Source organism: Thalassoglobus sp. JC818 (assembly GCF_040717535.1).
Classification (GTDB): domain Bacteria; phylum Planctomycetota; class Planctomycetia; order Planctomycetales; family Planctomycetaceae; genus Thalassoglobus.
The window spans coordinates 288,356-346,026 of record NZ_JBFEFI010000005.1 but is presented as its reverse complement, the minus strand read 5'-3'; the positions used below and the strand labels follow the sequence as shown (position 1 = coordinate 346,026).

Below are 57,671 nucleotides of genomic sequence, written 5' to 3'. Positions count from 1 at the left end.
ACTCCGAAAGTCGATCCTTGAAAGACTCTCAGCCGGGGCAGCAATCGAGGCTGGACATCTGACAGCACGTATTCGCCAAAGCAGTTGTCGTAGGATCACACGCTCTGCGTTAGAGCAGTTCTGGGGCACGGAATATGTTGAGAACCTTCGGCAGCAGATCCCCGAGTCCTCGCAGGTTCATCTGGAAATCGAGAATCAGTCCTGTATAGCCGATTTGTAATGGTGGGCTCGTTGGCCGCTGAACTGCCAGGGTCAACGGAAGGGATGCGTTTGAGTCTGAGAGGTGAAACTCTGGTGGGGAATACTTGTTGGTAAGAAACGTGCTGGAAGAAACGCCTCATACTAACACGGCCCCTGTCGTAGTCGGGACAGGCCCCCTATTGCGATAAACGGCGTCCTGAACCACCAGGGAGCGGCGGTTTTGAGCGATTCGAGGCATTTGAGCTGGTGGTTTGAATGGCTATTCGCTCTGTCCGTCTCGCGACGGCCAGCTCCCACCATTGGTCATAAGTGACGACACGTGAACGGCTTTCGGCGCGGAGACTGCATCGAACGGCGCGCCCAGCATCAGGTCGCCTACCCCCAAAATCGGCTTCCAATGGGCGCCGCGACTTCGTAACTCGCTGGTAAACATCACTGCGTTCCTCGCGAGCCATTACTCACCCTGCATCAACTCAGACCCCTTGTGCCTTGTTTGCGGAAGCCAAATCGGCCTGATGACTCCCGAGCCGTGCGAGCACGATTCATGCGAAATGACTTCCGGGGCTTGTTCCGTGCTGATGCGAGCCGCCTACCCAACCGAAGGGTCTGAAACAGTCGAAAGCGTGTCGCGAACATGCAGGGTTATCGGCAGGTTCAGTTCGGTTGAAAACGCAACCGGCAGGGGAGAGGCATGGCATCTTTCGTATGTCGGAAGCTGCCATAAGCGACAACCACAGATTGAGAAATTCCGCCTTCGGAGGTATGATCGGGGATTGGGACGAGTAGGTCCCTGCTGCCGCGAGGTGGCAATCAAAAGACATTTTCCGGAGATGAAAACGATGTGTCGGGAGCGATACGGCTCCCGAATGACAATTTGATACGACGCGTGTGCGTCGGTCTGCTTCCTCTCAAATACCGCCAACGAGCCGCAAGGCTCACCAGTCAGAGGCAGAACCCGAAGCCACGCCCCCGTCCGGGGGCGTCGGCCGGTGTTCTGTTCTGGCTTGGCCCTTGGCGGGGCTGGAGAGGAGCGGGCTCGGTTCGGCGCTCCTTTTTTGCGCTGCCGATCCCGCCGTTTGCCCGAGCACTCGCATGACACATTTGCGAGGTGCTCAACCATGCCTGGATTTCAAGAACTCATCATCAAGCTATCGCCAATAATCATTGGTGTTGGCATCGTGCTCGCCGGAGTCACCCGGTTGAGAAAGAAACTGTCCACCGAGGCACAGTCGACGCTTGGAACATATATCAATGAGCTCGGCGGCTACGTGATTGCCGCAATCATCGCGCTGATCCTCGGCATCTACTTGCTGTTCTTTGATCAAGGCTCAACTCCGGACAGCACAGGTTCATCTCCGGGCGATTCATACGGTCAGCAACCGGTCGTGCAGGTGCAAGAAGAAGTCCCAGGGGCGTTCAAGTTGTCGCTTATTCAATCCCGATTTGCGACTCGCACGATGGATGTCGCAAGACTGAAAGGAGTCACGGCAGATGCAAAATGACCAGCCACAGCACACCGTCCGATTTGCCATCCTAGGGATTATCGTTCTTCTTTCCGCGCTGACAGCCGTGTATCTCCACTTGGCCAACAATCCCTACGTTGGATACCCGATCGCCGTTGCCCTGGTTGTGATTGTGGTAGTTGCAGTAATGGCAGCTAAGGACAGCAACATTTCGTTCGTTGACAGCTCGGGTAATCTCAACACCGAGAAAATCAAACAGTTTGCCCGCACTGGCAAAGCAGCCTTCGTTGCGTGGCTGGATCGCCACGAAGCATCAGCGCCAAACAATTTCACACAGCGACTCAAAGCGTTAGGAGGAATCTATCTGGGAGCCTTGATGCTGACGTCGCCGTTTATCTTGGGCTTTTTCAAAGTTGGATTGTGGGTGCGGATTGCTGCAAGTTTGGCAACGCCGATTGTTGTGTTGCTCCTCGACTTGATACTGGGTGTCGTAGGATTCTGGTCGTCAACAAGCGGCAAAACACGGACCTTTCTCAAAGGCGTTATAGGCGGTTTCAGAATAGCTGGTATTTGCTTACTGGCGATTCTTGTCATCGCTGGTGTCGCAATGAGGAAGCCAGACCCGCCTGGAGTTGGACCACGAGGCGGGGGGCGTGGACTTCTTGGTCACACACAGAACCAAGTTCCACCATTGCCTCAAGTCACACCTCGTGATGAGCCAGCGACCGCTACGGCTGACCTTTGGCGTGATGTGGTACTTCCGATTGAAGGATTGATCCAGTCACGTTCAGTCGACACTGGCTTGGTGAGTCAATCAACCGGAGAGATTTCTGACGAGCCTTCGACACACGCTGTCGAATCCGAAGATACGCCGACGATACCGATACTTCCAACGGAGCGAGTGTTTCAGACACTGAAAAAGAGCCCAGATGGTGCCAGCGATTCACATCTGAATGCCCAACCAAACGATGAACAATCGCTTTTGGAACTTGTGAAACGCCATGCTGCCTCTGAGAATGCAATCGCTGTTGCGGTCCTCCGACAAAGAATTGAACGCACGCGCGACGCTGATCCCGAGTTAGTCAGTTTGGCACGCCGCTCACTGACTCGCATTGAATCCGAGACGTTCACCGAAGCTGAATGTACGCAGCTCAAAAATGAGTGGCTAGAACTCAGGCAAAGACTGTCCCAAAGGTACGTGGGGCGGAACTTTCCATTGAAACAATCACAACTCGTTGGTGGCCAATAGATAAAAAGAAAGCCAAAGCCGCCGCCCGAGTTTCCCCGGACGGCGGCGGTGAGCTTCGGGGGCAGCAGATGTGAGGTCAGGCTCGACGGTTTCGGTAAGCTCGACCACGTCGCCAGCCGACTTTGAAAGCTGCCTTTGAACCGTTGCGTTTTCCGGCCGTATAGGCCCAGTAGATACCCACAGCAGCGGCGAGAGTTACGACGGTTTCCATATTAGGTAGTTCCTTTCTTTAGTGTGGTGTCTTTGTATCAGCTGAAACTGTTGGCTACCCCGACCACGCATCGCAGGGGCTGCGAAATGGACAGCTGGGACAGGACATTGGTGATGGAGATGGATAGAAATGTCCTTCGTGGATGGACTGCCAGACTCGCTGCATCACCGACATCGTGCGGTCAACTCGTTTCTGATTGAAAGTAACTGGCAACGTGTCGACGTTTGGTTTGGCTGCTTTGGTCACGACGGCAAACTCCAGCCTGATCGGTTTGCCCGGCACGAGGTCTTTCGCGAGTGCGGCGTAGAGCATCAGCTGCTCTCCCGATCTCTCTGCTTGCTCAGCCGACCAGCGTGTCCGCGCCGTTTTCAGGTCAGTGATTGTGAGGGCCTGGTCGCTTTCGGCGATCAAATCGACGCGTCCCAGGATGTCGGGCATACCAGGGATGAGTTGGCTACGGAGTTCTTCCTCGACGCCGATGATGTTTCCTGTCGGCCTAGCGATGTCACTATCCCGGAATGCGGCGATGATACGGTCAGCAGTCTTTGCGATTGAATCGAGATCATCCTTCTTGCCGAATCGGATCTCCGCAGTCTCGGCACGCGACTTCCACTCATCCCAGAAAACATCCAGCAAAGTGTCATGATCCGGCGGTGATTTGCCGGCCATGAGTTCGTTGAGATGAAACTCTACTGCACTGTGTACCGCACCACCGAGTGCAAGGCTGGCCGAGACGAACGGTTCCTCAAGACCTTCGATATAGCGGAAGTAATACCTAAGTGGGCATTGCTGGTAGGTACTGATCGCCGAGAAGCTGACATAGTCCCGCTGGACAACTGGCGCGGCACGTGGTTGTTGAGAAACTGCGATCATCCACGACCTCCGTTCCCTGCTGGCTGGCCTTTCAATTCGTCAATCAGGCTGCTTGCGTCGCCGATACTCAGATCAGCAACAGCCTGAACTCCATGCTGCTGAAGGAATGGCGTGAGGTCGATGCGATTGCGGTTGGCAATCGCGGTGATGGCCCGGACCTGACTTTGCGTCGCACTTCGACCATTCGACTGGCGTCGACCATTTGCATATCCGTTGCCGTTCGAGCCATGATGTCCATTTCCGTTGGCGTTTCCATTGTGCCTCGAATGTTGTGGAGGAGAATCGGCGGCTCCTTCGCGGGCGAGTTCATCTTCCACCGCTTCGCGGCATGCTGCATACGCGCGCTGAACTTGTTGACGGAATCGAGTGAGGTCACCGTCGAGAATTTGACCGTCGAGTTCCAACTCGACATGACAGGTCGCCCCGACCGAGCCGTAATCTGGCAGGCCCGCTTTGCGTGACCACGAAACGCTAACAGTGGTTGGCATGTGATTGCCTCCTTTGTAGTTCTGGAGTGTGCCACTCAATCACGGCACCTCCTCTTTTGTTGGGTTGGTGGTGGACGTGACACCGGCGAATCTGTCATCACGTCGAGAAAGAGCCGCATCCCAGAACGGAAGAAAATCCAGGTGAGGATGATCTCCCAGCCAAACAGAAAGAGTGCGGCAAAACAAAGCACGCCGACGAACACGGTGTAGCTCGCGTAGAACTCATCGAGTTGTCGGCGTTTGGGATCGTTGTCTGCTGCCATCAGGCAGCCCAACGTCGGCGATTGCGACGCATGGGATACATGGCGTAATTGCGTTCCAGTTCATGCTGATCCCAATCAATAATGTTGGGAGGTAGGTCATCGGGTTCAGGATCGAAGTTCACTTCGAGTGGGTCTGCAATGCTGAATCCGATGCGGCGAATGTCGCACAGTGTGTCACCAGTCGCCACGCAGACGGCGTCATCAATTTCTTGTTGGGTCATTCGTTCAATCCTGGAAAAAAGGTAGAACGACCGCCCAATGCAGGGCGGCCGTGAGATACAGCCGCCCCGCACGCTGCGAGGCTGAGATCAGGTTGTTGTTACTCGTCTGGCATCAGCCAGTTTTCGAGCAACCATTCCACTTCGGCATCGAGTGCCTCCGAGCGTGTGGAAAACGGCCCCAGCACGGGACCATTTACGGGAGACAGGTCGGCAGTCCAGCTTCCGCCAGCTGTGGGATCAACGTGGGAGCCTCGCTGAATGACTGCCGAGCCGAGTTGCCGGACATCAATCGCTTCCGAATAAACGCAGCGACAGTAGCCGGAAGGTTCTATGATCAGTTGCACGTCGACCTCCTTCAACGCGGCCGCCGCTGAATGTTCCGGCGAGGGCGATCAATGAGGAGACCATCGAGATTGGCCTGCACCGTCGACATCTGCGTGGCGATATGCTGTCGCAGAAACGCGTTGTCCCGCAGTTGCTGAGGTTCCACGCCGCTGACGATCGACTCGGCGCGTTCCACGAGTTCTTCGAGTTCCGCATTGCCTCCGATATTCAACTGACGGAACCGAGCAAAGAACTCGTTCAGATTATCCACCGTGGTGTCGCGGAACGTCTTCGGCTTGCCGTCTTCCGTGCCGGACATGCGTTCGACCAGGTGATCCACCAAACCGGCAAGCTGTTCATAGAACATCTGCTCGGCCTGCTCGACGGCTTCGGTGAATCGAGTCTGAACACGGTCACATTCCTGACGGTACACCTCTGGGTTCAGCTCTCGCAGATACTCGGGGGCTTCAACTGCCGGAAACGAATGTTCGATGCCAAACGCACCGATCAGCGTCGTCGGATAATCGCTGGCGTTGAACAACGAGCCCAGCCGTTCACGAGCCGCCGACCGCATGTCGTCGTAATGCCGTTCAAGTTCCACAACGGCGTCGTCGAGTTCTGCACGGAAGATGTTGAGAGTCTCGTCAAACTCAGCAATCTGATCGTGACGGATCAGACGAATGCCTCCTTCGGGAAATGGCAGACTATTATCCTTCCAGAACTTGGTCACCCGTCCTTTGATCTTCGTGACGGCCGCCAGCGCAGGATGTTTCGGGTCCAGCAAACGCTTGGATGCACTGATCGAAGCGCCGTCCGCGCCGAAGACATCTGCCGCGACGATCTTCTGATCCGTGGACAGCGTTTTTGTCGTGCCCAGCCAGGTGAAGACCACTTTGATCGCCGCCATGGTGGCCCGCATCCGTCGAGCCGCAAGTTGTGTTTGAATGTGTTGTGTGTCGTTATTGTTCTCAAGCACGGTGCTCACTGACTTCTCCTTTGGTTGTTGAAATGAAAACGCCACTCAGCCTGCGAATACTGAGCGGCGTCGGATGCCAAATTGGGATGTGATTGAAATCACTCGGAAATGCTCACCTCGTTCTCGACCCACCCAGTTCCGAGCCATACCTGGGTGTAGGCAAACGTGCGGGCATTCTCGGCTTCCAGCCGGACACGAACTGGAACACGTTGATCGAGTTCGTATCCGGGTAGCGGTACGTCCCAGGAGACGGTGTGGTCCTCATTCGGTTCCCAGGTGTCGAAAGCGTGAATGCACAAACCTTCGCCGGTTTTGGTTCCGGGGTAGTCGACAATGACTGTCAGTCGTCCATTCGTGAGGACGCCGGGATGGACATGCCAGAACCTCAGATGCAAAACGGGCTCGCCATCAGGTGAAACATCCAGGCGACCTGCATTCAGGACGATCGCGTGAGTTTTCTGCTGTTCTTTCTCGTGTTGCCAGAACCGACTCCCCCAGATCGTGAGGAGAGTCAGCACGACAATAATCGTGAGGACGGTTCCTCCGTCCTGGTACCAATGCTTTTCCTTGTTGGACATAGAACCTCTTTCAGTGAATGGAGACTGACCCAGCGAGCCAAGTCAGTTGTTGGATGGATCGCGGCTCACGCGACGGCGTTGCTTCGTTGTTCCGCCGGACTGGTAGATGCCGGGCTGATTCGCCGACAGGCAGCGACCACTGGCCCATGTCCTCAGCCGGTCCACGCTTTCGTTGGCCGTCATCGCGACGGGCACCACGTTCTGGGCGGCTTGAACGAGTGGAACATCAAGCAGTGCCGACAGGCGGCAACAGGCTTTGATTTCCGCCCCGGTCCAGTCGTTGTCATTGGGCATCCGCTGATCGCGGTCGATCTCGAACAACGTCAGATAGATGTTCCAGATGGCGTCCTTCTCCTCGCGACCGGGAAGGTCGAGGAAGAAGATGCCATCGAACCGTTCGCTACGTCCGAACTCGGGTGGGAGCCGAGAAACATCGTTGGCAGTGGAGACGACAAAGACATCTGACGAATGATCATTGAGCCAGCCCAGGAACGTCCCGAACATGCGTGACGACACGCCCGAGTCACCGTTACCGTTTACACCGGCGAACGCTTTCTCAACTTCGTCGATCATCAGCACGCAAGGAGCCATCGCATCGACAATGTGCAGCGCCTGCCGCGTTCGTTCCTCCGACTGCCCAACGAGCGATCCCATCAGACTGCCGACATCCAGAATCAGCACGGGCCTGCCAACTTCCTTCCCGAGGGCTTTGCAGAACTGCGATTTGCCGCAACCAGGTGGTGACAGCAGCAGCACACCTCGCGGTCGGCGTCGTTCATCGCCCCGACTCGGTTGCAGCAGTGCCCGCTTGCAGAACGACTTCAATGCCGATAATCCACCGAGGCTGCTGAAGTCTTCCTGGCCGCGATGCAGTTCGAGTGAACCCGATTTCTTCAGCGTCTGAGTTTTCAGTTCCCAGATTGCGTCGGGCGTTACGCGAGCGTGCCGAACCAGTGACAGGCTGAAAGCGTTTTCAGCTTCCATCCGAGTCAAACCGGCAGCGGCATCCAGAACCGTTTCCAGCTCTGGGCCGTCTGGCAGTTCGGAGTCTTCGGTCGCGATCCCACGAGCGATCTCGCCAAGTTGTTCACGGTCGGGCAACTCATGCTCGATGACGACAAACAGCTTTTCGAGTTCGATCGGCAACTGCACGACGGGCGCGAGCACCACGAGAATCGTCCGGTTCTGCTTACCAGCGATAATCTGCTGAGCGATCGCCTGAACGATCTCCGCCGATTGCAAGAAGCGGTGGAAGTTCTGAAGCACGAGGATCGCCGTTCCGTCCGGCGTGACCAGCGAGTTGACGGCGCGAATGGCTGCCAACGGGTCGTTCCCGGTGGCTTCGATCTCCGCGCCGGGGACTTTCAATCCTTGTTCAATGTCCCAGGTGGCGAGCCGCCAGTCTTCCTGACGACACAACTGCGCGATTGCCACGAGAGCATCCTGATGCTCGTGGGTTTCAATCCAGATGCCCGAGAAGCACGCGCGCACGTACTCTCCGAGCCGTTCAGTCAACGACATACAGGGACTCCTGTTGAGTTGTGAATAAAATGAATGGGGACCGCTATTCGGGAACGGTCACGGATTGCTCGGCTTCAAGTTGCTCAACCTGTCGTTCGAGTCGAGCGATCTTGGTTTGCAGCTTCTCCATCGCGTGGAAGGCTCGCTTGAGACGCGACAGCCAGCGTTTGAGGGATTCACGCTCTTTGGTGAGTTGATCCTGTTTCTTCTGAAGCCTTCGTTGGCGACGACGGGATTCCGCATCCGAACTTTGAGGACGCAGGACACGGCGGCGGACGTTGGTCACGGTCAGCCTCCTTCCTGCACCGATTGCTGACGCGAAGCCGATTGATGAAACTCGGCCCTGAGGACTTCGTCCGTTTGCTGCCCGAGTGCCTTCTCGATGAACTGGCTGGCCTGTCGGCATTCAGAGCCAACGAAGCCCTTGGTCTCCACTTTGGTTTGACCGTCGGGCAGGACGGTGATTTCGATGGTTTTTCCGAAACTGCTCATGCAACACCTCCAACGCTGACGGTCAACTTGATCGAGCCGTCTTCCAGTGGCTGCTCGATGACCGAGTGTCCCTTCTTGCGGGCTTCGATCTTGGCCTTCTCGACCGCGTATCCCTGAAGGAACCGATCGAGCTGCTTTTGCTCACCCCAGCGACCGTTGTAATTGTCGTAGGCGAGCTTGCCGGTGTTGACGTCGGCCACAACCGGATACCGCCACTCCGGCAACTGCACAGCCCAGCCCGTTTCCGAACTGCTGAACAGCTTCACTTTGCCGAAGACTGGCTCCGGCAGCTTGAGTCGATCACACGCCGACCGAATGGCGACGGGATCACGAACTTCCGTTTGAATCGAAACAATGTGCGACAAGGCTTGTTCCTCCGAGTTACAGAAAACGGACACAGGACCGACCACCGACCCCGAAACGAGAAAAGCCCCGCACGAACCGGTCAAAGTCGGTTCACACGGGGCTGTGAGTGCCTGAGAAGCGAGTTCCCAGAGCTATGCCAGAGGCATCAAGGTACTTGCCGCGTTTTTGGCCCCAATTCAGCAATCAGCCGGTTCAGGTTGGACAGATCGTGTCCAACGTGGCTCATAGACTAATGCTCTGTCCGCTACCGATGGGGTGTAGACTTTGATAGACTGTGTCCTGACCGAACGGGGCCGTTTCTGCAACGCATCGAAGGTACAGCCCGATGGAAAAACTGAGTGATTACGTGAAGACCGCCGAGGCTGCGGAGATCCTCGGTGTGTCGCAAACGACTCTGAGAAAATACGCCGCGACTGGAAAGATCCCTGTGCGGGTCAACCCGGCCAACGGCTATCGGTTGTTCAAGCGTTCGGACCTGGACGATTTCCTCCGGCGGGCAGCAGCGCCGGTGAAACCTTCCAAGGCCAGAAAGAACGTGAAGTCGAAGTAGGACGAGAGAAAAGCCAAAACATGGATTCATCCCAACTCAACTGGATCACCGGGTACATCTGGGGCATTGCCGACGATGTTCTGCGGGACCTTTACGTCCGTGGGAAATACCGCGACGTCATTCTCCCGATGACGGTCCTGCGTCGACTCGATGCCGTTCTGGAGCCGACCAAGCAGGCCGTGCTCGACATGAAGGCCAATCTCGACAAAGCGGGCGTCACCAATCAGGACGCCGCGTTGCGTCAGGCCAGCGGGCAGGCGTTTTACAATACCTCAAAGTTCACACTCCGCGACCTGCGGGCACGGGCCAACCAACAACAGCTCAAAGCCGACTTCGAGGATTATCTCGACGGTTTCTCATCCAACGTGCAGGACATTCTGGAGAACTTCGAGTTCCGCAATCAGATTCCCCGGCTCTCTAAGGCCGACTCTCTCGGCACACTGATTGAGAAGCTCGTTTCCCCCGAAATCAATCTTGGTCCCAACCCCATCATCAACGGCGACGGTTCGGAAAAACACCCCGGCCTTGATAACCACGCGATGGGGACGATGTTTGAAGAGCTTGTCCGCAAGTTCAACGAGGAGAACAACGAGGAAGCAGGCGAGCACTGGACGCCGCGCGATGCCGTCAAGCTGATGGCGAAACTGATCTTCCTGCCGATCGCGGACCAGATCGAATCCGGCTCGTACCTGCTCTATGACGGCGCCTGCGGAACGGGCGGCATGTTGACTGTCGCGGAAGACACGCTCACTGAACTGGCCGAATCGCACGACAAACAGGTCGCCACTCACCTCTACGGTCAGGAAATCAACGCCGAGACCTACGCCATCTGCAAGGCGGACCTGCTGCTCAAAGGGGAAGGCGAAGCCGCTGACAACATCATTGGCGGTCCCGAGCATTCCACATTGTCGAACGATGCGTTCCGTGCCCGCGAGTTCGACTTCATGCTCTCCAATCCTCCGTACGGCAAAAGCTGGAAAAGCGACCAGGAACGGATGGGCGGCAAAGCGGGGATCAAAGACCCGCGATTCGTCATCGAGCATAACGGCGACTCCGAGTTCTCACTCGTGACCCGCAGCAGCGATGGCCAGATGCTGTTTCTGGCCAACATGTGCGCGAAAATGAAGCACGACACACCGCTGGGCAGCCGAATCGCCGAGGTTCACAACGGCTCCTCACTGTTCACGGGAGACGCTGGTCAGGGCGAGAGCAATATCCGTCGCTGGATTATCGAAAACGATTGGCTGGAAGCGATTGTCGCGCTGCCGCTGAACATGTTCTACAACACCGGCATCGCCACCTACATCTGGGTCGTCACCAACCGCAAGCCCGAACATCGCAAAGGCAAGGTCCAGCTCATCGACGCGACGAAGTGGTTCAAACCCCTGCGGAAAAACATGGGGATGAAGAACTGCGAACTGTCCGAAGACGACATTCAGCGGATTTGCGACACGTTTCTATACTTCGAGGAAACCGAAGAATCCAAAGTCTTCCCGAACGAAGCGTTCGGTTATTGGAAAGTGACCGTCGAGCGACCATTACGGTTGAGCGTCGAACTCACGGCTGAAAACTGCAAACGGTTCCACGCCGCCTGCAAGGATGCGAAGGAACCCGACGTCGCCGATCTGATCGACCGCGTCGCCAAGTCGCTCGGGGCCGGTCCACACCTGAACTTCAACATCTTCATGGATGCCGTTGAGGCCGATGCCAAAGAACACAGCCTCAAGCTAACAGCCAAGCGGAAGAAGTTGATCCAGAACGAACTCGCCCGCCGGGACGAGAATGCCGAACCGGTCGTGAAGAAAGTCCACAAGAAGGGCAAGGCTGAGGCCGATTCGATTCGCGGACGATTCCCGAATCCCGTGGGCGACAAGTCGCTGGTGCTGGAATACGAACCGGACAGCGACCTCCGCGATACCGAGCAGGTGCCGCTGCTCGAAGACGGGGGCATCGAAGCCTTCATCCGTCGCGAGGTCCTGCCGCACGCCGAGGACGCCTGGTTCGACGAGACTTCCATCAAGGTCGGCTACGAAATCAGCTTCAACCGCTACTTCTACAAACCACAGCCGCTGCGGTCATTGGAGGAGATCCGCAACGACATCCTAGCCTTGGAGAAGGAGACCGAAGGGCTGCTGGTCGAAATCGTCGGGGAAGGGAAATAAACGTGAAAGACGCACAGAAACCGGATCACGTAAGTCTCAATAACGTCATTCAACGGCTCAAAGAGGGACGGTTCGTCATTCCCGACTTTCAGAGAGAGTTTGAATGGAACCCCCGCGATATTCGCGATTTGATGCGTTCCATTTTCCTCGACTACTACATCGGAAGTTTGCTGCTATGGAAAGGGAAAGCTCAGAACTTCGACGCTCTCTCATGTGAACCGGTCTATGGCTACAACGGCGGAGAGGCGGCAGAACACATCGTCCTCGATGGTCAGCAGCGACTGACGGCCATGTATTACGCCTTCGTGGCACCAGACGTGCCGTTGCCAAAACGCAGAAACCGCTACGTCTACTTCATTCGTGTCGACAAGTTTATGCAGGAGGAGTACGACCAGGCGTTCGATTCAGCCTGGGCGAAGCGCTACGTCAATAAAATCCTGACCGATAAGAAGATGCAGTATTCTCAACATATTTTCCCACTGTCCATTATTGGAGCCGGTGGCTGGGAACTCTTTAGCTGGGTTCAGGAATACGAAAAGCACTGGGACGCTGTGGCCAAGCAGGCAAAAGAAGATGGCGACGAGCAGGCCGAGCAAGAAGCAGTTCAAAGTGTGAAAGACGCGAAACAGTTTGGAGAGCATCTCAAAGGGATCACGGAGCAATATCAGGTCTCCTACATCGAACTGGATCAGGATCTTGAGATCGAAAAAGTCTGCGACATTTTCACTCAGATCAACAGTAAGGGCGTGCAACTCGACGTCTTTGATCTGATCAACGCTTTGCTGAAGCCCAAGGACCTGCAACTCAAAAAGCTCTGGCGAGAAGCCAAGCCCCGGCTGAGCTTTGTCAAATCACGCAAGATGAAAGTGTACGTGCTGCAAGTCATGTCGCTCCTGAGGCAAGCATACTGCTCACCAAAATACCTCTACTACCTGCTGCCCGGTGAAACCCGAACATTTCGCGATCCAGATGGGACGAAGCGAAAAGAGATATTGGTCAAGGATACGACTGATTTCAGGAAACGATGGAATGGTGCTGTTGCGGCGTTGGAGAACGCCATGGATCACTTGAAGCATCCACAGGAATTTGGCGCCATCTCGTCGCAATATCTTCCCTACGTGTCGATTCTGCCTGCGTTCGCTGCGATTCAAACGCATGTCAAAACTCTCCCCGCACACACTCAGTTGGTGGCTCAAAAGAAAGTACGGCATTGGTATTGGGCGTCGGTGTTTACCAACCGTTATTCCGGTTCGGTGGAATCAACCAGCGCCAGGGACTTTCTTGACATCCAGGAATGGATTGCTGACGACGTTGCGGAACCGGCGCTTATTCAGGAGTTCAAAGACCGCTTCAAGAATCTGAAACTGCGAGGAGAAACCAAGCGGGGTAGCTCCGTCTACAACGGCATCTTCAATTTGCTGGTCATTCAGGGCGCTCGGGACTGGATGACCGGCAACATTCCTCAGCATGGAAACCTGGATGATCATCACATCGTGCCTGCGTCATGGGGGAAGGCAAACTCGTTCAATTCGATTCTCAACAGAACACCATTGACCAGCGAAACCAATCGTCATGTGATCCGGGATCGGCTTCCCAACGAGTATCTCCCAGAACTCATTGAGTCGAATGGTGAATCCACCGTTCGGGCAATCCTCGAATCGCATTTCATTTCACCAGCGGCTCAGGCCATTCTGCTGCGTGATCCGTTCACGCCTGAGGACTTCGAGGAGTTCATTGCCGAACGTCAGAAGACGCTGCAAGAAGCAATCGAGAATCTTCTCATCAAAGAGCGTATCGACCTGTCGCCGCAGTTGCGGGAACTGGATGAGAAAGTCGAACAAGTCGAACTCAACCTTCGCGAGTCAATCCTGTCTGCACTCGATGGCGACGCGAGCAAGCTCCCACAGCATGTCACGCAGAAAGTGAATGAGCGGATTCAAAGAGCCAGCAAGAAAAACGCTGCGATGGACGCTGAGCAATACGACGCTCTTGCTGGCAAGCTGGAATACTTCGACCTGCGTGAGTTGCAGGACACCATCACCGGCAAGTCGACTTGGACGCTGTTTGAATCGCAGTTCAATAACAAGGACACGCTTTCCGGGAAATTCAACCAGTTGGCGGAGTTACGGAATGGCATCCGACACAGCCGCACGGTTGATGAAGTCACCCGCAAAGAAGGTGAAGCCGCAATCCTCTGGTTCGAGAAGGTGCTTGGATCATGATTGATGGCCTGACGCCATATACAGACCACAAAGACTCTGGCTTGCCCTGGCTGGGCGAGATTCCAGCGCATTGGGATGTTCGCCGGAATGGTCGGCTGTTTGTGCAACGGAATCAGACGGGGTTTCCGGACCTGCCCATTCTTGAAGTGTCGCTGAAGACCGGCGTTAGAGTCCGGGACTTTGAGAACTCGAACCGTAAGCAGGTGATGGCTGACCGCGAGAAGTATAAACGGGCGCGGCAGGGAGACATTGCTTACAACATGATGCGGATGTGGCAGGGTGCGGTGGGAACTTCGCCGGTCGATGGATTGGTCAGCCCCGCTTATGTGGTGGCGAAGCCGCTCCCGAAAACTGAATCGCGGTACTACCAGTATCTGTTCCGCACCGGCGCGTACATGGACGAGGTCAATAAGTTCTCTCGCGGAATTGTGTCAGACCGCAATCGACTTTATTGGGAAGACTTCAAGCAGATGCCCTCGCCCTATCCACCACCGGAGGAGCAGGCGGCGATTGTGCGGTTTCTGAATCATGCGGATCGGCGTATCCGGCGTTACATCCGGGCTAAGCGGCAGCTCATCGCGCTGCTGAATGAGCAGAAGCAGGCCATCATTCACTGCGCCGTCACTCGCGGCCTCGATCCCCACGTCAAACTCAAACCCTCCGGCGTCGAATGGCTCGGCGATGTACCGGAGCACTGGGCGGTGAAGAAGCTACGGTTCAACTTCCGATATGCCAAAGGTAGCAAGGCTGCTGAATTGACAAGTGAGTACGTCGGAAGAAACGAAGGACCTTATCCGGTTTACAGCGGTCAAACCGAGAACGAAGGGCTGATGGGTTCAGTCTCGTGGCACGAGTTCGACTTTGAAGAGCCCGTAATCCTTGTCACAACAGTCGGCGCTCGTGCCATGTCAACCAGGGTACTATCTGGGAAGTTCAGCCTTTCTCAGAACTGTGCGATCATTATTCCGCGTAAAAGTTCCATCAACGTGTCGTTCAACGAAATGGCTTTCCAACGGATGTTCGCATATGAAAAGGCGACAATTTCACTGATTATGCAGCCTTCACTGAGGTTCGCTGACCTCGACCGCTTCTACATTCCCGAACCGCCACCCGAGGAACAGACGCTGATTGCAAAGACAGTCGTCGCTCAAATTGCCGAGCTTCAGAATGTGTGCGACCAGGCAAATGAGCAGTTGTCGTTAGCGAGAGAGTTCCGTACTCGCCTCATTGCTGATGTCGTCACTGGCAAGCTCGATGTTCGCGAAGCGGCGGCCGCACTCCCGGACGAACTGGAAGCCGTCGAACCCGATGCCGAGGAACTGCTTGACGATGGCGACACCACGGACGAAGTCGAACTCGACACCGAACCCGAGGAGGTCGAGGCATGACGTGGTGGAAACAACTCGATAAGACGAGCGGAAGCCGTCCTCGTGCCGTCCTGATGATGGATGCCGATGACCGTCAGGTTGTGGCTGATCGCCTGACCCGGCTTGTGGGTCATCCTCAAGTTGTCGTAACAGCACAGCATCAATGGATGCCGACAGGTAAGCCATTGCCAAAAAAAGATGGGAGTTGGGACAAATCGACTGCGAACGAGGCGAAGCTCAGCAGGTCCACCAAGCTCCTTGATGATATGACGCGCCGAGAATTGCAGTCTTGGTGGTTGGAGTTTACCAGTGGTGCCAATGTCCCCAACTGGGATATTGCCAGCCAATGCCACGTCGGTGGCGTACCAGGCCTGTTGCTGGTTGAGGCAAAGGCTCATGGCGGGGAACTGGCTGAGAAGCCAACCGGCAAACGTCCTCCGACAACCCTCAATGGTTGGAAGAATCATCAGAAGATCGGTCGAGCAATCGCCGACGCGTCGGCAGAACTCCAGTTTGCGACTGGGTTGCCTTGGGCGATCTCGCGCGACAAGTGCTATCAGTTGTCGAACCGGTTTGCATGGTCGTGGAAACTGGCATCGCTTGGGATTCCCGTCGTGCTCGTCTACCTCGGCTTTCTCGACGCGACCGAAATGCCTGAGCCACGTTTTCAAAAAGCTGGCGAAGGCGAACATTGCTGGAAAACAACCGTCGTGAAGTACGGCGAAGGCGTCGTCCCTTCACAGGTTTGGGAAGACGATTACACGATCGACATTGATGGTGTGCCCCTCATTCCACTGATTCGCACATACAACCAGCGGTTTGATCCGAATGATTCAGCAGACATTGATGACATTGAATCTGAGAAGGTGAATAAATGACCGCGTTGATTCGAGGTCAAACTACATCAGCCACAAGACTGGAGTTCTGAATGCAATACTACGGTTTGAAATCAATTATCGGTTCTCAGAAGCAAGAGATCCCTCTGAGAAGTCAAACGGACTCTTTCTTCTTGAAAGAGGATGCGGTCAACCCTTATATCGAGCCCACCTTCACGAAAGAGGAGTTCCCACGTGAGAAACCGGCGATTCTGCTCGTGTCAGCAGTAGGTGCGTCTGGAAAAACGACTACGGCGCAATCCTTGTCTCACGATACCAACTTGCCAATTCTCGATTTGGCAAAGCACAAGCCCGTTGGTGATAACACGCTTACAGGGATCATCACTACTGCGTTTCCAATCGATCGAGTTGGTGCAGTGCTGGAGGGACTGAGTCAGGGTACCTACGGAATCATTATTGATGGCATTGACGAAGGCCGTTCCAAAACAACGGAACAAGCCTTTGAAGCGTTCCTTGATGACCTAGCGGTAAGATCACAAGGAGCAGAATCAACATCGATTGTTGTTTTTGGACGTAGCCAAGTACTCATCAACACGTGGCTGTACTTAGAAGAAAAGGGGGCAGATGTTGGTCTAATACAGATTGACCCATTCAATCTCGACCAAGCAAAGAACTACATTGACTCGTACGTTACGGAAAAGAATCAGGGCCAAATTGCTGCTTATCAGGCGGCACGAGACGAGGTGCTTGGACGGCTGAGTGCTGCGTTCGACCCTACCGATGGTGAGGACGGGTTCTTGTCGTTCATTGGATACCCTCCAGTTTTGGATGCGATCGCGACACTGCTTCGAGAAGAAAAAAACTATCACCGGATCAGTCAAACGCTGAATGACTCCGCAGGAAGTAATCTTGAAGTTTCGTTACTGGTTCGTATTGCTGATTTTCTGTTGAAGCGAGAACGCGATGAAAAGGCTCTCCCAAATTTCATCAACGAATTGCTGAGCAAAGCAGACACCGGTTACGGCAATGGATTGCGAGAAACTCTCTACAACAACGATGAGCAGTGTGCGAGGATCATTGCGCGCGCGCTTCAGCAAGAATTTCCTCTCCAACTCATTTCCGATTCAGCTCTGAACGAGGAATACAATAAACACCTCTCAACGTGGTGCCCAGAGCACCCTTTCTTACTGGAAAACCGGATACGCAATGCCGTTTTTGCAGCAGTGGCTGTAAGTCGTTGCGTTGTCAGCGATGTACCTGAGTACCAGCAACTTGCGAAAGAGTACACGGAGAAATATCCACCCACTTACCATTTGATTTACATCATGCAGCATTTTGCAGCGAGCAAGAAAATCGGTGTGGGCGTCTACAACATGCTGATCCAGTCCTGCTCAGACTTCGTCGGCAAAGGTCATGATATTCGAGCCGAAGTGAGTGGGATTTCTTGGGATGAGCCTGAAATCTCAGAACACTCGTCCGCACAGCTTGAAGTTACCGTAGCTATTCAAAACGGAAGCCTTGAAAAGTCTTTTGAATTTGAAGGTGTTGTCAGTGTTGATGATGTTCTGTCGATAGGACCTCATCTGGAAAATGTCGTCGTGTCACTGCCGTGCGATGTCGAACTGAAGGGGGCGCAGACGGTCGACTCAGTTGGATTCTCACAGATTGTCGCTCGGAGTGCCAAATTTGATTCGACAACGCTGATTGTGCGGGGAGCAACAACCTCTGGAGCAACGGAGCAAGGACTGTTCTTGGATGTCGAACGAGCAACAGGGCACGTTGCAGAGGTGACGCAAAAGGGAGCAATTATCGAAATAGGATGCAGTGAGCACACATTGACGTATCCGCTTGCAAAGTATGTGAAAAAGACTGAAAGGGGTACAACCGACCCGGTACTTGCAGAGAAGTTTCGCCGACTGCGAAGGATCATGCAGGAATTTGTTTCACACAGCAAAGGCGGTCTTGCAAAGTATCGAGCAAAAATAGAGCACGAGCGTGTATTGAGAGGTGAAATCGGACAGAAGGTGTTAGCCCAACTCCTCGAAGAGAAAGTTCTATCTGCCGATCCCAAGTTCTACTACGTGGATTCAGACAAGCTGGCGGATGTTTTGGGCACTACATGGCATGAATTGCGCCAGCACAAGATGTCAAAATCAGCTGAAAATTTTCTGAAGCGAATCAACTAACATGCCGTCATCCGATACCTCCGAGCACGGACTCGAATCCCTAATCGTCAAACACATGCTGGGCTCCGGCTGGTTGGCTGGTCAGCCCAGCGATTACGACCGGGCCTATGCCGTCGACCTGGTTCAGCTTTGTGCGTTCATCAAGGCGACTCAGGAAGCGCTGGTTGAGGCGTTCGCGCTCGATTCGGACAATCCCACGCGACGGAAGTTTCTGGCTAGGTTGCAGGGCGAGATCACCAAACGAGGCACAATCGACGTCCTGCGGCATGGCCTGAAGCACGGCCCCCATCACGTTGACTTGTTCTACGGCACGCCGACGCCCGGCAACACCAAAGCCGAAGAACGATTCGCCGCCAACCGTTTCAGCGTGACCCGGCAGTTGCGGTACAGCCAGGACGAAACGCAACTGGCTCTCGACTTGGGCCTGTTCATCAACGGTTTGCCGATTGCCACGTTCGAGCTGAAGAACAGCCTCACCAAACAGACGGTGGAAGATGCCGTCTGGCAATACAAGAAAGACCGCGACCCGCGCGAGCTGCTGTTCGAGTTCGGCCGCTGCGTGGCTCACTTCGCTGTCGACGATCACGAGGTCCGTTTCTGCACACACCTGAAAGGGAAAGCGTCCTGGTTCCTGCCATTCAATCGAGGCTACAACGACGGTGCAGGCAATCCGCCCAACCCGGCAGGCATCAAAACCGACTATCTGTGGAAACAGATTCTGACGCCCGCTGGTTTGACCGACATTCTGGAGAACTTCGCCCAGGTCGTGGAATCAAAGGACGAGAAGACGGGCAGGAAGAAGCGAACGCAGATTTGGCCCCGGTATCACCAGCTCGACGTCGTCCGCAAGCTGCTGGCTGACGCCGGTCAGCGCGGAGCCGGACAGCGTTACTTGATTCAGCATTCGGCAGGGAGCGGGAAGTCGAACTCGATTGCCTGGCTGTCCCATCAACTGATCGGCCTGAAGCAAGCTGATGAGGAAGTCTTTGATTCGATCATTGTCATTACCGACCGCCGCATTCTGGACCAGCAGATTCGGGATACGATCAAGCAGTTTGCCCAGGTCGGAGCCACAGTCGGTCACGCGGAGCATTCCGGCGATCTGCGGAAGTTCATCGCGGGCGGCAAGAAGATCATTATTTCGACCGTCCAGAAGTTCCCGTTCATCCTGGAGGAGATCGGCAGCGACCATCGCGGCAGGAAGTTTGCGATCATCATCGACGAAGCCCATTCGAGCCAGGGCGGCAAGACATCCGCCGCGCTGAGCATGGCACTCTCGGAGGCTGGTGAGGAACAGGAAGACGAGACCACCGAGGACAAAATCAACCGCATTATGGAGGCCCGCAAGCTGCTGCCAAACGCCAGCTACTTCGCCTTCACCGCAACCCCCAAGAACAAGACGCTGGAAATCTTCGGCGAGCCGTACTCCGAGGGCGAAGAAACCAAGCACCGGCCCTTCCACAGCTACACGATGAAGCAGGCTACTCAGGAAGGCTTCATTCTGGATGTACTGGCGAACTATACGCCCGTTGCGAGTTACTACAAGCTGGTCAAAGCGATCGAAGCTGACCCCGAGTTCGACACGAAGAAGGCCAAGAAGAAGCTCCGCAAGTACGTCGAAAGCCACGACCACGCCATCCGGCTCAAAGCCGAGATCATGGTCGATCACTTTCACGAGCAAGTAATCGGCCTGAAGAAAATCGGCGGGCAGGCCCGCGCGATGGTCGTCACCAGCGGTATCCAGCGGGCGATTCAGTATTTCCACGCGATGTCCGATTACCTCAAGGAACGCAAGAGTCCGTATCAGGCCATCGTCGCCTTCTCCGGCGAACACGAATACGGCGGGCAAAAGGTCACCGAAGCCTCACTCAACGGATTCCCCAGCAGTCAGATCGCCGACCGGATTCAGGAAGACCCGTATCGGTTCCTGATTTGTGCCGACAAGTTCCAGACCGGCTACGACGAGCCGTTGCTGCACACGATGTACGTAGACAAGCCGCTGTCGAGCATCAAAGCCGTTCAGACACTCTCACGGCTCAACCGCGCACATCCACAGAAGCACGATGTGTTTGTCCTCGACTTCCTGAACGACACGGACACGATTCAGGAAGCGTTCGCCCGCTACTACCGCACAACGATCCTCAGCAGGGAAACCGATCCGAACAAGCTGCACGACCTGAAGGGCGATCTTGATGGCTATCAGGTTTACGGCCCGGAACACATCGACGAGTTGGTGAAGCTCTACCTCGACGGAGCCGACCGGGATAAACTCGATCCGATCCTGGATGCCTGCGTCGCGACCTACAACGAGGAACTCGACGAGGACAGCCAGGTCGATTTCAAAGGCAAAGCAAAAGCGTTCTGCCGGACCTACGGATTCCTCGGCTCGATACTGCCATCGAGCTACAAGGTGCCCGGCTGGGAAAAACTGTCAATCTTCCTCAACTTCCTGATTCCCAAGCTCCCGGCTCCCAAAGAGGAAGACCTGTCGAAGGGGATTCTGGAATCCATCGACATGGACAGCTACCGCGTTGAGAAGCACGCGGCGATGCAAATCCATCTGGCTGATGAAGACGCTGAGATTGACCCGGTCCCCACCAGCGGTGGCGGCCACAAACAACCGCCCGAACTCGACACGCTGTCGAACATCCTCAAGACGTTCAACGATCAGTTCGGCAACATCTCCTGGTCCGACGAGGACCGCGTCCGCAAGCTGATCACCGAGGAGATCCCGGCCAAAGTCAAAGCCGACGCGGCCTATCAGAACGCCAAAAAGCAGGGCGACAAGAGCAAGGCCCGCATCGAACACGACGCCGCTCTGCTGCGAGTAATGGTCGGGCTGCTCAAAGACGATACTGAATTATTCAAGCAATACAGCGACAACGAAGGATTCAAACGATGGCTCGCCGACACCGTCTTCGGCCTCACCTTCGAGGAGGACGCGGCGTGAGCGTCAAACAATTACCGTCACGAATTTGGTATTCGATAGCGAGTTGTTTGCGTAATCGGTGGAACGAAGGACCATCCGACCACGTTCGACTTGTCACGACTCAAATGCAAAGCAGCAACAGGAATGGGGTGTAGTCCGCATGTGGGAAACACTGGATATTGAAAGAGACTTGAAGGATTCCCTCGTCAAAGAGTTTGGCGAATCCCAGGGCGATACGCTTTACGGCGAATACACGGCTGTGCGCGACAAGTTGCTACCGATCTGGAAAAACGTGGTGCGGACGGAACCCGACCTTACGGATCATGGCCCAGAGCACATTGCTGACGTCTTGAATCAGGTCTACGAAATCACACCGACAAATCACCTCGATGCGCGTGAAAAACTAGCGCTGCTCCTGTCGGTTCTTTTTCACGACACCGGCAACATTCACGGCCGTGAGGGGCATGAGAAGAAAGTCTCGGACATTTACGACCATGTTCGAGGCACTCCAACACCTTCTTTTCAAGAAAAGAAGATCGTTCTCGCGGTTGTTGGCGCACACGGCGGTGAAGCTCGTGACGGCAGTAAGGATACAATTCGAGACTTGGCGGAGACTGAAGCGTTTCACAAGAAGCCAATTCGCATGCGTGAGATTGCAGCAATCTTGCGATTCGGGGATGAACTGGCAGAGGGAAAGCAGCGAACCTGCGAGTATCTGCGACGAGCACACGCGTTCGATATCAAATCAGAGAAGTATCACGATTATGCTAATATCACAGAAATCTGCATTGACCGAGGCAACAAACGAATCGCTTTGACGTATCACATCGACGTCGACTCAAAAGACGGGACGATTGATGCAGATCAGCTTGAACGGCTGAAGCGACTCTTGGAGTTCGCATACTACCGCATCAGGAAGCTCGATGAGGAACGCCAGTACGCGAGGTTCTACTCCTCCTGTCTTGGCGATTTCAAGCAAACATCTGCGACGTTGACTTTCTGGATGGATGGACAGCAACTCGACCTCGGCCTAGAGCCTCTGGAATTGACCGACTTGGTTGTCCCCGGTGGTACTGCAAAAACAATCCCTGAGCTGGACAGTGCGTATGCCATTGAAACCATCATAAACAAGCTCGAAGGCGCTTGCGGAACCCCCGACGCCCAAAACGAGCAGGAGGCAACATGAGCACTCTAAACAATCCATTTGAATACGAAGCTGCAAATAATCTTCCTGCCAGCAAGATTGCAACTTATTTCATCGACGACTTCAACTACTCGCGGTTTATTGACTCAACCCGAAATGTCGTAATTGTTGGTGATAGAGGATCCGGAAAGACAATGGCACTCATGTACAACTCACTTGCGGTCCAAAAGCACGCTAGTGAGGAATTGCCGCGCCGTCTGGGAATCTACGTGCCGTGTAAGACGGTACTCATGAAAAAGAAAGAGCAGGAACTACTGAAAGACCCCGACTATGCGTCGATACTTTCGGAAAACTTCTTGACGATGAGTGTTCTGTACCATCTTGTCGATGACTTGTCGGTTATCGACAACCTCACCGAAGGTTGCGATGTCGATCAGCTCAAACAGGAAGTCGCCTACTCTTTGGGGCTGGACCTGCCGTCTACACCAGAATTTCTCAACGCGTTGAAGCAGGCAATTCAGAAGGAAGCACGTGAGGTTCAACTCGCTCTAAACGCACCCTCCTTGGAATCTGATTTTCCTCCAACTCGCTCTTTTGGCACTTCCGTACTCCCGCTACTCGATACATTGAGGCGTATACCAAGGCTGCGGAATGCTCATTTCATGTTCATGCTGGATGACGTTCACGACTTGAACGATGACCAGCTGCGAGTTGTCAACTCCTGGATTGCTTATCGAGATCACTCATTATTCAGCATCAAAATCGCGTCTGCACGCGCTGATCAGCTTCACTTCAAAACGCCTAGCGGAGGAAGCATTCTCGAAGGACATGACTTCATACAAATTGACTTGGAACAGCCGTATCACAACGAGGAGTCAAATTTTGGTCAACTTGCCAGCAAGCTAATCACCAAACGACTCAAGGAAGCTGGGATTGAGTGCTCGCCCGATGAGTTCTTTCCTGTAAGCCCGACCGTCGAAAAGGAACTCGAAGAATGCCGTGAGACCGTTCGCAAGCGGGCACAGGAAATGTATCCAGAAGGCCCCGCAAAGAAGATCAACGACTACATCTATCGCTTCGCAAGAGCCGAATGGTTCAGGCAACGGGCCGACCACTCGAATTTACCAGCATACTCAGGATTTCAAACATTGGTCTACCTCTCCACCGGAGTGATTCGCAATCTCTTGGAGCCATGTTATTGGATGTATGATGACGCCAAGTCCCAATCAGGGTCGGTCTCGCAAATTGATCCTCAGATTCAACGTGATCGTATCATTGACCGCAGCAAGCGAATTTGGGAGCGATTAGAGCAGTTGGACCGGTTTATTGAAGGTTGCTCACGGTCTGACGCGAAACGCATTCACAACCTCTTTGATCAGTTGGCCGTTCTATTCCGCAAACGACTGGATGAGCATGAGTCAGAGCCACGCGCTATATCTTTCACCATTTCTGCGATGAGCGAGGAAGATGAATCTGACCTGATGCCGTTGCTTGAAATCGCGAGGGCCGCACAACTCCTGTACATCCGCAGTGGACCTGCAAAGGAAAGAGGGAAAAGAGAGTCGTACTACGTGCCAAACCGAATGCTTTGGCCAGTGAGAGGGTTAGACCCGCATGGTCAGCACGCGAGGGTTTCAATCCAGGCGGAACACCTGCGAAACGCTACCAACGGAATCGCTATTCCAATGGACGCAAAGAAAAGCAAAAAGGTGAAGCCGAAGGGCCAGAGGGAGCTTTTTGATGACGATGAATAATCCAAATTGGTTCATTACTGTCGCGAGTTGGGAGGATCGCTTCCGTCTTGGTGCGGAACGACTACTTGCCAAGCATACTTTTGAACGCGCGGTTGTATTTTACTACCAAGAGAACGCTGAGTGGACCGCATCGAATCGGGCCACGGTTGGGGAGTTGTTCACCCGAGAGGGCGTATCACACATTGAAGTTCCTATCTCATTCGACGATCCCGTCGCAACGTGGCATGCGTTGAGGTCAGAGGTCGAGTCGACTGCGCAGCAATCACTTCTCCCACTGGTCGATTTCACAACCATGCCCAGAGATACTCTGTGGGGATTGTTGTCGCTCCTCCACGAGAATGGATTTGACGTCAACTACGCCTACCATCGCCCGGAAAACTATGCCGAGTGGCTTAGTAGAGATCCTGGACGACCAAGACTTGTCTACAAGCTGTCGGGGCTGGCAACGCTCGGAAGTCCCACCTGTTTAGTTATTGCAACTGGGTTCGATCCTGAGAGGACGAGACAGCTGATGTGGCACTACGAACCCAGACATGTTTTGTTGGGTTTCCAGACCGGTGAACAGTACGACAACAATGCGAAGAACATCGAAAACCATAAAGAGTCCCTCAAAGATGAGTACAAAGAGTTCGACGTCGAGCAGTTCCAACTAGATGCGTACGCGGAAGATCAAGGGTTTGAATCCCTTTTCAATCAAGTGAAACAACGGGCGCAAAGCTGCAATGTCGTGATGACGTCGCTTGGACCAAAACTCAGTGCTATCGCAATGTACGAAGTACATAGACAGTTCCCAGAAACTTCCTTGGTTTACACGCCATCTGGTGAGTTCAATCGAGATTATTCGCATGGAATCTCGGAGACTTATCAAGGAGTAGTGAAGCGGTGAGTGTTGCGAAAAGGATAGAGCGAATCACGAACCTCCTTGAGCTGGAATATGATACTCCAGACTTGGGGAATCAGAGCGATCCCATTGCAGAGCTGGTCTTCATCCTCCTTTCCGAAGAAAACGACGAGAAGAAGTACGCGGAAGCGTTCAAACAGCTGGACGCAGCATTCGACTCATGGGAGTCTGTCCGAGACGCTGACGTCAGTGAGATTGCAGAACTGATTCGAGTTGCGGGGAGTGCGAATCGCAGAGCGAAGTTGATCAAGGCAGCTCTGAACGCCATTACGGTTACGTACGGTAGTCTTGACCTGTCTTGCCTTCGCAATCAGCCGAATATGGCGGCATTGAGTAAGCTTACCGTCTTGCCTGGAATCGGAAAGTACGCTGCCCGCCGCATATTGATGTACGCCTTTGGGAGGCATGTTCTTCCAGTCGACTTTCATATGTACCGTCTCGCTATACGCGTGGGACTGATTGCACGGACAGTCAGTTATGACGAGGCTCATGATCTTCTCGAAGCGATGATCCCATGGAATTTTCGGCGCCGATTTCATATCAACGCAGTCGCTCACGGCCGAGAAAGGTGTAGGACTAAAGCACCCCGGTGCGGTGGCTGCCCGCTTGCGCGGATGTGCATTGTGGCCAAAGCAGAGTCGGAACCTGAAATCCGCATACGCCCCAAGCCTCTGGCGTTAGAACTGTTTTCCGGCGCTGGGGGCATGAGCTATGGATTTGCTCACGCAGGTTTTCAGATTGTACAAGCCATCGAGGCCGACCCGCGTGCAGCTGAGACTTTTCGAGCGAATCATTGCGAAACGGATCTGATTATTGACGATGTCTCAAACTTGGACCCGCTTGCCGTAGCGCGACGTGCATCCATTCGCCGAGGCGATCTGACATTGCTCTTTGGAGGGCCTCCGTGTCAAGGGTTCTCTGAGTCGAATCGTCGTACGCGTACACTGGAAAATCCTCGCAATCATCTCTATCGCCAATTCTTCCGATACGTCGAGGCCCTTGAACCGCAGTGGTTCGTTCTGGAGAACGTCGCTGGATTGAAAACGCTCGCTGATGGAGCGGTACTCAACTCGATTGTTGAACGAGCGAGAGAGCTCGGATACGAAGCTGAATGGCAAGAACTGAATGCGGCCGATTTTGGAGTTCCACAAACTCGACGGCGGATATTTGTTGTTGGAAATCGTCTTGGACTTCCCGTGCAATTCCCGCAGCCGACACATGGAACGGAGGACAATGCCTTTGTTTCTGTGAAAGAAGCAATCAGTGACCTTCCGCGCCTGCCAGTAGGAGCGAATTGCGGTTGCCTGTCATACCGAGACGGGCGTCGCATTACTGATTATCAGAAGTCAATGAGGAATGGAAAAGACTACGTTGACGGCAACATCGTAACAAATAACTCGGAGTTGATAATTGAGCGATACAAGCACATACGCCAAGGACAAAATTGGGAGGCAATTCCTGCTGAGCTAATGGACAACTATTTTGATTCGAGCCGCTGCCACACTGGCATCTACTACCGTTTGAAGTGGGGTGAGCCCTCAAAGGTAATCGGGAATTTCAGAAAAAACATGCTGATTCATCCTACCCAGAACAGGGGTCTGTCGGTGAGAGAAGCTGCCAGGCTTCAGTCATTTCCAGACTGTTACAAGTTCGTTGGCTCCATCGGATTTCAGCAGCAGCAAGTTGCAGATGCTGTACCACCTCTATTGGCGGAAGCCGTGGCACGAGCTGTGCTCGCTTCGATGACGAAAGGAATGTTACGAAAGGTGCAGGCATGAGTGAGAAACCAGAAGCCGTTCAACGTCCGGTCTCAAATGAACTCGAAACCGTCCTGGGACAGCCATTCAGGGTTCTAAATGACGGATTCGTACGAGTCGTGGACTACATGGGCACCGATGACTCAATCGTTCAGGCCGCTCGCGTTTCTTATGGAAAAGGAACAAAACGCGTAAGTGAAGACCGGGGACTGATTCGATATTTGATGCGCCATCGGCACACGACTCCCTTTGAAATGTGTGAGATCAAACTGCATGTCAGAGTTCCCATGGACTGCTGGAGACAGTGGATTCGGCATCGTACCGCGAACGTCAACGAATACTCGACGAGATATTCGGAGGCTATTGATGCGTGCCAAGTTACGCCATCGGACCAGTGGCGTGAGCAGGCGACATCGAACCGCCAAGGAAGCGGACAATTCCTTGACCCTGAATTGGGGAAAAAGCTCACGTCCGCTGAGGCGAAGCTACAACAGCACGCAAGGGATGTCTACGAGGAACGCTTGGCGGCAGGTGTCGCGAGGGAGCAGGCGAGAAAGGATCTACCACTTTCAACTTACACCGAAGCGTATTGGAAGATTGATTTGCACAACCTTCTACATTTTTTGTCTTTGCGGATGGATAGCCACGCTCAGTCAGAAATACGGGCATATGCCGATGTGATTGGCAAAGAAGTCGTGAGTAGATGGTGCCCTTACACATGGGAGGCGTTTACACAGTATCGGCTAAAGGCAATGTTTTTGACCGACTTAGAAGTTCAGATAGTCAGTCTTCTTTCTCGATCAGCCGACAGTGACGCCCTTGCTGTTGCAGAAACCGCCGATTGGCTACGCCGCGAAGATGGGAGGCTTCTCCGTAACCGAGAGCGATCAGAATGTGAAGCGAAGCTGGAACAACTGGGATTTGAGATTCCTTGGAAGAATGCGGATTAGCTCTAGCTGAACTTCGGAACGGTCGTCGAAGACATTTCCGCCTCAAACGGGTAGAATAATTTTCATCGACAGAAACGAGCCAATGCAGTGCGTCGTCAGTGCTCACCCAATCACTCAACGGCCGTGATGTAAGCTCGTGTTTCGTCTGATGAGCAGGAGAAAGAAGGCTTTTCGATCCCAGCCCAGCAGAAGTTGCTTCACCGAATCCGGTACTACCACTTCAATACCTGACCAAGAGGGGCTCATGACCGGGCCCTCGCCTGAGACGCCAGTAGGGCGCGCCCACCGTTTCACGACCGGCCGATTCGAGACGAGTCGGTCTGTCGATAATGCGAGATTATGGCCACGACAACCGCCTCGAAAGAGATCACCGAAGATCGCATCTATCACATCAGCGGCCACGCTCTGCTTGCTATGAACGCAGGGTTTCCCATTGAACTGCTGTCGGTCAATGGATTCTCAGTCGCCGACCTGTCCCGCATCGGTCCGCAAGTACAGCGGCTCGATGAGTGGACCATGATCCGTATGCCAGATTTGCAGTATCCACCTGGCACGTTCCCACATACTCGATTGATGGAAAACCTGTGCCACTTAGCCTTGGCTGGACCGATCCTGGAACTTCTTCATCGAGGTCGGCCCTGCACAGTATCGGCGATCAAGGAACACGAGCACGACTGGCGTCAAGCATGGACAGCGGCCGGATTTCTTCACCACGATGAGACAGAGCGAGTCGCCTATTTGGACCGGCAGATTGCTCTTGGAGAGCGATATATCAGTTTGCCAAGCTGGCAGGAATATATCGGTCCGATCACACGACATCTGTCGACAAACGGGACGATGGAAGGTTCAGGCGTACAAGCGATTTGGGATCGAATCAAAGATGAGCACGAAGCTCGTTCGCGACGCCCAGTCTGTCGCCAACGAATTGAGTTTGAGATTGACGACGATGTGGCCCTTCAAGAGCAGCTTGAATGGGAAGCCATGTGTGATGAGGAGCCTGACATGGAATAGAAGAATGGGCGTCCTCGGTTGCGAATATGCAGTTTGTGCAGTCCGCCACGTTCGCCATTCACTTTGAGAATGGGATAGATGTCATGGTATGATGTAGGCTTGACGAGTTTGAGATGTTGTTATGAAAGTCGCTCATCATGCCTATCCATCTGGCCAATTTGAATCGCAGATGTTTCCTGCAAGCTGCCGGCGCGATCGTGCTGTTGTATGGTCGTGGTGCGAATGCCGCTGAGCCAACGGACGTCGAGTCCGATCTTGTCTACTTGCTCAATGACACGCACATTGGAGAGAAGCACCCGCCGGATTCCCCGGTCCCAAGTCACCTGCGTCAGGTCGTCACTGAGTTGGTGGATCGACCGACGAAGCCAGCGTGCGTGCTCATCAACGGCGATCTGGCACTCAAGGATGGTCAACCGGGAGACTATCGGCACTTTGCCAAGCTGATTCTTCCGCTTCAGGAAGCAGGGATTGAGACTCATCTCACTCTCGGTAACCACGATCATCGCGAAGCGTTCTATGAGATTCTGAGCGAGCAACGCCCAGAAAAGCCTCCTGTCGAGTCTCGACACATTGCCGTCGTCGAGACGCAGCATGCTGATTTCTTTTTGCTCGACTCGTTACAAAAAACGATGGTCACTCAAGGCACGATTGGAGAGTCGCAGCTGAAATGGCTGGCTTCTGCCCTCGACAGCTTGAAGACGAAACCTGCGATCATTGTCACGCATCACAACCCGCGTCTCGGCGGTGATCCACTGCACTTTCCCGGCGGACTGATTGACTCCCAGGAACTTTGGGAAATCATCGGGCCACGCACGTGGGTCAAAGCCTACATCCACGGACACATCCATGATCGCAGCTATGCTGAGCATCAGGGCATTCACATTCTCAACACCCCCGCGACGTCCTACGTTGCCGACCCAGAGAAGTCGACAACTAGTTGGACGACAGCGAAGCTCACTGCAAATGACGTTACTCTCACGACTCACACCACCGATGCTCAGCATCCATGGAATGGTGAATCCAAAGTTCTGAAGTGGCGGTCGGCATGATCAGAAGCACTGATAAAATGAAACGATTGTTCAAGGTCTTACTGCTGTCGTTCGGTGCTCTATTGCCAGTGACAGTGAGTCAAGCTCAGGATCCGGTACGACTGCGGGTGCTGAGCTACAACATCCATCACGCCGAAGGAGTCGATCGCAAGCTCGACTTGGAGCGGATCACAAAGGTGATCCTTTCAGTCAGTCCTGATGTGGTGGCCTTGCAGGAAGTCGACCAGAACGTAAAACGGACTGGCAGCATCGACCAGCCTGCGGAACTGGCCCGACTGACGGAAATGAAGGTCATTTTCGGTGCCAACATCGAACTTCAGGGAGGCCACTACGGCAATGCCGTGCTCTCTCGATTCCCAATCGCCCGGCACAAGAACCATCTTCTTCCGACCATCGACAACGGCGAACAGCGCGGCGTCATCGAAGCGGAAATCGAAATACCGCAAGCAGATCAAACAGTGCTGTTGCTGGCCACGCACCTGGACCATCGAGCCGATGAACGCGAACGCCTCGAATCGGCGAAGGTCATCAATGAGCTGATTGCAAGTCACCCTGAGCAGCCTGCATTGCTGGCGGGCGACCTCAACGCGACACCTGAGAGTGAAACACTTCAGCTGTTTGAGAAGATGTGGACTCGGGCAAATGCAAAACCGATGGCCACAGTACCCGTGAACAAGCCGACAAAACAAATCGACTTCATTTTGCATCGTCCGGCGAATCGCTGGAAAGTCGTTGAAGTCAAAGTCCTCGACGAAGCCGTCGCGTCAGACCATCGAGCGATCTTCGCCGTTTTAGAACTCCAGACTGAACGTGATTAGGTTCAACCGAATGAAGCACTGTCTCAATCTGATTATCGCGATAGTCCTTCTCGGCGTCGGAGTTCCTGAAGCCTCCGCCGAGCTACGTCTGGCTGGCATTTTTGCTGATCAGATGGTTCTGCAACGCGATCAGCCGATTCCGGTTTGGGGCTGGGCGGAGGCAGGTGATAAAGTGACCGTCATCCTTCTCGATCAGACAAAGTCGGCCATTGCCAATGAGCATGGCGCATGGTCAGTCACCCTGAAACCCTCGGAAGCCGATTCGCATTGTCGGCAACTGCGAGTCGAGAGCGGCGAGCAGGCAATCGTGGTCAACGATGTCCTGGTGGGCGACGTCTGGCACGCGAGTGGTCAATCGAACATGGCCATGACCGTTGGTGCGATGGCGAAGGAACTGGAACCGGTTGCAAAGGACATTGCCGCAGCTGAACTGCCTCAGCTGCGATTCTGTCGCATCAACGAACCTGAAAGCTCGAAACCGTTGAGCGATTTGCGTCAGAGAGCAACCTGGTCAGTGTGTGGTCCGAAAACGGTTTCGCATTTTTCTGGCGTCGCGTTCTACTTCGCTCGTCGGCTCGAAACAGAATTGAATGTCCCGATCGGCGTGATTGACACCTCGCGTGGCGGAACACCGATTGAACCTTTCATTCCGCGAGCGGCGTTCGATTCGCACCCGACTCTCAAAAAGGAATTGGAACTCGGCGACCGGGAAGACCTCGAAGGAATCTGGAAATTGCCAGGTGGAGTCCGAGCCCGTGATGCCAACTGGTTGCCAGGTCGGCTATTCCATTCTCGACTTGCTCCAATCAGCCGGTTGGGTGTCCGAGGGGCAATCTGGTACCAGGGCGAATCGAACAGTGGTGTGCAGGAAGATCCCCGCGACTATCAGCATAAGATGCGGGCCTTGATCAATGGCTGGCGTGAGGCATTTGGGAACGAGAAGTTGCCTGTTTATTTCGTGCAGCTTCCCGGCAGTGGCGCTGGCGAGGGCTGGCCTTACCTGCGGGAACAACAGCGACTCGCTACCGATCTCCCAAACACAGGCATGGTCGTGACTCTGGACCTCGATGGTGCTGGGATTCATCCACCGAACAAGATTGATGTCGGCGAACGACTGGCCCGCTGGGCATTGGCGAAGGACTTCGGTCGGTCCGTTCCATTCAGCGGTCCGATGTTTGAACGGCAGGAGATTCAGGGAGACAGAGTCATTCTGCACTTCAGCTATGCCGAAAGTGGCCTTATGGTTGCCGACAAAGATGGTCTTGCCGAACCACGCGAGACACCGCAATCAGAGCTGGAGTATTTCGAGGTGACAGGCTCATCCGGCAAATGGCACCCAGCGAAATCCACGATAGACGGCAAGAAAGTGATCGTCACCTCCGAAACTATCACGTCGCCGATCGCAGTTCGGTACGCCTACGCCATCAACCCGGAGAACTGCAATCTCTACAACCGCGACGGCCTGCCCGCATCGCCGTTTTGCTCGCGACCCGAGTTGCTGAGCTACGATCCGAAGCTGCCTTAGCGAAACGAGAAGCCACGTGGGAAACTGAAAACAAGTTCAAGTTGTGTTATGGAGTTCTCATTTCCGATTCATCTTTCAAGGCTTTCGTGCTATTGGCTCTACGAAGAATCAAAGGCCGCGATCTGAACAACTTGTCCTTGTGTTTGATCACGTTTTCTTGAAGTTGGGCCGTTGGCATCGTGAACACTGTCATCTCGACGAACTGTGATGGCTCAAGTTTTATGTGAGGCAGCTTCTCCTGAGTTGCGATAAACGCTCGGTCATCTGAGACGGCAGAAAACTCGATGGTGTCATCCTTCATTGTGAGCTTCCCGAACCAATAAACGGGCATGCCGTGTGCAACTGGAGGTCCGATCGGCAAATCTCGTGGAATAAGTTGCGCAAACAGCTCGTTCTCAATCTTTCCGACTTGAAACCTCCAGACCTCAGGAAACTCAAGGCCGTGAGATTGACTCTCCTTCCTGCTTTGCAGCCATTCCTCGGGAATGGTCAGATCGTATGTTGAGGTGTCATATCCATCCAATTCGATCTTGATCTTCTGGATATTTCCATCCTTGTCGGGTAATTCCAGCATCCACTCTCCACTCAGATCGGAATCCTTGAGCAGGTTCCCATCGGTCAACAACGGATAGACTGACCCGGTGCACCCAAGAACTGAAGCCACATAAAAAGCCGACAAGGCAAGTAAGCATCTATGATTCATCTCCCACTCCTCAAAGCTGATCACCGTGATTGAAAGGCAGAGTCTCCAAATGCGATTACCGAGCACGTAATTGCAGCACAGACGCCAAAGATGATTGGGCTTACAGCAGACATCATTGCCAACACAATGGCGAGAATCGCCCACCCTGTCCCAATCCAGCGATACGTGCCCCAGAAGTTGCCACTTTTCGCAAAGAACACTGTGGATGAAATCGCCGCCCAACAGGGGTAAAACAATGCAATGGCCTCAGCCAAGTCAGAATGGCAAATGATCCTTAGCGAAATCATGCAGCTTACTGAGCCAACCATATGGCCTAGCCAAACAGACCAGATTTCCCTGCGAGCGTGATCGGTTCCTCTGGTAACTGGCTGACTGGCGAGAAAAGTTGCGAACAGAGGAACGTAACCAACGAACATCGTCATCCAGACCGCGTACTCTGCGGCTTCATGGTTCAATAGCCACCATGCAGTAATCCCACTGAGAGCAAGGATCGGAGCGACGACAGACACCAACAAGTTTCGCAGCCGAGGAAAATGCTGATTCCATTTTGGACGATCCAGCCAGCTTCGGAGTGCATTCGCTAACTCAGCAGCTGTCGAGTATCGCTCCGCAGGATTTTCAGCAACGCTTTTATTGCAAATATCACGCAGTCCTGGCGGGATTCGACTTTCGTTGTCAATCGACCGCTTCAGCGTTGCCCGCAAAGTCGCTCCGAGCGCATAAACGTCTGAGGAAACGGATCGCATAACGAGTTTCTCGCTATTTTGCCGTTGTTCCAATCCACTTCTAATCTCTGGAGCCAGATATGCTGCTGTGCCACCGACACTCAATGCGGGAGCGAAAGTGTCCATCACCTCCGCCACGCCAAAGTCCATGATCAGCGGTCTGTCGGTTTCTCGCTCAATCAGAATGTTCTGTGGCTTGATGTCTCCGTGTAAAACTCCATGGCGATGAACAACATCAACAGCCTTGGCAATACTTTCGATGTAGGTAGCAACTTGCTCGGGAGACAAGGATTCCCGAATCGCCAACTCTTTGAGACTGATTCCATCAACGAGCTGCATGGAATACCAAGCCGTGCCGTCGACTTCGCCGACCTGGTAAACAGGTACAATGTGCTCATGAGCCACGGTGGCAGCGAGTTGCGATTCCTGACGGAAAAGCCGCCGTATCATCTCGAAGTGCTCAGCGCTTGAGATGGCAATTTGATCGGGCCGAATGACTTTGATTGCGTCAACTCGTTTTGTTGTCTGGTGCTGGGCACGATAGACAACACCCATGCCGCCACGACCTAATTCAGTCAATTCGCCGTATTCGGGTAGAACTGGCGGTCCGCCGAGAGCCTTGAGAGCAGTCCGTACGGGCGATGCGATCTCGTCGACAAACAGATAATGCCTTTCGTGATCGGCGACTACGTTGCCGCACGAGGACAATTCTCCTCGCTCCAACGCCCGCTCAATTTCAGCGAAAGTCTCATCGTAAGAAAGCATGTTTGCGTTCGGACTGTCCTCAGTCATTGCCCCCTCCCTCGATCAGTTCTACGAGACGTTGGCGGCCGCGATGCAACAGCCCTGCCGTCGCAGATTCCGAAATGTCAAGTGCATCGGCAACTTCTCGGAGTGAGAAGCCACGGAGGTGTTTGAGGATCACTGCCTTCTTTTGACTTTCTGGGAGCGATTGAATTGCTGTCAGCATCAACGATATCTGCTCGTTTTTTTGGACGACTTGGCTGGGTGACGTGTCCTCGGCAATCAGAACATTGTCCAGTTGCACAAATGAGTCTTCGATGTCAGCTGCTCGCAAACGGCGTCGATGGTCATTCTTGAGTGTTTTGACATGTTTGATCGCGTCCAAGACGTTTCGCTGGAGGGCTGTACGTAGCCACGAAAAAAATCGCGCTTCATCCAGGTCTCCAAGTGAGTTGCTCGAACGATGAGCTTCCATGAGAGTTTGCTGCACGAGATCTGATGCCTCCAGTTCTCCTCGATAAGTCGGGAAAATGAGCGCCTCGGCCAGTGTCAGTAAGATTGGCCGGAATCGAGTGATTGCTGACTCTAAATGTGAATTGGCAGATTCCATTTCTTGATGTCCACCTTCTCAAGCGACATTCGCTGCTGTTTTGTGCGCGGAAAAAGAAAAAACAGGATCAACCGCGCAAAAAAAGAACGTAGATGTCGCCTATTAGGTAGAGATTCTACCAAACCCATCGAAGGAAGGCCCGGTCATGCGCAAGGCCAACTTTGGACGCAACATCGTCCTGAACGCACAGCACTTCTATCAGCCCGAATCAGAGGATGCTGTACTGGCAATACTGAATCAGCATCAGGGACAACAGATTCGTTGCGTCGGAAGATTGCACTCGTGGAGTCCGGTCATTGACGCAGATATGGTGCTGCTGGATTTGCATCGGCTGCAAGGTGTCGAGGTGATGCAACGGGATGGACGCAAGGTTGTTCAAGTCGGTGCTGGCTGTCAAATCAAACGTCTGCTCGCTGAGATCGAGAAACAGGGGCTTACTCTCCCATCGGTAGGTTTCATTACGGAACAGACGATTGCCGGTGCGACCTCGACAGGAACACATGGTTCTGGGAGGCACTCGCTTTCTCACTACGTTGTTGCAGTCCGGGTGGCTTGTTACGACCCGGCAACCAAGAAGGCTGTCATTCGGGAGTTCAATTCTGGTGACGAGTTACGAGCAGCTCGCTGCTCACTGGGAACTCTGGGAGTCATTCTCAGTGTGATCATGGAATGTCGAACTCAATACAACGTCGAAGAACATTTTCGAGAGTACCTGAGTGTCGAGGACATCTTGAAGGCAGAGGAGTCATCCCCACTAACGCAGTTCTATTTTGTTCCTTGGCGTTGGCGGTACTTTGCACAGCACCGTCGAGAAGTCGACGCCGAGAAGTCAACTTCGGTGAAACTCTATCACTGGTACCGATTCATTGTGTTTGATGTCCTGATGCACCTGGTCATTCTGGTAACAGTGAGAGTGATCCGATGGCATGCGGTCACAAAGGCTCTCTTTGCACATGGAGTTCCCAATAGTGTGATTCGCAACTGGCGCGTCATCGGAGAATCAAGTTCTCAGCTGGTCATGGAACACGAGCTGTTTCGGCATGTGGAGATCGAATTATTTGTCCAAAAGGAGCATCTCGCTAATGCGTTGGTCCACCTGAAACAGACTCTGATTGCGGCGGACTCCCATAATACCGAACTTCCACGTAGTTATTTGGCCGAAGTCAGCAAATCGCAATGCAGCGAGAGTCTGAACGAAATTCGGGGCGTGTATTGCCATCATTACCCGATCTGTATCCGCAAGATTCTGCCCGACGACACGCTGATCTCGATGGCAAGTCCCTCGGCGCATGAGGCTGATGGACAAACCTGTGACGAACCCAACTCGGCCTGGTACTCGATTACCCTGACGAATTACCACAGAGGCCAGGCACGAAAGCCCTTTGATGAGCTGGCAACATTCCTCGCAAAATCAATGTTCCGCCTTTTCAAAGCACGAGTACATTGGGGCAAGCTATGTCCCCTCTCAGTCGAGGAACTTCGGGAGTGTTATCGGGGCTTCGAGGAGTTCCGCAGCATTCAGCGAAAAGTTGATCACGGTTGCGTTTTTACGAATACATGGACACAGGAGTTACTTCAATGAAGGGAAATCAGAAAGCTAAATGGCTTCGTTTGGGAGCGTTGATTGCATTGCTGTCACTGCCTGCCGGTGACATTGAGCTCTTGGCGGAAGAAGAACGATCTTGGGATGGAGCAATCCATTTTGTTGACGCAAAAATGATCCTTGATTTTCATGGTTATGACCGGGGCACCTGGAAAGATTTGCGAGACCTCCGAATTTACTCGCATAAATCAGACACAGCCGGTTCCAAGGTGACGTTTCGGCTTGTCGCTGACGCCGGAAAACCTTTGCAGGCGACCTATCAGGGAAAGATACGAGTCGAAGTTGACGGCATGTCCGCCACGGTTCAAAAAATTCGTTTCATCCGTGATAGGCAACACGCTTCGTGGAGGGTTGATCCGGCTTTCATCGAGAGATTGGAATCGTCCGTCGACAAGAGATCAGAACACGTAGAGGGGATGTAAGGCCGCTTTTCCAGTCCGAGTAATTCTATCCTCACAGGGCTATTTGCAGAGATTCTCGCCTACGCAGCATTCAAGTAGTAGTGCTTCAGCAAGCCACCGAGCCGCTCGTTGCAATGATGCCCGAACTTCCGGTTTTCGGAATCATCTTCAGTTTCATTGTTGGGTGGTTTGATCAACAGCGTGTCGTCTTTAGTCTGATGGGGACGTTCTTCGTGATAGTGCTCAACCGCCTCGGCCACGATGTGGTCCATGTGCTGCTTGCCAAAGCGAGTGAGCTGTTTTGGCTGTTGGCCACCGGAGTTTCAACCAATCGTGCCCTCGGTTGCGGCTCTAGGCGTCGAGCAATCCCCGTTCCCGCAGCTTTTGGATGTGGCGGTGGACCGTCATTCGTGACTTTCCGATCGCCTCCGCGATCTCTCTGACGGTCTTTCCTTCCTTCGTCATCTCGGCGATACGATCAACTGATTTGCGGCTCGTGTAAGCCTGGGGTTGCTCCAGGGTCGGATCGTCACCGGCCTCCTCGAAGACTGGTTGCAGGTATTCCTCGACTCGCCGAATCGCATCGTAGACCTTGCCAAACGGTCTGTTGGTGTAGACGTCGGACAGTTTATCGGTGGTCACAGGGCTGCCATGCAGTAGAAACACGCCGGCCACCTCGCCATCGGAAAACCGACGGATCAGGTCTCCTGCCGTCTTCCTGAGGTGTTTGAAGGGCAGCTTCGTGATTTCGTTTCCATCGTCGATGATCCGCTTGTGCAGGCGCGAGAATGTGTTGGGAATCTGGCGAGACGGGTTTCCGTTGGCGCTTCTTTGGTCCAGCGGCATTCCCTTGCTGTTGAGAATAGCGGGCTGGTCGGGACTAGGGTTCCTCTGCTTTAGTCGACGCGCCATGACCCATTCCAGCATCTTCACGGTCTGCCCAAAGAGTAAATACTTCCCGACAATCGTGGTCTTGTTGCGGACCAGTGATACGAATGAATCGTCGTCTGTCGAGTGAAAGCCAAAGACCTCTTGCTCATCTGCTGGCAGAGCCTGATGCAGGAAGATTTCGCCGATCGTCAAGGTGGCGATCTCCTTGGTCCCGAATCCGCAGTTCAGGCCGAGCATCAGATAGAGGCGCTCGGTAGGAGTGGCATAGCGATTGAGCAAACGCAGTTCATCGAGCTGAAACGTGTCGACCTTGCGAATCCGTTTCTTGACCGTCTCTGTGTCGAGCGGGGTACTGCGGTCAATGTCGTCGATGTCTTCAGGCTTCCGCCAGGCAAAGTCTTTCGAGCGATGCAACCATTTGAAGAACCTGTGCAATTCTCCCACGTAATGGCGAACCGACGAGGCGCTCATTCGCTGTTCTTTTTGGCCTTTCTTCGTCCGCTTCATCGGGCGTTGCCGCCAGAAGCGGTACATTTTTTCGATGTAGTCGTAGTCGATCTCAGCAAGAGGGACATCCTCATGCCGATCTTTCAAGGAGTCAATCTGCCCGAGCTTCGTGTGGGCATACTCGGACAGTGTCTGAGTCTCGTCATCGAAATAATGCTGCTTGATCCAATCCTCATACGCCTCGAAAGCCTGATGCAGCGTCTTCCCGTCATCCGTCATCCTGCGGTAAGGCGGATTGATCATCGAGTCCAGCAGGTCGCCCTTGCCAACAGTTACATCGCCGATGTTTGCTTTCAGCGGCGGAGCCGCAAACACGTCATGCTTCCGCCAATAGTCTTCATAGGGGTTGTCTACGAGGACGACCTGACGCATGTCGATCGCGTTGTCGCCGATTCCGATCGTGTACCGCTTCTCGTCAGTGGGGACAAAGCGCAGGAAGCTGAAACGATTCTGGATTCGCTGAAGCCGGGTCGCGTAACTTGTTGGGGCTTCGTCATCTGGCACCGGAACAAGGTGGACCTTGTCAGCTCCCCTGGCAAGCTGCTTGCCGATCTCCAGGGTGACTTCATCCCACAATGCTGTGCCGTCAGGAGCGTCGCCATCAATCTTCTCCCACAACTGGCGGAGTCGGTCGTCGCGTCGCTCTGCTTCACGCTTGTCGGTCCCGAGGCGGAACTTGTGTTGGACTCGTGTTCCCTTGCTGTTCAGTTTCCAGCCCAGCTGTCGAGCGTATTGACCCTGTTTGTCTGGCTTCGAGAGCCGAGCCGTCCGCGCTGCCATTTCCGCTTTCCCATCCGTCCCAACGATAGTGGAGTCATAGTCCGATTCCCCAGAATACGGATGAAATCGGACTTAGAAAAGTCTCGAATCGGACTATTTGTCGGACTACAAGTCGGACTATTCGGCCAAAACGGGGGTGTGGGACAAGCGTTTTGGGACAGGACATTTCCGCAACCACAAATAAAAACAGCCACTTGCGTCATTTGCAAGTGGCTGTTTGTAATGGAGGCGGCGGGAATTGAACCCGCGTCCTGTGAGCCGTAAGGTGCAGCTTCTACGTGTGTAGTCGCTTGATTGTATCTCACCGCCTTTGGCTCGAACGACAAAGCCTCTGGCTGGCCAGGTTGCAACGAATCTTACTTCAAGCGTAGCGACCAATGACTTGAAGCCAGCCTGATTTTGTGACCGGTTTTTGACCTCCTCAGGCAAGGATGTCGCAACCGGGGAAGCCTAATTAGGCAACCATTGCAAATCGATTAGGAGTTGCAGTTATTGTTTGATCAGCTTTTTACGTGGCCAACTGATCAACCACGACACGCGACCGACACCATCAGAGAACCAGTCGAATCCGATCGCCCCCGAGTCTGTCGAGCCTTATCATCCTAGCTGTCAGGGCAGGTTCGTCAAGGGCTTTCGGTTTTCATTGAGGTGAAATCTGAACGCCGATCTCGACCAATGCGGGTTGGAAATCGTGGGCCGATTTCAAGGTGTCGCTGTGATCCGTGGAGATGTTATTGGGAGAGGAACGCTACTCTCAATTGTGGTTTCGAGGACAAATGGCTCAGACCCAATCGGGTTCGCGGAAGAGTTCACCGACATTCACCTTGAAGTTCTTGAGATCGGGGGCTCCATGCAGCGTCTCGAACTCCGTGAGTCTTGTGGCGCCTAAGCCGGCTCTGCGGAGGATGTGGACCGTTTTGTTGTCGGGGTCGATGACCCAAACTGTCGAGACACCGCAGCGATGGTAAAGAGTGATTCGCTCGTTGATGTTGGAACGTCGATCATTGCTGGTGGCTAATTCAACAACGAGAGTCGGAACTGAGTCTGTGTAGTCTTTGTCGGATTCACTGAATCGTTCGCCGGATGTGAAATAGCTGACGGCTGGATGGAGAACGGTGTCGGGTGCTGATTCAACGTGCAGTCCGAGGTCGAAGCAGGGGTAGCCGATCATCTCGGAATGGACGTAAGCAGAGAATGCTTTCGAGAGATTTAAGACAATTGTGCCGTGTTCAGGGTCGGGGGGTTGAAGCGAGACCGGAACGCCGCGAATCAGTTCCGCCCATTGGCCAGCATCAGGAAGTTCCCAGCGGTGAAGAGAGAAATCCTCTGCTGTCATTGATCGTTGAATCATCTTATTCACCGATATGGCTCAGTCGGGGTTGAGCAGGTTATTCGTTCGAGGTTGCGAATCGTTTTCGACCAATTGTGCAGTTCGAAAGTCATGCGAGAACTGAGTTCAGCGTTGGGAAGAAAACAGCCCGGTTTCTGAGAAACCGGGCTGTACACTCGATGAGTGCGGGGTGTGACTACTTCGCAGCTGCAAAGCGTTTGGCCACTTCGTCCCAGTTGACAACATTCCAGAATGCAGAAATGTAATCAGGACGTCGGTTTTGGTAGTGCAAATAGTAAGCGTGTTCCCAAACGTCGAGGCCGAGGATTGGAGTTCGACCTTCTGAGAGGGGAGTGTCCTGGTTCGGTGTGCTTTCAACAACAACGTTCCCGCCGTCGACCGAAAGCCAGGCCCAGCCGCTTCCGAAGCGTGTCGCCGCTGCGTTTGCGAATTCGGTTTTGAAGTTGTCAAAGCTTCCGAATTTGGCGTTGATCGCGTCTGCCAATTCTCCGCTTGGTGCTCCACCGCCATTTGGGCTGAGGACTGTCCAGAAGAGAGAGTGGTTCGCGTGTCCGCCGCCATTGTTTCGGATGGCTCCGCGAATTGATTCAGGAACGCTGGCCAGATCGCTCATCAGATCTTCGATCGATTTCGATGCGAGATCGTCATGCCCTTCAAGGGCTGCATTGGCCTTCGAGATGTAAGCAGCGTGGTGTTTGGTGTGATGGATTTCCATCGTCTTCGCGTCGAAGTGTGGTTCGAGAGCATCGTACGCGTAAGGTAGGTCAGGTAGAGAGTATGCCATTTTGGACTCCGTTTTCTTTCTTTGTGACAAGCGTTATCAAGCCAGCATGTGTATTCTAGGCTGATGCGTGCGGGTCACAACCGTCTCATTTCAGAATTCAATGAGTTCGTCGAATGACCGGAATCGGGCTGTGGACCGGCTATTTCAACGTGATGTTCGGGGTCGCGGTCTTCCTTTGCTCACGAAGTGGCAGTCCAGCATCGCCATTGGTGAATGGCGACTGGGAATTCGAGTTCACCGTTCGGAACAACTTTCTCGATTGCGTTCATGCGATGTGATCGCGATGGCTCATTCGATCGTGGAGGATTTGCAGGACTTCCTGATTTCCCTCGGGGAAGGTCAATTCGCTGAGGCGCATGAATGGCACCCACTCGAACGGAGCACGAAGGGAAGTTGACTCGTCGGGATCTTGCAGTTTGCACAAGAAAAACGAAAGGTCGACGCTTCGATCGGGATAGTGATGCGTATGGCGATGCAGGAGGGAATCGACATCGATTCTGAGTCCGGTTTCTTCGAGGCACTCGCGGATCGCACAGGCAGCTGGCGACTCCTGCGGGTCTGCTTTTCCGCCCGGAAATTCGCTTAGCCCGGCGAGATGGGAGTTTTCAGGGCGTTTTCCGACGAGAACTTTGTTGTCGTGTTGCACGACTGCAATGCCAATGGAAATCGGAGGTTTTGGTGAAACTTGTGTGTTGTTCATCGCGAGAATTATTTCTGTGTGGGCGTTCTTCTTGCCTAGGCTGTGGAAAGTCGACACTATTGTGCAACATGATGGGAAAGCTATTGTTGATCACGGTTGTGAAACCATTGTTCAACACGTCCACGAATCTGGCAACGCCGGGATATGAGAGATGGCTGTCATTGAAGATGAGAAGCAGAAGTTCCTGAACGATGGCTTTGTTGTCGTTCCACAGCTTTTTTCGGCAGAAGAAGTGTCGTTGCTTTCTGAAGTTGCCCGAATCGACAAAAAGCTTTCGGAGTCTGCATATGGTCGAGAGGATGGAACCGGTGCGGTTGTGACTTTGGCGGTGCGAAACGAACTGTCGGACGACTACTACTCTGCGATTGCTCGATCCCATCGGATTGTGTCACGAATGACGGAGTTTCTTGGTGATGAGGTCTACCACTATCACCATAAGCTCATCCTGAAAGAGCCTCGCGTGGGCGGGGCTTGGGAATGGCATCAGGATTACGGATACTGGTACAACAACGGCTGCCTGCTGCCGGATATGGGAAGCTGCCTCATCGCGATTGATGATGCAACTGTTGAAAACGGATGCCTTCAGGTCTTGCGTGGATCTCATCACATCGGACGAATTGATCATGGTCCGATCGGTGACCAGACTGGCGCAGATCTGGAGCGAGTGGCCGTTGCGAAAGAACGATTCGAAACCGTCCCGGTCGAACTGAGTGCTGGGTCGGCAGTTTTCTTTCATGCCAATCTGCTGCATCGTTCTGACCGCAATACGAGTGAGAAACCTCGTTGGGCCTTAATCTGTTGCTTCAATACAAAGTCCAATGATCCCTACAAGGTGTCGCGTCATCCGAACTATTCGCCGATCGAAGTTCTCGCCGATCATGAAGTTCGCAGCAGTGGTGAGGCTCATCGAAGTCGCTTGCAGCCCTCTGCGAGTTGATGGTCACTCGCGTACCTCAACGGCTCGCCTAATTCGGTTTTCTCGAGTCAAAGGGCGGAGAGATTAACAACATCTCTAAAGTCGATGTGTTTAGAGGTGCTTTTCATCCACCGAACATTGCACCGATGACCGCAGCGGGGCCGAAGATTCGGATCTACAGTTTTCCCTTGAATGATTGAGTGTTTATGTCGTCGATTCCCCCACCAGGAACACCTCCGTCTGAGAAAGAAGCGGGAGAAGCGTTCGTTGAATTGTGTCAAGTGATCGCGAAGTTGCGCTCGCCTGAGGGGTGCCCGTGGGATCGCGTGCAGACTCTGAGTTCAATCAAGCCTTACACGCTGGAAGAGACATACGAACTTCTGGAAGCGATTGATTCCGACGACAACGAAGCCATTCAAGAGGAGCTCGGCGACGTTCTCCTGCAAGTCGTGCTCGATGCTCAGATTGCCGCAGACGAAGGTCGCTTCGGAATCGTGGAAGTCGTCAAAGCGATTACGGAGAAGATGATTCACCGACATCCACACGTCTTTGATGATGCTCAAGCAGAGACGGCGGAAGATGTCCGTGCTCATTGGGAGCGTCAGAAAGCGCAAGAGAAAAGTCGGCGAACATCCGCTTTAGATGGAATTCCGGTCGATTTACCTGCACTGGCGAAAGCAGCTCGAATTCAAAAGAAAGCTGCGCGAGTTGGCTATGACTTTCCGCATCGAGCAATGTTATTAGACAAGCTACGAGAAGAGGTGGATGAACTGATCGACGAACTGTATCCGGACGGAGATGTTCCCGACATTCCCGCGGCAGTCGATATGGAACCCGTGCCGGACGAGCCAGTCGAAGACGCGGAACGGCGAGACCGGATCGAAGGTGAGATTGGTGACGTTCTGTTTGTGATCGCGAATCTTGCTCGAAGATGGGATATCAACCCTGAAGAAGCACTACGCCGATCGAATCGAAAGTTCTCGGGACGATTTCAGCACATTGAGAAAGGTCTGGCCGAACAGGGGAAGACAATTCGGGAGGCGACGCTGAGCGAAATGGAAGCCCTTTATCAGCACGCCAAGCAGCTTGAGAAATCCTGAGTTTGGGTGCCGACCTTTGATGTTGGTCGACACCCGTTTGACTCGGAAGCATCACTTTTTGTTCTGCTGGTTGTTTCTCTGTCGCTGGTTGTTTTGGTTTGATCGAGGTTGCAGCGACGGAGGATTCGCTTCGACAGATCCAGTGTCGTCAGGAACTTCGAGTTCTGTCTGGAGTCGCGAAATCTCTTTCTTGAGTTCAGCGATTTTCTCTGCGTACTGCGGTTCGGAATAGATGTTCGTCATTTCCGATGGATCTTTCTCCAAATCGTAAAACTCCCATTCATCGATGTTGTAGAAGTGGATGAGTTTGTAGCGGTCTGTTCGGACTCCGTAGTGACGACGAACCATGTGGGCAGTCCGGCGATCGTTCAAGAACTCGTAATAGTGATAGTAGTGCGACTTTCTCCAGTCGTCTGGTGCATCACCTTCCAGCAGCGGGACGAGACTTCGGCCCTGCATGTCATCGGGAATTTCCACACCTGCGATGTCAAGAAATGTTTCGGCGAAGTCGACGTTGGAGACGAGATGTTTGTCACGCGATCCCGGATTGACTTTACCCGGCCAGCGAACCATGAGCGGCTGTCGGTACGATTCTTCGTACATGAAACGCTTGTCGAACCAGCCATGGTCTCCGAGATAGAATCCCTGATCTGAGCTGTAGATGACAACGGTGTTCTCGGCGAGTCCCGTTTCGTCCAGCCAGTCAAGAACGCGGCCGATGTTGTCGTCGACGGAGGCAATGCAGCGAAGATAGTCTTTGATGTATCGCTGGTATTTCCAGCGGACGAGATCATCGCCCTCGAGATTTGCCTGTCGGAAGGCTTCGTTCTTGGGTTCGTAAGCGGCGTTCCAGACCTCTAGTTGTTCTTCATTCAAATACGGCGGAGGGACAAGTTTCAGATCACGTGCGGTCATCGTCTTGGCGATGGTCATATCCTGTTCATGAGCTGCCCGTCCACGAGTTGAATAGTCGTCAAAGAGGTTGGCTGGTTCTGGAATCTCGACATCATCATACATGTGGAGATAATCAGGACCGGGAGCCCATTCGCGGTGCGGAGCTTTATGTTGATACATCAACATGAATGGCTTCGTCTCATCTCTTTGATTCTGGAGCCATTCCAAAGCGAGATCGGTAATGATGTCGGTTGTGTATCCGGTGTATTTGACACGCTCTGGATTTCCACTTCCGTCTTCGTCTCGAAGCATTGGCGGATTGTAGTAGGGGCCTTGACCGACGAGGACTTCGGAGTAGCTGTAACCCTGAGGAGGCATGTGCTCGCCCAGGTGCCACTTCCCAATGACGGCTGTTTCGTATCCTGACTTCTTGAGTAGCTTGGGAAACGTTTGCTGTGTTCCGTCAAACTTGTTTCCATTCGTCAGGAAGCCGTTCAGATGGCTGTATTTTCCAGTCTGAATGACAGCCCGGCTCGGACCGCAGATTCCGTTCGTGCAGAAACAGTTTTCGAACAGCATGCCTTCGTTGGCAATGCGGTCCAAATGGGGAGTCTTATTGATGACGGAGCCGTAAGCGCTGATCGAGTGGGAAGCGTGGTCATCGGTGAAGATAAAGAGGATGTTCGGTCGGTCGTCTGCCCGGACTTCATTGTCAGAGAGTGGGACAAACAGATTGAGCGAAAGGATGGTGAGACAGATCAGCTGTCTCGCGAAATGGTGATTCATGGCGGGGAGCGTCTCCAGTGATTGGACTTTGTTGATCCGAGTCCCGATCATCCGCATTCAATTCCGAATGGTCAAGTGACCTGCAATGCTTTCGAAAATGATCGATTAAACGAGGGAGAAGATTGACGAGTGGCCAGAGTTGCATTGATCACTGGAATCTCCGGGCAGGATGGATTGCTGCTGACTGGGCAGTTGATTCGAGATGGGTATGTTGTGCATGGAACAACTCGTCACTGTTCGACTTCGCATATTGAACGCGTGCGAAGTTACCTCATTAGTCAGCACTTGACGGAAGCGATCGACCAGCAACTCAAACTCGTCGAGGTTTCACTTCTCGATGCAGAAGCTGTTGGGAATCTCGTCGACGAAGTTGCCCCTGATGAGATCTACCATCTCGCTGGGCAAAGCCGAGTCGGTCGATCATTCGAGATTCCAGTCGAAACTTTCGAAGCGAACACGCAGTCAACGATGAATCTGCTCGAAGCTGTCCGGCAATCGAAGCTGACGGACAAACCTCGGTTCTTGCTGGCTGGAAGCGCAGAGATCTTCGGTGGCAGCGACGAGCAAATTCTTTCCGAGACATCCCGGTACGCACCCCGCTCTCCGTATGCTGCTTCCAAGTTGAGCGCACAAATGCTGGTCGAGACCTATCGTGAAAGCTACGGCTTATTTGCCTGCACGGCGATTCTCTTTAATCATGAGTCTCCGCTTCGTTCTGCAGATTTCGTCACTGGCAAGATCGTCAAAGGAGTGGCACGCATTGCCCTTGGGTTGGATCAGAAACTCGTGTTGGGCAATCTGGGTATCGGAAGAGACTGGGGTGATGCCTCTGATACTGTTGAAGCAATGAGGCTGATGTTGAGCGCTTCAAGTCCGGAAGATTTTGTTGTGGCCACAGGAGAGTGGCGACCACTGACGGAGTTTCTGGATGTGGCGTTTCGTGTCGTGGGTCTCGATTGGCGGGACTACGTTGAGAGCAGTTCCGAACTCTATCGCCCAGTCGATGCTCCGCGGCTCGTCGGTGACGCGTCGAAAATCAAAGCCAAACTCGGCTGGAGACCTCGCAGCGAATTTACCGAGATGGTGGAACGGATGGTGAAACACCATTTGATCGCCGAACGGGGAAGTGATTGCATCGAGTAGCTGTCGATGGACTTAGTTGGTCATGGCAGATTCCGTAATCGAATGCCGGATTCGTTGATTCTCAATCTTTGGGAAAGCAAGAAAGAGGATCGCGAATAGATCAGCCTGTCGTAAAATGGACAATGATGTCCAATTTTTATTCGGAGGATGCCACTCGTGAAGAACTGTCCGGGATTCGGTCGCATGAAGTTGTTCATGTCTCTGATCATCTGTCTGAGTCTGAACGTCGAAGTGATGGCTCAGGTGGATTTTGATGAACCACCGATTTCGTATTCGAGTGCCCCGACGGACAATCCGATTACGAAGCTGCAAAAACAACTCGATGAACAAGAAGTCACACTGCGTGGTGACAATCCTCGCGATTACTTGGGATCGTTGCTCGATGCTCTCGACATCCCGAAGTCTTCTCAGGCGCTTGTCTTCTCAAAGACGAGTTTGCAACTGAGGAAGATCTCGCCCAAACGTCCTCGGGCGCTTTACTTCAATGACGACACGTACGTCGGTTGGGTGCAAGGGGGCGACGTGATTGAAATATCGACCGTCGATCCTTCGCTCGGGGCGGTCTTTTACACTCTCTCGAATTCGATGCCGGACCGACCGGAGTTCGTACGAGATCAGGGGCAGTGCCTTGCCTGTCACGAGTCTTCACGAACGCACCGCGTCCCCGGACACTTAATGCGTTCCGTCTTCGTCGATCATTCGGGCCAACCACATTTCGGGTCGGGAACATACACGACCACTCAAGCGAGCCCCTTCGAAAAGCGATGGGGAGGGTGGTACGTCACCGGTCAGCATGGGGCGTTGCGTCACATGGGAAATGTCATTGCGAATCGAAATGACCGGCTGGAGACACTTGATCGCGAGCCGGGGGCGAATGTGACGGATCTCTCAGAGCTGTTCGATGTTGATCCATATCTCGAATCGACGAGCGATATCGTCGCGTTGCTTGTGCTCACTCATCAGTTGGAAATGCACAATCTGATCACACGGGCCGTCTATGAGACCCGAAGTGCAGAGCACTACGACACGATCATGAATGCCGCGCTCGACCGACCTGCGGACTACCGTAGCGAAAGCACAGAGCGAAGAATCGCATCTGCAGGCGAAAAACTCCTGCAGTGCCTGCTGTTTGCGGATGAAGCGCCGCTTGGGGAAGTGATTGAAGGCAGCGGACGCTTCCGAGAAGAGTTCGAAGCTCGCGGCCCGTTCGATAAGCAGGGGCGGTCACTTCGTCAATTCAAATTGGAGGGGCGACTGTTTCGCTATCCGTGCAGCTACCTGATCTACTCAGATTCATTCGATGCCCTTCCACCCACAGCTTTCGCGTATGTCGGCCGACGTTTACAGGAAATTCTCAGCGGAGATGATACTTCCGGCAATTTCGGCCACTTATCGCAAGACGATCGATCAGCTATTCGAGAGATTCTTTCTGAGACAAAGTCTGAGCTTTTCAGAGCTTCGGACGATCAGCATCAAAAAGTCCCTGCAGACGCTGAGTGAATGCATCTGCTCTCGTGTTGTTCGTCAAGAGACGCGTCTGTAGGCTCCCGGCCCGATCAGTCTTCGCCGCCGCCCGTTCAAGGATGAACAGATGTTGCTCTTCTTTCAAACTCTCGTGCTGATGGTCTCGACCACCACTGTTCCATTCTCAGCAACTCGCTGTGAGCCAGCAATTCACCAGATTGAGAACATCGAGCCATTTAACGGGCCGAACATCGAATTCATCGACTTTCAAAACTCCGAAGAGGCGTTCACTGACTTCTCAGGGAACTAAATGAAGCCACCGTCGATGATCGTTCTGAATGAAGCCTTCAGAAGTCGCGCGCTGAGTGTGAATAATCACTTGAAGGGCTGGATTACTCGGACTGGTAACCCATTCTTCGCAGCAGCGATTCGAGCCGTGATGTCGATGACTTCTGACCATCTTTCGTCGTCGATTTTGTGAGCGTCACGCGGTTGTCACCAGCTTCAACGGCGATCGCTCGGACTTCCGGAGTCTCATCTTCGCTGCCACTGATGGGAATCCACGGCATCGACTTGATTGAGTTGACGAATGTTCTCAGTTTTCCAGGCGACGACTGAGTGCGATCTCCACTCACTGACTCTGCTTCCGGGACGGTGATCTCCACTTCCTCAACAGGAAGGAGAAAACGTCCGAGGTGAATGGGCTGAAATTGAGGACTGTGAATAGGCAGTCCAGCCTCCCCTCGTCCGGCAATCGCAATTACCATCAGAAGTGAAGGAAGCAAGGAAGAGCAGCGGAACAGGTGGTGATTCATAGAGGTCTTCATCTCGGTCCGCACAACATTCAAATCCTGTGTGGTGTGCATGATCCAGTCTAGGCATCGGCAACTCCCCTCGAATTTCCGATCCTCGATCGAGCGATGATCGAGACTTCCATCGAATCGCCTCGTTCAACCGTTCCAATCGCTACTGATGAGCAACGATTTGAGGGATTGAACTAACCCAAATTTCCTGACCGGAAGAATCCTACCGGTCGACTCATCTTCACCTGAGAGCATCTCAAGTTGAGAAGATCGTCGATGATGAGTTGACCCGAGGGTTGCACGCTGCCGCCTCTTTCTTCAATCTTGGGCAGAAATGAGTGCACGATGTGCTTTGACTAGAATGGCTGAAACATGCCATTTCAATTCCTGACTAAATGAGTCCGGGAAGGTGCGTTCAACAGCTGCTCACAATTAGACTTTCTGTTGAATGACCAGCTTCACGAATTCGTCGCCCTTGATGCAACTTCTCCAGACAGAGATGCCTTGTGAATCCGATTGATGAACTGAAACGCATGGTCTCCCTCATCCCGAACAATGAGGGTTTGTTCCAGAAATGCGATCACATTCCTTCGTCGACGACTCCTGAGCCGTACAAGAAAATGCTGGTTCACGAGCACCATATGACGGTAACCATGGAAAATTACCACGGTTGCCCGGTCAACGTTTCGGTTCTGGATGAAGTGTCGCACGGCGATGTCTATGCACGTCAGATCATTCTGACACGGTCGGACAACGGGATGCCGGTTCAATTCGGAATCGTTCGATTCGATTTTCAATACGTGACCAAACAGGTTCGCGAAGAGATTGAAGGTGGTCAGATTCCTCTCGGTCGGGTTTTGATCACACATAACGTATTGAGACATATCGATCTGGGAGCCATTCTCCACATCGAAGCAGGGCCGAAACTGGCTGAGGTCATGAAGATGGAGGAAGGGGCTGAGACCTACGGGCGGATGGCGACGATCTTCTGCAACCGTCGACCCGCCGTTGATTTACTCGAAATTACTTCTCCACTCGATTGATCAATTCGGAACTGTTGGACCGGCCAATCAATCGTCTGCGATGTTGTCACGATCTCTATCGGCGATCGATCAATGATCTCATATGTGTGAAGACCTGTTTGCAATTCTTCCAACTGGAGACGCTGGTTTACGTCGAAACCGAATCGAAGATAGCTATGATAGGGACGCCTATCCCGAATGTGCTCACTTTCTCTAGCGATCGATTCAGACCATGGACTACGAACTTGCACTTGGTTTCACTTCCTCCTCCGAGTATGCAGAACGCCGACGTGAGATGCGGAAGTACGTCAATCTGAAGCTTGCAGCATATGGGCTTCCAATTGCTGAAGGGGCAGGTGGAGCGGATCTGGTCGAATTCGGGTCGGGCCTGTTACAGAGTTTTCACGAGAAGACTCGGCAACTGGGAAATACGCAACGATCCCCAATCGATCAGCGCATTGAAACGTTCCTCAATTCTCACTTCTCCGATTTGAAACTCGAGAAGCCGCTGCGACTCCCCAACGCTACTTTTGTTCTCGACCGGCACGGACTGGCTCGCGAGTTATCTCTCCCAGCCAACGGAGACGTTTTCGAAACTGATTACATCCAGTCGTTTCGCGTTCGAAACGGAGTTTTGCACAACCCGGCAGCTGATCGTCGAACGACTGCAGGCACATTCCATGTTGTCGAAGGGGGCTTGCCGATCCCGGGTGACAAACGGGCTGTCCCAAGGGTCGCCTTCGAAAGAATGTTCCGAGCTGTCTTCGAGCGAGTTCCGGAATCGTTCCTCCAGTTGCCATTCACCTCAGAAAATGATGAACCGAGCCGGACCTGGGTTTCGTTGTTCATGCGTCCGCTCGTCCGCCCGGAAGTTCCCGGATTTTCACCAGAGAAGAAGTATGAAGTTCGCTTCTTCGTGCCGGGTGGGTTCGTAGCGAACCTCGATTTTGTGGAGTCAATTTTCGGCAACGCCGGAGATCCTTTGATCCCAACCAACAATTCCGCTCTCGATGTTGAACACTGGTCCGGACACACCGGGTGTGTCATTCTCGCTCCGCACCTTCTCCATCTGACGAAGAAAGAACTGGGGCTCCCACATATCAGCGAGGCGACTCCACGTCAGCAACGTGATCGCATGTGCTGGGAGAAAGAAGACGAAATCTACAACGATGGGTCGGCCTTTAAGATTACCTGTCGGACCGACGAAGGCGTCATCGTCACGATGATTGCCGACAACTACTTCGGCTACTGCAAGAAAGAAGTGAAAACCCAGATCAGCTATTCCGCCAACCTGATGGGGAATGCTGAGGAAGAACATGCTGGTGGCGCACTCGTCTTCCCGAGTTGGAATGTCGGGGAAGAATTCCAGTTCAACAGCCGCCGTTACAACGGTCAGACATTCGATGATGTGGTGAAAGAGTACGGCGATGCCTTCGCTCTTCAGCCTGAAGGTTATGGAATCGATCACCAGTTCCCGAACCTGTTCTACATCCCGGAAGACGCAAGAGCCGATCTGCGAGAACAGACGATTTCGTGGACGAAAGACGGTGAAAAGCAGTCGATTCCGCTCCTCCCTGAGAAAGTCTACATGGCTCCGTCGGGGTATCGACTGCGGATGGAAAAGCACCCGTCAGCTCCTTCCTGGAGACTCATTGGAACCGGCGGAGAAGGGGTCTTCTGCCACAAACCATGTACGGTCTCTGGTGGTGGAAAGAGCGAAATCAGTAAGTCGCTTGTTGACTACATGCAGTACGGTTCGATCTTCGTTGCTGACTTCGACAAGGACATGGAGAAGGTCAACGAAATCTTCACACAGAAGTATCAGGACCGGTGGAAGCCCGAAGTCGCAGCTGAACAGAACTATGGAGAGTACCCAAGCCGATCGGTTCTCAGTCCTCGCCGTTCACTCGGAAGTGTGATTAAGCTGTTGACTCCTTCTGAGGATTACACAGACGAGTACAACGCGTGGCTTAAAGAGATCCCGAACCACGTTTATGCACTCGTCTACGCGATTAAGCGATTCCACAATCCGGACTGGGAAGTCAACGAGTGGCGGAAGTATTTCGGAGTTGATTTCGTTAACGGATCGATGGGCCATGAACTGAAAATGTTCAACCGTCGATTGGTCGGAACTTACCTCCGCGTCGGATTTACACAAGGCAACTTGTGGCGACTGTTCAAGGTCCGCCAAGACTTCGCAGCTGCATTCAAAGTGCAAACCGAGGATGACATCACTGCTTCAACAGTTGTTCCGGGACGTTTGCTGAAAGGCATTCCCGACTACTTCGAAGCTTATGCTCAGAAGTTCGCTCAGAACTGTGAATATCGGCTCTTCCAACGTCCAGACGATGCGATTCATCGAGGTTTCGACAAGCAGGCGGAATACGACCTCTCTCGTCGCGACGTGAACTTCATCTCAAACTTCGAACCGATGACCCGGAGCGAAGTGAACGAAATGAAAATGAAAGTCGTCGACTTCGATGCCTACACTGCCCCAGTGAAACGACTGCTGAACGCAGTTGATAAAGGCGAAGGCGAGTACGTCGTCTGCTCCGACAACCCACGACGTGTCGGAGGCGTACCGACCAAGAATCCTCGTTATCTGCAGGACCGACCAGATATGGTCAATCCGATGCATCGCTATGTCGGAGAGATGGGGACGCGACTGTTCCGCAGAATTCCTGCAGGCCAGTTTGTCCCGATGCCAGTGTCGGCTGTCCTTTCTGGACGTCGAAACAATCCGCCCGAACCAGAGAAGGGGATTCGCGGACTCGCTGTCTACGGACCAATCCATTATCAGGAATTGCCTGAACTCTTCATGGACTATATCTGCTCCCTGACGGGAAAGAGTCCATCGACGACAGGAGCCGGTTCTGAAGGTGCCCTGACGAAGGGACCATTTAACGCCCTGCGGCCGACTGCGGATTTGAACACCGCACTCGTCAGTATGATCCTGACCGGCACACCTGGTTTTTCGACAGCTGCTGGCCATATCGGAACGAACAATCGGTTCGATCACGATATCAGTCTGCTGGTTCCCGAGATCTGGTGTCGCCTCTCAGTTGAAGAACGTGATCCGAAGAAGCTGCTCGAGAACCGCCTCATCGAGCCGGTTCCGGACCTCAAAGACGCAGACGGAACAGAGGTTCCGTCGCGACGACTTGGTTTCCGAATTACTCGTCGGTTCATGCGTAAGTATTTGGGACGCGTCTTCGACAACCCAGAAACCGTTTTCGACGAGACGATGCTCAAGCCGGAAACTCAAAATCCAGAAGCATTCATCGATGGCGTGAAGTACATCATGGAAGCGTATCAACGAGTGGCGAAAGGCTACTTCGACGATGGTTCCGTCGAGGAAGCTTGTCCTCCGCTGCGAGCACTGCTCACAATCATGGCGGAAGGGAATTACGAAGGCAAAGACGAACGCGATCCTGAGATTCGAAAGATGTTCGATCGCGAAACGGTCCTCGCCAGCGAATGGTACAAAGAACGTCTCAAAACTCAGCAGCAGCGAGAGATTGCTTTGTGGACCAAACATGTCAACTCCCTCAAAACGTTCCTCGAGAGCGAAACCGATCTGGAAGCTTCATTCCTTGATGAGCTTCGTGGCCGGCTGAGTTATGCTGAAGAAGAATTGAAGCGAGTTGAAGCGCCGTCTTACCTCGATGATCTCGTCGGAACGACCGGAGCGACACCAATTCACACAACGCATTGATGGTCGAGAAATTGGTCAGCAGAGTCGGTTTTTACCGAGACTTTGTCTATCATGATCTGTGAAAGACAAAGGCTGACGACAACATTTGCCTTCACGGTGCGGTGTTGAGCACTTGCTGTTCGAGACCGCGTCGTTGAGGTTGTTTCGTCTGCCACTAAGAAGAGATTTTGGTTCGACTCACTCAGTCAAGACAGGTCGTCATGAAGAATCCCGAAGTTCCCGGTCTGATTTTCGGGGGAGCGTTGGTCGTTCTCTCGATCTTCATGCTCCGGGCACAGAGGAAAGCTTTTCGAGTTCTCAATGAGTCGGAAGAGAGTCGGGCTGAAAAGCAGTTTCTCGGAAATCGCGTTCGCCGACGAACTCAAGTCGCTGGGATGATCGGGATCATCGGGCTGATGATTCCAATCGGCGATTCGCTCATCGACTGGCGAAATGCCGCAGCGACGTTCGCGGTCTACTGGTTGATCGTCCTCGCGTTGGCATTCTGGACGATCATCCTCGCATTCGCGGATATCGCTGCCACCCATGCGCACACTTCCATTGAACTGAACCAGATCAAGCGCCAACAACGGGAACTTGAGAATGTCGCCGAGCAGCTTCGACAAGCTCAAAACCGTGCTTCTTCGGAGCAGGACTCATGAATCGTGATGACTCAGCGCCAGAAGTCAGAAATGATGCACGTCTCTATGCCGCGTCTCCGGAAGGATGGGCTGCCCATATCAAGCAAAGTTGGGATAAAGAGTACTGTTTCTCTAAACATCCCGGTGAGGACTACTTTCACCTCCTCATGAGCGGCGAGATCTTTGTGCAGCACGGGGACGAAAAGTACTGCCTCACCTGCGCTGTTCGTCACGGTATCTTGACGACGGATCGACTAAACTGGCAACACCGAACCAACTCCGATCGAAAACCACTCGTTTAGACCGAGTGCTTTGGGGCTGAGTCACCGCTTCCAACGAGAAATTCAATCAATTCGACGGCGATCGAATCGATTCGAATGTGACGGTGATGGCGAGTTTCTTTTCGTCGTCGGGGAAGTTCTCTAAGATGTTGGTTGGCGTTGTCCTCAATTCTTTGGCATTCTTTTCGGATCCAATCCTGAATTGTTCTAATTGATTCGCTTGTGAGAGCGTCGATCAATTGAAGAATCGAAGTCGAAGATTCACAAATGTTTACTGCGTATCAAGTTACGTAGCACTTTGTTCAACGATTCTGGCAGCGTCGGCGAATCCTACACGAGAAAACTCGCGGAAAAGCGACTCTCTTCAGAGTTGCCGAGGACGAGTCCTCACCCGCTGAGTTTGTTTACACTCCGACAATTGAATGTCCAGAATCCGGGCATCCTCACCCAATTGAAAAAGACTTTACACAACCATGCACCTCACGTTTTCACTTGTCTTGACTCTCTCTGCAGTCTGCCTGTTGACGACATTGTCCGGATGTCCAAAGAACAACGACTCCAAGCCAGCGGAGCGAGAACCTCGCCCCGATCTGGAACCGACGGAAGTTACGCTGACAGAAGAAGCGACCGTTGAGGAAACTCCGGCGGACGATCCCGCAGCTGTGGAAGCGCTCGAGGCTCTCGAAGTGAAATTGACGACCGATTCCAACGGAAACGTCGTCGCTGCCGACTGTAAAAATGCTTCGATTACGGATGCGGACCTCGAACACTTCAAAGGATTGCCCAGCCTCGTCAAGTTGAGCCTGGAGAATGGAGAAATCACCAGCGACGGTTTGGTCGTGCTGGAATCCCTTCCGCAGATCACAGAGCTGAGTCTTCGACGTTGTAGTAACGTTGATGCTTCTGGTTTGGAACACCTCAAGAAGCTGCCGAACCTTGAACGCCTTTATCTTCTCTATACTCGTACCAATAACGACGGCCTCGCTCATGTCGGTGAACTCAACAAGCTCAAGGTCCTTGATCTGCGTGGATGTATGGAAGTCGGAGACGAAGGGCTGAAGCATCTGGAATCGCTCAACAATCTCGTCGACCTGAAATTGCGATCGTATGCCGTGACTGACGCGGGAATGGATTCGGTCGGGAAGCTCACAAAGCTTCGCTATCTGGCGATGGAGGACTGCGGAGTCGGTGACGACGGAATGCAAGCTCTGGAAGTTCTGAAAGATCTCCGCGTTTTGAATGTGATGCGAACAGTCGTCGGTGATGAGGGATTGACTCACATGGGCGATCAGAAGCTGCAGGATCTCCGCGTACGAGAAACCGCCGTGACCGGGCCCGGACTCGAGTCGCTGGAAGGATCTCACGAATCGCTGAAGTACCTCGACATCAGTGAAACTCTCATCGATAACGACGGGGTTTCCAAGATCGCTCCCTTCACGAATCTGGAGACGCTCATTCTGTGGAACGGCAGCATGGATGACGAAGGAATCGGATTCCTGACTGGTCTGACAAAGCTTAAAACGCTTGATCTGCAAGGATGTCAAAGTGTGACGTCCGCGTCGGCAGATCATCTGTTGAACATAAAGGACCTCGAGTCACTGAATCTGGCCGAAACCAGCTTTAACGACGAGGGACTCTTGAAGCTGACTGCGCTCTCAAACCTGAAGTCAATCTCAGTCGGCCGCAGCAGCGTGACGAACGATGGGGTCGAGAAGTTCAAAGCCGCTCTCCCGAACTGTACGGTCAAGCAGTAAACAGGCTGGGGGGGATCTGATCGTGAACGCTGTTGAAACTCAAACTTCTAAGACTTGTCGCCTTGTGACACTTGGTTGCAAGGTGAACCAGTACGAGACGCAACTCGTCAAAGAAGCTTTGGAACAGAACGGGTATCGTGAAGCGCTCGAGGACGAGTCTGCCGACTTGTGCTTTGTCAACACGTGCACGGTCACTTCTGAGGGCGATGCAAAATCTCGAAAGGTCATTCGGCAGCTTTCAAGGCAGAATCCCGGAACACGAACAATCGTGATGGGCTGTTATGCCACGCGAGATCCGGAATCTGTTTCAAGTTTGCCCAGCGTCTTCGAAGTTGTCACCGACAAACGCGAACTTCCCGACGTTCTCGACCGGCAGGGGATCTACGACATTCCGGATGGAATCTCTTACTTCGACGGACGCAAGCGGGCGTACGTCAAAGTTCAGGATGGATGTCTCCTCAAATGTACGTACTGCATCATTCCGAGTGTGCGTCCCGGCCTTAGAAGTCGAGATCCAGAATCCATTGCTGATGAAGTCCGACGTCTGGTCGATAACGGCCACAAGGAAATTGTCATCAGTGGAATTCACGTCGGACACTTCGGAGTCGACACGACACGTAAAAAGTCAGGGAAACCGCCGTTCCGATTGTGGCATCTGCTGAAAAAACTCGATGCAATTCCCGGTGACTGGCGAATGAGACTCTCGTCCATTGAAGCCAACGAGATCGACGACGATTTCATAAGCGCATCTGTTGACTGTGAACACCTGTGTCCTCAGTTTCATCCGGCACTTCAAAGCGGATCGGACACTGTCCTCGCAAGAATGCGAAGACGCTACCGCACCGGTCGATTTCTCGACAAACTCGATCAATTTCGGGAAGTCATGCCCGATGTGGCGTTCACAACCGACCTGATTATTGGATTTCCTGGAGAGACAGACGAGGAGTTTCAGGAGACGATCGACGTTTGCCGACGTGCGAAGTTCAT

At 53.3% G+C, this 57,671-nt stretch carries 54 protein-coding genes and 1 other RNA gene (2 of these 55 running past the window's edge); 32 read left to right on the top strand and 23 right to left on the bottom strand.

What is annotated here, in order from left to right; translation table 11 throughout:
* The 3 genes from AB1L42_RS15395 to AB1L42_RS15385 all read left to right on the top strand — a co-directional run.
* Positions 1-220: the 3' portion of a hypothetical protein gene (locus AB1L42_RS15395; RefSeq protein WP_367057482.1), read on the top strand. Its footprint begins 164 nt before the window's first position; 220 of the gene's 384 nt are visible here — the last part of the coding sequence; its start codon lies off the left edge, out of view; the stop codon is at positions 218-220.
* A gap of 1,099 nt (positions 221-1,319) precedes the next feature.
* Positions 1,320-1,703, top strand: a complete 384-nt coding sequence (locus tag AB1L42_RS15390; protein WP_367057477.1) for a hypothetical protein — start codon at positions 1,320-1,322, stop codon at positions 1,701-1,703.
* On the top strand, positions 1,693-2,913 hold the full coding sequence (locus tag AB1L42_RS15385; RefSeq protein WP_367057470.1) for a hypothetical protein: 1,221 nt from the start codon (positions 1,693-1,695) through the stop codon (positions 2,911-2,913). Before AB1L42_RS15390 ends, AB1L42_RS15385 begins: the two co-directional genes overlap by 11 nt.
* Before the next feature lie 76 nt (positions 2,914-2,989).
* On the opposite strand, the gene AB1L42_RS15380 is transcribed toward AB1L42_RS15385, so the two are convergent.
* From AB1L42_RS15380 to AB1L42_RS15325, 12 genes are all read right to left on the bottom strand, one after another.
* Positions 2,990-3,124 (bottom strand): hypothetical protein, encoded by a 135-nt coding sequence (locus AB1L42_RS15380; protein ID WP_367057463.1) that lies wholly within the window; start codon positions 3,122-3,124, stop codon positions 2,990-2,992.
* 54 nt (positions 3,125-3,178) lie between these two features.
* Positions 3,179-3,997, bottom strand: a complete 819-nt coding sequence (locus tag AB1L42_RS15375) for a PD-(D/E)XK nuclease family protein (RefSeq protein WP_367057458.1) — start codon at positions 3,995-3,997, stop codon at positions 3,179-3,181.
* Positions 3,994-4,485, bottom strand: coding sequence for a hypothetical protein (locus AB1L42_RS15370; RefSeq protein WP_367057455.1), 492 nt, complete (start codon positions 4,483-4,485; stop codon positions 3,994-3,996). Before AB1L42_RS15370 ends, AB1L42_RS15375 begins: the two co-directional genes overlap by 4 nt.
* 35 nt (positions 4,486-4,520) lie before the next feature.
* The gene (locus AB1L42_RS15365) at positions 4,521-4,748 is read right to left on the bottom strand and encodes a hypothetical protein (RefSeq protein ID WP_367057450.1); all 228 of its coding nucleotides are present in this window, start codon (positions 4,746-4,748) and stop codon (positions 4,521-4,523) included.
* Positions 4,748-4,969, bottom strand: coding sequence for a hypothetical protein (locus AB1L42_RS15360; protein ID WP_367057445.1), 222 nt, complete (start codon positions 4,967-4,969; stop codon positions 4,748-4,750). The genes AB1L42_RS15365 and AB1L42_RS15360 overlap by 1 nt, the downstream gene beginning before the upstream one ends.
* 98 nt (positions 4,970-5,067) lie before the next feature.
* Positions 5,068-5,313, bottom strand: a complete 246-nt coding sequence (locus tag AB1L42_RS15355; protein WP_367057437.1) for a hypothetical protein — start codon at positions 5,311-5,313, stop codon at positions 5,068-5,070.
* Between the two features lie 11 nt (positions 5,314-5,324).
* Entirely contained in the window at positions 5,325-6,278 is a 954-nt protein-coding gene (locus tag AB1L42_RS15350) for a hypothetical protein (RefSeq protein ID WP_367057434.1), read from the bottom strand.
* Between the two features lie 89 nt (positions 6,279-6,367).
* The gene (locus tag AB1L42_RS15345; RefSeq protein WP_367057431.1) at positions 6,368-6,847 is read right to left on the bottom strand and encodes a hypothetical protein; all 480 of its coding nucleotides are present in this window, start codon (positions 6,845-6,847) and stop codon (positions 6,368-6,370) included.
* A gap of 42 nt (positions 6,848-6,889) precedes the next feature.
* Positions 6,890-8,368: an AAA family ATPase gene (locus AB1L42_RS15340; protein ID WP_367057429.1), complete on the bottom strand. Its 1,479-nt coding sequence runs from the start codon at positions 8,366-8,368 to the stop codon at positions 6,890-6,892.
* A 43-nt stretch (positions 8,369-8,411) separates the two neighbouring features.
* The gene (locus tag AB1L42_RS15335) at positions 8,412-8,654 is read right to left on the bottom strand and encodes a hypothetical protein (protein ID WP_367057426.1); all 243 of its coding nucleotides are present in this window, start codon (positions 8,652-8,654) and stop codon (positions 8,412-8,414) included.
* A 2-nt stretch (positions 8,655-8,656) separates the two neighbouring features.
* Complete coding sequence (locus AB1L42_RS15330; RefSeq protein ID WP_367057423.1) at positions 8,657-8,860, bottom strand: DUF2997 domain-containing protein; 204 nt, start codon at positions 8,858-8,860, stop codon at positions 8,657-8,659.
* A complete protein-coding gene (locus AB1L42_RS15325) occupies positions 8,857-9,225 on the bottom strand; it encodes a DUF1257 domain-containing protein (protein WP_367057420.1) in 369 nt (122 codons plus the stop codon). Before AB1L42_RS15325 ends, AB1L42_RS15330 begins: the two co-directional genes overlap by 4 nt.
* A 326-nt stretch (positions 9,226-9,551) precedes the next feature.
* Here AB1L42_RS15325 and AB1L42_RS15320 point away from each other — a divergent pair, with 326 nt between their 5' ends.
* From AB1L42_RS15320 to AB1L42_RS15245, 16 genes are all read left to right on the top strand, one after another.
* Positions 9,552-9,776: a helix-turn-helix domain-containing protein gene (locus AB1L42_RS15320; protein WP_367057417.1), complete on the top strand. Its 225-nt coding sequence runs from the start codon at positions 9,552-9,554 to the stop codon at positions 9,774-9,776.
* 20 nt (positions 9,777-9,796) lie between these two features.
* Positions 9,797-11,938: a class I SAM-dependent DNA methyltransferase gene (locus AB1L42_RS15315; RefSeq protein WP_367057415.1), complete on the top strand. Its 2,142-nt coding sequence runs from the start codon at positions 9,797-9,799 to the stop codon at positions 11,936-11,938.
* A gap of 2 nt (positions 11,939-11,940) precedes the next feature.
* Positions 11,941-14,160, top strand: a complete 2,220-nt coding sequence (locus tag AB1L42_RS15310; RefSeq protein WP_367057413.1) for a DUF262 domain-containing protein — start codon at positions 11,941-11,943, stop codon at positions 14,158-14,160.
* A complete protein-coding gene (locus AB1L42_RS15305; RefSeq protein ID WP_367057410.1) occupies positions 14,157-15,548 on the top strand; it encodes a restriction endonuclease subunit S in 1,392 nt (463 codons plus the stop codon). The genes AB1L42_RS15310 and AB1L42_RS15305 overlap by 4 nt, the downstream gene beginning before the upstream one ends.
* Positions 15,545-16,405: a hypothetical protein gene (locus tag AB1L42_RS15300; RefSeq protein WP_367057407.1), complete on the top strand. Its 861-nt coding sequence runs from the start codon at positions 15,545-15,547 to the stop codon at positions 16,403-16,405. The genes AB1L42_RS15305 and AB1L42_RS15300 overlap by 4 nt, the downstream gene beginning before the upstream one ends.
* Positions 16,406-16,455: 50 nt before the next feature.
* The gene (locus AB1L42_RS15295; RefSeq protein WP_367057404.1) at positions 16,456-18,549 is read left to right on the top strand and encodes a hypothetical protein; all 2,094 of its coding nucleotides are present in this window, start codon (positions 16,456-16,458) and stop codon (positions 18,547-18,549) included.
* Between the two features lies 1 nt (position 18,550).
* The gene (locus AB1L42_RS15290; RefSeq protein WP_367057401.1) at positions 18,551-21,499 is read left to right on the top strand and encodes a type I restriction endonuclease subunit R; all 2,949 of its coding nucleotides are present in this window, start codon (positions 18,551-18,553) and stop codon (positions 21,497-21,499) included.
* Between the two features lie 139 nt (positions 21,500-21,638).
* Positions 21,639-22,664 (top strand): hypothetical protein, encoded by a 1,026-nt coding sequence (locus AB1L42_RS15285; protein ID WP_367057399.1) that lies wholly within the window; start codon positions 21,639-21,641, stop codon positions 22,662-22,664.
* Positions 22,661-24,376 (top strand): hypothetical protein, encoded by a 1,716-nt coding sequence (locus tag AB1L42_RS15280; protein ID WP_367057396.1) that lies wholly within the window; start codon positions 22,661-22,663, stop codon positions 24,374-24,376. The genes AB1L42_RS15285 and AB1L42_RS15280 overlap by 4 nt, the downstream gene beginning before the upstream one ends.
* A complete protein-coding gene (locus AB1L42_RS15275; RefSeq protein WP_367057393.1) occupies positions 24,369-25,262 on the top strand; it encodes a hypothetical protein in 894 nt (297 codons plus the stop codon). Before AB1L42_RS15280 ends, AB1L42_RS15275 begins: the two co-directional genes overlap by 8 nt.
* Positions 25,259-27,055 (top strand): DNA (cytosine-5-)-methyltransferase, encoded by a 1,797-nt coding sequence (gene dcm / locus AB1L42_RS15270; protein WP_367057390.1) that lies wholly within the window; start codon positions 25,259-25,261, stop codon positions 27,053-27,055. Before AB1L42_RS15275 ends, dcm begins: the two co-directional genes overlap by 4 nt.
* Positions 27,052-27,984, top strand: coding sequence for an FAD-dependent thymidylate synthase (gene thyX, locus AB1L42_RS15265; protein WP_367057387.1), 933 nt, complete (start codon positions 27,052-27,054; stop codon positions 27,982-27,984). The genes dcm and thyX overlap by 4 nt, the downstream gene beginning before the upstream one ends.
* 339 nt (positions 27,985-28,323) lie before the next feature.
* Positions 28,324-28,995 carry a hypothetical protein gene (locus AB1L42_RS15260; RefSeq protein WP_367057384.1) on the top strand — a complete coding sequence of 224 codons (672 nt, stop codon included), beginning with the start codon at positions 28,324-28,326 and terminating at the stop codon, positions 28,993-28,995.
* A gap of 137 nt (positions 28,996-29,132) precedes the next feature.
* Positions 29,133-30,044, top strand: coding sequence for a metallophosphoesterase (locus tag AB1L42_RS15255; RefSeq protein WP_367057381.1), 912 nt, complete (start codon positions 29,133-29,135; stop codon positions 30,042-30,044).
* Between the two features lie 17 nt (positions 30,045-30,061).
* Positions 30,062-30,862, top strand: coding sequence for an endonuclease/exonuclease/phosphatase family protein (locus tag AB1L42_RS15250; RefSeq protein ID WP_367057378.1), 801 nt, complete (start codon positions 30,062-30,064; stop codon positions 30,860-30,862).
* A 10-nt stretch (positions 30,863-30,872) separates the two neighbouring features.
* Positions 30,873-32,387 carry a sialate O-acetylesterase gene (locus AB1L42_RS15245; RefSeq protein WP_367057375.1) on the top strand — a complete coding sequence of 505 codons (1,515 nt, stop codon included), beginning with the start codon at positions 30,873-30,875 and terminating at the stop codon, positions 32,385-32,387.
* A 46-nt stretch (positions 32,388-32,433) separates the two neighbouring features.
* On the opposite strand, the gene AB1L42_RS15240 is transcribed toward AB1L42_RS15245, so the two are convergent.
* Genes AB1L42_RS15240 through AB1L42_RS15230 form a run of 3 tightly spaced genes read right to left on the bottom strand, consistent with a single transcriptional unit; the run spans position 32,434 to position 35,169 of the window.
* Positions 32,434-33,090 (bottom strand): hypothetical protein, encoded by a 657-nt coding sequence (locus AB1L42_RS15240; RefSeq protein WP_367057372.1) that lies wholly within the window; start codon positions 33,088-33,090, stop codon positions 32,434-32,436.
* Between the two features lie 20 nt (positions 33,091-33,110).
* Positions 33,111-34,607: a serine/threonine-protein kinase gene (locus AB1L42_RS15235; protein ID WP_367057369.1), complete on the bottom strand. Its 1,497-nt coding sequence runs from the start codon at positions 34,605-34,607 to the stop codon at positions 33,111-33,113.
* The gene (locus AB1L42_RS15230; RefSeq protein ID WP_367057365.1) at positions 34,600-35,169 is read right to left on the bottom strand and encodes a sigma-70 family RNA polymerase sigma factor; all 570 of its coding nucleotides are present in this window, start codon (positions 35,167-35,169) and stop codon (positions 34,600-34,602) included. The genes AB1L42_RS15235 and AB1L42_RS15230 overlap by 8 nt, the downstream gene beginning before the upstream one ends.
* Positions 35,170-35,314: 145 nt before the next feature.
* Here AB1L42_RS15230 and AB1L42_RS15225 point away from each other — a divergent pair, with 145 nt between their 5' ends.
* Positions 35,315-36,751 carry an FAD-binding protein gene (locus tag AB1L42_RS15225; RefSeq protein ID WP_367057362.1) on the top strand — a complete coding sequence of 479 codons (1,437 nt, stop codon included), beginning with the start codon at positions 35,315-35,317 and terminating at the stop codon, positions 36,749-36,751.
* Complete coding sequence (locus AB1L42_RS15220; RefSeq protein WP_367057359.1) at positions 36,748-37,194, top strand: hypothetical protein; 447 nt, start codon at positions 36,748-36,750, stop codon at positions 37,192-37,194. The genes AB1L42_RS15225 and AB1L42_RS15220 overlap by 4 nt, the downstream gene beginning before the upstream one ends.
* Positions 37,195-37,253: 59 nt before the next feature.
* Here the strand turns inward: AB1L42_RS15220 and AB1L42_RS15215 are convergent, their stop codons facing one another.
* From AB1L42_RS15215 to AB1L42_RS15190, 6 genes are all read right to left on the bottom strand, one after another.
* Positions 37,254-37,433 (bottom strand): hypothetical protein, encoded by a 180-nt coding sequence (locus AB1L42_RS15215; RefSeq protein WP_367057356.1) that lies wholly within the window; start codon positions 37,431-37,433, stop codon positions 37,254-37,256.
* A gap of 91 nt (positions 37,434-37,524) precedes the next feature.
* Complete coding sequence (locus AB1L42_RS15210; protein ID WP_367057353.1) at positions 37,525-39,189, bottom strand: winged helix-turn-helix transcriptional regulator; 1,665 nt, start codon at positions 39,187-39,189, stop codon at positions 37,525-37,527.
* Between the two features lie 382 nt (positions 39,190-39,571).
* Positions 39,572-39,931, bottom strand: a transfer-messenger RNA (tmRNA) gene (gene ssrA / locus AB1L42_RS15205).
* 201 nt (positions 39,932-40,132) lie between these two features.
* Positions 40,133-40,702: a Uma2 family endonuclease gene (locus AB1L42_RS15200; RefSeq protein ID WP_367057350.1), complete on the bottom strand. Its 570-nt coding sequence runs from the start codon at positions 40,700-40,702 to the stop codon at positions 40,133-40,135.
* Positions 40,703-40,877: 175 nt separating this feature from the next.
* Positions 40,878-41,486 (bottom strand): superoxide dismutase, encoded by a 609-nt coding sequence (locus AB1L42_RS15195; RefSeq protein WP_367057347.1) that lies wholly within the window; start codon positions 41,484-41,486, stop codon positions 40,878-40,880.
* Between the two features lie 265 nt (positions 41,487-41,751).
* Entirely contained in the window at positions 41,752-42,186 is a 435-nt protein-coding gene (locus AB1L42_RS15190; protein WP_367057344.1) for a (deoxy)nucleoside triphosphate pyrophosphohydrolase, read from the bottom strand.
* 151 nt (positions 42,187-42,337) lie between these two features.
* Between AB1L42_RS15190 and AB1L42_RS15185 the strand changes: the two genes are divergently transcribed.
* Both AB1L42_RS15185 and mazG read left to right on the top strand, forming a co-directional pair.
* Positions 42,338-43,123, top strand: coding sequence for a phytanoyl-CoA dioxygenase family protein (locus AB1L42_RS15185; RefSeq protein WP_367057341.1), 786 nt, complete (start codon positions 42,338-42,340; stop codon positions 43,121-43,123).
* 185 nt (positions 43,124-43,308) lie between these two features.
* Positions 43,309-44,202, top strand: coding sequence for a nucleoside triphosphate pyrophosphohydrolase (mazG, locus tag AB1L42_RS15180; RefSeq protein ID WP_367057338.1), 894 nt, complete (start codon positions 43,309-43,311; stop codon positions 44,200-44,202).
* 51 nt (positions 44,203-44,253) lie between these two features.
* Here the strand turns inward: mazG and AB1L42_RS15175 are convergent, their stop codons facing one another.
* Positions 44,254-45,882: a sulfatase gene (locus AB1L42_RS15175; RefSeq protein WP_367057335.1), complete on the bottom strand. Its 1,629-nt coding sequence runs from the start codon at positions 45,880-45,882 to the stop codon at positions 44,254-44,256.
* A 129-nt stretch (positions 45,883-46,011) separates the two neighbouring features.
* On the opposite strand from AB1L42_RS15175, the gene AB1L42_RS15170 reads away from it, so the two are divergent.
* The 3 genes from AB1L42_RS15170 (at position 46,012) to AB1L42_RS15160 (ending at position 48,799) form a co-directional block, all read left to right on the top strand.
* The gene (locus AB1L42_RS15170; protein WP_367057332.1) at positions 46,012-47,025 is read left to right on the top strand and encodes a GDP-mannose 4,6-dehydratase; all 1,014 of its coding nucleotides are present in this window, start codon (positions 46,012-46,014) and stop codon (positions 47,023-47,025) included.
* 156 nt (positions 47,026-47,181) lie between these two features.
* Entirely contained in the window at positions 47,182-48,525 is a 1,344-nt protein-coding gene (locus AB1L42_RS15165) for a hypothetical protein (protein ID WP_367057329.1), read from the top strand.
* Between the two features lie 91 nt (positions 48,526-48,616).
* Positions 48,617-48,799: a hypothetical protein gene (locus AB1L42_RS15160; RefSeq protein WP_367057326.1), complete on the top strand. Its 183-nt coding sequence runs from the start codon at positions 48,617-48,619 to the stop codon at positions 48,797-48,799.
* A gap of 82 nt (positions 48,800-48,881) precedes the next feature.
* On the opposite strand, the gene AB1L42_RS15155 is transcribed toward AB1L42_RS15160, so the two are convergent.
* Positions 48,882-49,304: a hypothetical protein gene (locus AB1L42_RS15155; protein ID WP_367057323.1), complete on the bottom strand. Its 423-nt coding sequence runs from the start codon at positions 49,302-49,304 to the stop codon at positions 48,882-48,884.
* Positions 49,305-49,798: 494 nt separating this feature from the next.
* Between AB1L42_RS15155 and AB1L42_RS15150 the strand changes: the two genes are divergently transcribed.
* From AB1L42_RS15150 to mtaB, 6 genes are all read left to right on the top strand, one after another.
* Positions 49,799-50,335, top strand: coding sequence for a hypothetical protein (locus tag AB1L42_RS15150; protein ID WP_367057320.1), 537 nt, complete (start codon positions 49,799-49,801; stop codon positions 50,333-50,335).
* A 211-nt stretch (positions 50,336-50,546) separates the two neighbouring features.
* On the top strand, positions 50,547-54,029 hold the full coding sequence (locus AB1L42_RS15145) for a hypothetical protein (RefSeq protein WP_367057317.1): 3,483 nt from the start codon (positions 50,547-50,549) through the stop codon (positions 54,027-54,029).
* A gap of 200 nt (positions 54,030-54,229) precedes the next feature.
* Positions 54,230-54,670: a hypothetical protein gene (locus AB1L42_RS15140; RefSeq protein WP_367057314.1), complete on the top strand. Its 441-nt coding sequence runs from the start codon at positions 54,230-54,232 to the stop codon at positions 54,668-54,670.
* Positions 54,667-54,951, top strand: coding sequence for a hypothetical protein (locus tag AB1L42_RS15135; protein WP_367057311.1), 285 nt, complete (start codon positions 54,667-54,669; stop codon positions 54,949-54,951). The genes AB1L42_RS15140 and AB1L42_RS15135 overlap by 4 nt, the downstream gene beginning before the upstream one ends.
* Before the next feature lie 452 nt (positions 54,952-55,403).
* Complete coding sequence (locus AB1L42_RS15130) at positions 55,404-56,684, top strand: hypothetical protein (protein ID WP_367057308.1); 1,281 nt, start codon at positions 55,404-55,406, stop codon at positions 56,682-56,684.
* Positions 56,685-56,706: 22 nt separating this feature from the next.
* Positions 56,707-57,671: the 5' portion of a tRNA (N(6)-L-threonylcarbamoyladenosine(37)-C(2))-methylthiotransferase MtaB gene (gene mtaB, locus AB1L42_RS15125; protein ID WP_367057305.1), read on the top strand. Its footprint extends 334 nt past the window's final position; the window shows 965 of its 1,299 coding nt (coding positions 1-965); its start codon is at positions 56,707-56,709; its stop codon lies beyond the right edge, outside the window.

Excerpts from the sequence above, each read along its gene's own strand:
- AB1L42_RS15390 (WP_367057477.1), top strand. The coding sequence starts at position 1,320 with ATGCCTGGATTTCAAGAACTCATCATCAAGCTATCGCCAATAATCATT.
- AB1L42_RS15385 (WP_367057470.1), top strand. The coding sequence starts at position 1,693 with ATGCAAAATGACCAGCCACAGCACACCGTCCGATTTGCCATCCTAGGG.
- AB1L42_RS15380 (WP_367057463.1), bottom strand. The coding sequence starts at position 3,124 with ATGGAAACCGTCGTAACTCTCGCCGCTGCTGTGGGTATCTACTGGGCC.
- AB1L42_RS15375 (WP_367057458.1), bottom strand. The coding sequence starts at position 3,997 with ATGATCGCAGTTTCTCAACAACCACGTGCCGCGCCAGTTGTCCAGCGG.
- AB1L42_RS15370 (WP_367057455.1), bottom strand. The coding sequence starts at position 4,485 with ATGCCAACCACTGTTAGCGTTTCGTGGTCACGCAAAGCGGGCCTGCCA.
- AB1L42_RS15365 (WP_367057450.1), bottom strand. The coding sequence starts at position 4,748 with ATGGCAGCAGACAACGATCCCAAACGCCGACAACTCGATGAGTTCTAC.
- AB1L42_RS15360 (WP_367057445.1), bottom strand. The coding sequence starts at position 4,969 with ATGACCCAACAAGAAATTGATGACGCCGTCTGCGTGGCGACTGGTGAC.
- AB1L42_RS15345 (WP_367057431.1), bottom strand. The coding sequence starts at position 6,847 with ATGTCCAACAAGGAAAAGCATTGGTACCAGGACGGAGGAACCGTCCTC.
- AB1L42_RS15340 (WP_367057429.1), bottom strand. The coding sequence starts at position 8,368 with ATGTCGTTGACTGAACGGCTCGGAGAGTACGTGCGCGCGTGCTTCTCG.
- AB1L42_RS15330 (WP_367057423.1), bottom strand. The coding sequence starts at position 8,860 with ATGAGCAGTTTCGGAAAAACCATCGAAATCACCGTCCTGCCCGACGGT.
- AB1L42_RS15320 (WP_367057417.1), top strand. The coding sequence starts at position 9,552 with ATGGAAAAACTGAGTGATTACGTGAAGACCGCCGAGGCTGCGGAGATC.
- AB1L42_RS15315 (WP_367057415.1), top strand. The coding sequence starts at position 9,797 with ATGGATTCATCCCAACTCAACTGGATCACCGGGTACATCTGGGGCATT.
- AB1L42_RS15305 (WP_367057410.1), top strand. The coding sequence starts at position 14,157 with ATGATTGATGGCCTGACGCCATATACAGACCACAAAGACTCTGGCTTG.
- AB1L42_RS15300 (WP_367057407.1), top strand. The coding sequence starts at position 15,545 with ATGACGTGGTGGAAACAACTCGATAAGACGAGCGGAAGCCGTCCTCGT.
- AB1L42_RS15295 (WP_367057404.1), top strand. The coding sequence starts at position 16,456 with ATGCAATACTACGGTTTGAAATCAATTATCGGTTCTCAGAAGCAAGAG.
- AB1L42_RS15290 (WP_367057401.1), top strand. The coding sequence starts at position 18,551 with ATGCCGTCATCCGATACCTCCGAGCACGGACTCGAATCCCTAATCGTC.
- AB1L42_RS15285 (WP_367057399.1), top strand. The coding sequence starts at position 21,639 with ATGTGGGAAACACTGGATATTGAAAGAGACTTGAAGGATTCCCTCGTC.
- AB1L42_RS15280 (WP_367057396.1), top strand. The coding sequence starts at position 22,661 with ATGAGCACTCTAAACAATCCATTTGAATACGAAGCTGCAAATAATCTT.
- AB1L42_RS15275 (WP_367057393.1), top strand. The coding sequence starts at position 24,369 with ATGAATAATCCAAATTGGTTCATTACTGTCGCGAGTTGGGAGGATCGC.
- thyX (WP_367057387.1), top strand. The coding sequence starts at position 27,052 with ATGAGTGAGAAACCAGAAGCCGTTCAACGTCCGGTCTCAAATGAACTC.
- AB1L42_RS15260 (WP_367057384.1), top strand. The coding sequence starts at position 28,324 with ATGGCCACGACAACCGCCTCGAAAGAGATCACCGAAGATCGCATCTAT.
- AB1L42_RS15255 (WP_367057381.1), top strand. The coding sequence starts at position 29,133 with ATGCCTATCCATCTGGCCAATTTGAATCGCAGATGTTTCCTGCAAGCT.
- AB1L42_RS15250 (WP_367057378.1), top strand. The coding sequence starts at position 30,062 with ATGAAACGATTGTTCAAGGTCTTACTGCTGTCGTTCGGTGCTCTATTG.
- AB1L42_RS15245 (WP_367057375.1), top strand. The coding sequence starts at position 30,873 with ATGAAGCACTGTCTCAATCTGATTATCGCGATAGTCCTTCTCGGCGTC.
- AB1L42_RS15240 (WP_367057372.1), bottom strand. The coding sequence starts at position 33,090 with ATGAATCATAGATGCTTACTTGCCTTGTCGGCTTTTTATGTGGCTTCA.
- AB1L42_RS15235 (WP_367057369.1), bottom strand. The coding sequence starts at position 34,607 with ATGACTGAGGACAGTCCGAACGCAAACATGCTTTCTTACGATGAGACT.
- AB1L42_RS15230 (WP_367057365.1), bottom strand. The coding sequence starts at position 35,169 with ATGGAATCTGCCAATTCACATTTAGAGTCAGCAATCACTCGATTCCGG.
- AB1L42_RS15225 (WP_367057362.1), top strand. The coding sequence starts at position 35,315 with ATGCGCAAGGCCAACTTTGGACGCAACATCGTCCTGAACGCACAGCAC.
- AB1L42_RS15220 (WP_367057359.1), top strand. The coding sequence starts at position 36,748 with ATGAAGGGAAATCAGAAAGCTAAATGGCTTCGTTTGGGAGCGTTGATT.
- AB1L42_RS15200 (WP_367057350.1), bottom strand. The coding sequence starts at position 40,702 with ATGATTCAACGATCAATGACAGCAGAGGATTTCTCTCTTCACCGCTGG.
- AB1L42_RS15195 (WP_367057347.1), bottom strand. The coding sequence starts at position 41,486 with ATGGCATACTCTCTACCTGACCTACCTTACGCGTACGATGCTCTCGAA.
- AB1L42_RS15190 (WP_367057344.1), bottom strand. The coding sequence starts at position 42,186 with ATGAACAACACACAAGTTTCACCAAAACCTCCGATTTCCATTGGCATT.
- AB1L42_RS15185 (WP_367057341.1), top strand. The coding sequence starts at position 42,338 with ATGGCTGTCATTGAAGATGAGAAGCAGAAGTTCCTGAACGATGGCTTT.
- mazG (WP_367057338.1), top strand. The coding sequence starts at position 43,309 with ATGTCGTCGATTCCCCCACCAGGAACACCTCCGTCTGAGAAAGAAGCG.
- AB1L42_RS15175 (WP_367057335.1), bottom strand. The coding sequence starts at position 45,882 with ATGAATCACCATTTCGCGAGACAGCTGATCTGTCTCACCATCCTTTCG.
- AB1L42_RS15160 (WP_367057326.1), top strand. The coding sequence starts at position 48,617 with ATGTTGCTCTTCTTTCAAACTCTCGTGCTGATGGTCTCGACCACCACT.
- AB1L42_RS15155 (WP_367057323.1), bottom strand. The coding sequence starts at position 49,304 with ATGAATCACCACCTGTTCCGCTGCTCTTCCTTGCTTCCTTCACTTCTG.
- AB1L42_RS15145 (WP_367057317.1), top strand. The coding sequence starts at position 50,547 with ATGGACTACGAACTTGCACTTGGTTTCACTTCCTCCTCCGAGTATGCA.
- AB1L42_RS15140 (WP_367057314.1), top strand. The coding sequence starts at position 54,230 with ATGAAGAATCCCGAAGTTCCCGGTCTGATTTTCGGGGGAGCGTTGGTC.
- AB1L42_RS15135 (WP_367057311.1), top strand. The coding sequence starts at position 54,667 with ATGAATCGTGATGACTCAGCGCCAGAAGTCAGAAATGATGCACGTCTC.
- AB1L42_RS15130 (WP_367057308.1), top strand. The coding sequence starts at position 55,404 with ATGCACCTCACGTTTTCACTTGTCTTGACTCTCTCTGCAGTCTGCCTG.